Source organism: Dyadobacter sp. CY326 (genome assembly GCF_021390515.1).
Classification (GTDB): Bacteria; Bacteroidota; Bacteroidia; order Cytophagales; family Spirosomataceae; genus Dyadobacter.
The window spans coordinates 57,288-114,958 of the sequence record NZ_JAJUXI010000012.1 but is presented as its reverse complement, the minus strand read 5'-3'; the positions used below and the strand labels follow the sequence as shown (position 1 = coordinate 114,958).

51 protein-coding genes and 1 tRNA gene (1 of these 52 only partly in view) are annotated in these 57,671 nt (G+C 44.6%); 23 read left to right on the top strand and 29 right to left on the bottom strand.

The genetic code is table 11. The annotated features are described in order from the left end of the window. Positions 1-275: 275 nt before the first annotated feature. The 10 genes from LZG73_RS22450 to tgt form a co-directional block, all read right to left on the bottom strand. Positions 276-1,247, bottom strand: a complete 972-nt coding sequence (locus LZG73_RS22450; RefSeq protein ID WP_233854695.1) for a hypothetical protein — start codon at positions 1,245-1,247, stop codon at positions 276-278. Beyond that, positions 1,244-2,647, bottom strand: coding sequence for an O-antigen ligase (locus LZG73_RS22445; protein ID WP_233854693.1), 1,404 nt, complete (start codon positions 2,645-2,647; stop codon positions 1,244-1,246). The genes LZG73_RS22450 and LZG73_RS22445 overlap by 4 nt, the downstream gene beginning before the upstream one ends. Beyond that, positions 2,635-4,035 (bottom strand): CDP-glycerol glycerophosphotransferase family protein, encoded by a 1,401-nt coding sequence (locus tag LZG73_RS22440; protein ID WP_233854691.1) that lies wholly within the window; start codon positions 4,033-4,035, stop codon positions 2,635-2,637. Before LZG73_RS22440 ends, LZG73_RS22445 begins: the two co-directional genes overlap by 13 nt. Further along, positions 3,998-4,735, bottom strand: a complete 738-nt coding sequence (locus LZG73_RS22435; protein WP_233854689.1) for a cytidylyltransferase domain-containing protein — start codon at positions 4,733-4,735, stop codon at positions 3,998-4,000. The genes LZG73_RS22440 and LZG73_RS22435 overlap by 38 nt, the downstream gene beginning before the upstream one ends. After that, positions 4,735-5,886 carry a UDP-N-acetylglucosamine 2-epimerase gene (neuC, locus tag LZG73_RS22430; RefSeq protein WP_233854687.1) on the bottom strand — a complete coding sequence of 384 codons (1,152 nt, stop codon included), beginning with the start codon at positions 5,884-5,886 and terminating at the stop codon, positions 4,735-4,737. The genes LZG73_RS22435 and neuC overlap by 1 nt, the downstream gene beginning before the upstream one ends. Further along, entirely contained in the window at positions 5,883-6,965 is a 1,083-nt protein-coding gene (locus tag LZG73_RS22425; protein WP_233854686.1) for an N-acetylneuraminate synthase family protein, read from the bottom strand. The genes neuC and LZG73_RS22425 overlap by 4 nt, the downstream gene beginning before the upstream one ends. Further along, positions 6,919-9,258, bottom strand: coding sequence for a tyrosine-protein kinase (locus tag LZG73_RS22420; RefSeq protein ID WP_233854685.1), 2,340 nt, complete (start codon positions 9,256-9,258; stop codon positions 6,919-6,921). Before LZG73_RS22420 ends, LZG73_RS22425 begins: the two co-directional genes overlap by 47 nt. Positions 9,259-9,398: 140 nt before the next feature. After that, on the bottom strand, positions 9,399-10,508 hold the full coding sequence (glf, locus tag LZG73_RS22415) for a UDP-galactopyranose mutase (protein WP_233854684.1): 1,110 nt from the start codon (positions 10,506-10,508) through the stop codon (positions 9,399-9,401). A gap of 98 nt (positions 10,509-10,606) precedes the next feature. Next, positions 10,607-12,061 (bottom strand): OmpA family protein, encoded by a 1,455-nt coding sequence (locus LZG73_RS22410; RefSeq protein WP_233854683.1) that lies wholly within the window; start codon positions 12,059-12,061, stop codon positions 10,607-10,609. A 222-nt stretch (positions 12,062-12,283) separates the two neighbouring features. Continuing rightward, positions 12,284-13,417, bottom strand: a complete 1,134-nt coding sequence (gene tgt / locus LZG73_RS22405) for a tRNA guanosine(34) transglycosylase Tgt (RefSeq protein WP_233854682.1) — start codon at positions 13,415-13,417, stop codon at positions 12,284-12,286. Positions 13,418-13,475: 58 nt separating this feature from the next. Here tgt and LZG73_RS22400 point away from each other — a divergent pair, with 58 nt between their 5' ends. The 8 genes from LZG73_RS22400 (at position 13,476) to LZG73_RS22365 (ending at position 19,820) form a co-directional block, all read left to right on the top strand. Next, positions 13,476-14,648, top strand: a complete 1,173-nt coding sequence (locus LZG73_RS22400) for a glycosyltransferase (RefSeq protein WP_233854681.1) — start codon at positions 13,476-13,478, stop codon at positions 14,646-14,648. Continuing rightward, positions 14,639-15,259 (top strand): 16S rRNA (guanine(527)-N(7))-methyltransferase RsmG, encoded by a 621-nt coding sequence (rsmG, locus tag LZG73_RS22395; protein ID WP_233854679.1) that lies wholly within the window; start codon positions 14,639-14,641, stop codon positions 15,257-15,259. The genes LZG73_RS22400 and rsmG overlap by 10 nt, the downstream gene beginning before the upstream one ends. A 26-nt stretch (positions 15,260-15,285) precedes the next feature. Further along, entirely contained in the window at positions 15,286-15,567 is a 282-nt protein-coding gene (locus LZG73_RS22390) for a hypothetical protein (RefSeq protein WP_233854677.1), read from the top strand. A gap of 85 nt (positions 15,568-15,652) precedes the next feature. Next, positions 15,653-15,726, top strand: a tRNA-Asn gene (locus LZG73_RS22385). A 344-nt stretch (positions 15,727-16,070) separates the two neighbouring features. Continuing rightward, positions 16,071-16,733, top strand: a complete 663-nt coding sequence (locus LZG73_RS22380) for a hypothetical protein (protein WP_233854675.1) — start codon at positions 16,071-16,073, stop codon at positions 16,731-16,733. A 121-nt stretch (positions 16,734-16,854) separates the two neighbouring features. Continuing rightward, complete coding sequence (locus tag LZG73_RS22375) at positions 16,855-17,316, top strand: T9SS type A sorting domain-containing protein (protein WP_233854673.1); 462 nt, start codon at positions 16,855-16,857, stop codon at positions 17,314-17,316. Positions 17,317-17,415: 99 nt separating this feature from the next. Further along, on the top strand, positions 17,416-17,766 hold the full coding sequence (locus tag LZG73_RS22370; protein ID WP_233854672.1) for a cupin domain-containing protein: 351 nt from the start codon (positions 17,416-17,418) through the stop codon (positions 17,764-17,766). A 146-nt stretch (positions 17,767-17,912) separates the two neighbouring features. Beyond that, positions 17,913-19,820, top strand: coding sequence for a tetratricopeptide repeat-containing sensor histidine kinase (locus LZG73_RS22365; RefSeq protein ID WP_233854670.1), 1,908 nt, complete (start codon positions 17,913-17,915; stop codon positions 19,818-19,820). Between the two features lie 19 nt (positions 19,821-19,839). On the opposite strand, the gene LZG73_RS22360 is transcribed toward LZG73_RS22365, so the two are convergent. Then, positions 19,840-20,592, bottom strand: coding sequence for a LytTR family DNA-binding domain-containing protein (locus LZG73_RS22360; protein ID WP_233854669.1), 753 nt, complete (start codon positions 20,590-20,592; stop codon positions 19,840-19,842). A gap of 8 nt (positions 20,593-20,600) precedes the next feature. Beyond that, positions 20,601-24,167 (bottom strand): two-component regulator propeller domain-containing protein, encoded by a 3,567-nt coding sequence (locus LZG73_RS22355; RefSeq protein ID WP_233854667.1) that lies wholly within the window; start codon positions 24,165-24,167, stop codon positions 20,601-20,603. 197 nt (positions 24,168-24,364) lie between these two features. Here LZG73_RS22355 and LZG73_RS22350 point away from each other — a divergent pair, with 197 nt between their 5' ends. The 4 genes from LZG73_RS22350 (at position 24,365) to LZG73_RS22335 (ending at position 29,525) form a co-directional block, all read left to right on the top strand. Continuing rightward, positions 24,365-25,027 (top strand): DKNYY domain-containing protein, encoded by a 663-nt coding sequence (locus LZG73_RS22350; protein WP_233854666.1) that lies wholly within the window; start codon positions 24,365-24,367, stop codon positions 25,025-25,027. Positions 25,028-25,251: 224 nt separating this feature from the next. Then, a complete protein-coding gene (locus LZG73_RS22345) occupies positions 25,252-26,484 on the top strand; it encodes an amidohydrolase/deacetylase family metallohydrolase (protein ID WP_233854922.1) in 1,233 nt (410 codons plus the stop codon). A 10-nt stretch (positions 26,485-26,494) separates the two neighbouring features. Next, positions 26,495-27,751, top strand: coding sequence for an amidohydrolase/deacetylase family metallohydrolase (locus LZG73_RS22340; RefSeq protein WP_233854665.1), 1,257 nt, complete (start codon positions 26,495-26,497; stop codon positions 27,749-27,751). Between the two features lies 1 nt (position 27,752). Then, positions 27,753-29,525 (top strand): PQQ-dependent sugar dehydrogenase, encoded by a 1,773-nt coding sequence (locus LZG73_RS22335; protein ID WP_233854664.1) that lies wholly within the window; start codon positions 27,753-27,755, stop codon positions 29,523-29,525. Here the strand turns inward: LZG73_RS22335 and LZG73_RS22330 are convergent. The 8 genes from LZG73_RS22330 to LZG73_RS22295 form a co-directional block, all read right to left on the bottom strand. Then, entirely contained in the window at positions 29,503-30,411 is a 909-nt protein-coding gene (locus tag LZG73_RS22330; protein ID WP_233854663.1) for a carbon-nitrogen hydrolase family protein, read from the bottom strand. The two genes, LZG73_RS22335 and LZG73_RS22330, sit on opposite strands and share 23 nt — an antisense overlap. Next, the gene (locus LZG73_RS22325) at positions 30,411-31,013 is read right to left on the bottom strand and encodes a GNAT family N-acetyltransferase (RefSeq protein ID WP_233854662.1); all 603 of its coding nucleotides are present in this window, start codon (positions 31,011-31,013) and stop codon (positions 30,411-30,413) included. Before LZG73_RS22325 ends, LZG73_RS22330 begins: the two co-directional genes overlap by 1 nt. Continuing rightward, positions 31,006-31,419, bottom strand: coding sequence for a nuclear transport factor 2 family protein (locus LZG73_RS22320; protein ID WP_233854661.1), 414 nt, complete (start codon positions 31,417-31,419; stop codon positions 31,006-31,008). Before LZG73_RS22320 ends, LZG73_RS22325 begins: the two co-directional genes overlap by 8 nt. Positions 31,420-31,460: 41 nt before the next feature. Next, complete coding sequence (locus LZG73_RS22315) at positions 31,461-33,443, bottom strand: glycosyltransferase family 39 protein (protein WP_233854660.1); 1,983 nt, start codon at positions 33,441-33,443, stop codon at positions 31,461-31,463. 63 nt (positions 33,444-33,506) lie between these two features. Then, entirely contained in the window at positions 33,507-34,532 is a 1,026-nt protein-coding gene (locus LZG73_RS22310) for an ABC transporter ATP-binding protein (RefSeq protein ID WP_233854658.1), read from the bottom strand. Further along, a complete protein-coding gene (locus tag LZG73_RS22305; RefSeq protein WP_233854656.1) occupies positions 34,529-35,611 on the bottom strand; it encodes an iron ABC transporter permease in 1,083 nt (360 codons plus the stop codon). The genes LZG73_RS22310 and LZG73_RS22305 overlap by 4 nt, the downstream gene beginning before the upstream one ends. Further along, the gene (locus LZG73_RS22300; RefSeq protein ID WP_233854654.1) at positions 35,611-36,801 is read right to left on the bottom strand and encodes an ABC transporter substrate-binding protein; all 1,191 of its coding nucleotides are present in this window, start codon (positions 36,799-36,801) and stop codon (positions 35,611-35,613) included. The genes LZG73_RS22305 and LZG73_RS22300 overlap by 1 nt, the downstream gene beginning before the upstream one ends. Before the next feature lie 24 nt (positions 36,802-36,825). Beyond that, positions 36,826-37,221, bottom strand: coding sequence for a DUF5618 family protein (locus tag LZG73_RS22295; RefSeq protein WP_233854653.1), 396 nt, complete (start codon positions 37,219-37,221; stop codon positions 36,826-36,828). Between the two features lie 137 nt (positions 37,222-37,358). Between LZG73_RS22295 and LZG73_RS22290 the strand changes: the two genes are divergently transcribed. Beyond that, a complete protein-coding gene (locus LZG73_RS22290) occupies positions 37,359-38,495 on the top strand; it encodes a ligase-associated DNA damage response exonuclease (protein ID WP_233854652.1) in 1,137 nt (378 codons plus the stop codon). Next, a complete protein-coding gene (locus LZG73_RS22285) occupies positions 38,492-40,090 on the top strand; it encodes an ATP-dependent DNA ligase (RefSeq protein WP_233854651.1) in 1,599 nt (532 codons plus the stop codon). Before LZG73_RS22290 ends, LZG73_RS22285 begins: the two co-directional genes overlap by 4 nt. Before the next feature lie 3 nt (positions 40,091-40,093). Here LZG73_RS22285 and LZG73_RS22280 read toward each other — a convergent pair whose 3' ends face one another. Together LZG73_RS22280 and LZG73_RS22275 are read right to left on the bottom strand one after the other, a co-directional pair. Next, complete coding sequence (locus LZG73_RS22280; RefSeq protein WP_233854650.1) at positions 40,094-40,489, bottom strand: type II toxin-antitoxin system VapC family toxin; 396 nt, start codon at positions 40,487-40,489, stop codon at positions 40,094-40,096. Beyond that, on the bottom strand, positions 40,489-40,704 hold the full coding sequence (locus LZG73_RS22275) for a DUF2281 domain-containing protein (RefSeq protein ID WP_233854649.1): 216 nt from the start codon (positions 40,702-40,704) through the stop codon (positions 40,489-40,491). Before LZG73_RS22275 ends, LZG73_RS22280 begins: the two co-directional genes overlap by 1 nt. A gap of 131 nt (positions 40,705-40,835) precedes the next feature. On the opposite strand from LZG73_RS22275, the gene LZG73_RS22270 reads away from it, so the two are divergent. From LZG73_RS22270 to LZG73_RS22260, 3 genes are all read left to right on the top strand, one after another. Beyond that, positions 40,836-43,298 carry a ligase-associated DNA damage response DEXH box helicase gene (locus LZG73_RS22270; RefSeq protein ID WP_233854648.1) on the top strand — a complete coding sequence of 821 codons (2,463 nt, stop codon included), beginning with the start codon at positions 40,836-40,838 and terminating at the stop codon, positions 43,296-43,298. Continuing rightward, positions 43,288-43,929: a ligase-associated DNA damage response endonuclease PdeM gene (gene pdeM, locus LZG73_RS22265; protein ID WP_233854647.1), complete on the top strand. Its 642-nt coding sequence runs from the start codon at positions 43,288-43,290 to the stop codon at positions 43,927-43,929. Before LZG73_RS22270 ends, pdeM begins: the two co-directional genes overlap by 11 nt. Positions 43,930-44,015: 86 nt before the next feature. Beyond that, positions 44,016-45,176: an ATP-binding protein gene (locus tag LZG73_RS22260; RefSeq protein ID WP_233854645.1), complete on the top strand. Its 1,161-nt coding sequence runs from the start codon at positions 44,016-44,018 to the stop codon at positions 45,174-45,176. 54 nt (positions 45,177-45,230) lie between these two features. Here the strand turns inward: LZG73_RS22260 and LZG73_RS22255 are convergent, their stop codons facing one another. From LZG73_RS22255 to LZG73_RS22235, 5 genes are all read right to left on the bottom strand, one after another. Continuing rightward, positions 45,231-46,157, bottom strand: a complete 927-nt coding sequence (locus LZG73_RS22255) for an alpha/beta hydrolase (RefSeq protein WP_233854643.1) — start codon at positions 46,155-46,157, stop codon at positions 45,231-45,233. 63 nt (positions 46,158-46,220) lie between these two features. After that, positions 46,221-46,628, bottom strand: a complete 408-nt coding sequence (locus LZG73_RS22250) for a response regulator (protein WP_233854641.1) — start codon at positions 46,626-46,628, stop codon at positions 46,221-46,223. A 39-nt stretch (positions 46,629-46,667) separates the two neighbouring features. Beyond that, a complete protein-coding gene (locus tag LZG73_RS22245; protein WP_233854639.1) occupies positions 46,668-48,011 on the bottom strand; it encodes an ATP-binding protein in 1,344 nt (447 codons plus the stop codon). 8 nt (positions 48,012-48,019) lie between these two features. Then, complete coding sequence (locus LZG73_RS22240; protein ID WP_233854637.1) at positions 48,020-49,144, bottom strand: FIST signal transduction protein; 1,125 nt, start codon at positions 49,142-49,144, stop codon at positions 48,020-48,022. 105 nt (positions 49,145-49,249) lie between these two features. Further along, positions 49,250-50,596: a deoxyguanosinetriphosphate triphosphohydrolase gene (locus LZG73_RS22235; RefSeq protein WP_233854636.1), complete on the bottom strand. Its 1,347-nt coding sequence runs from the start codon at positions 50,594-50,596 to the stop codon at positions 49,250-49,252. A gap of 158 nt (positions 50,597-50,754) precedes the next feature. Here LZG73_RS22235 and LZG73_RS22230 point away from each other — a divergent pair, with 158 nt between their 5' ends. From LZG73_RS22230 to LZG73_RS22210, 5 genes are all read left to right on the top strand, one after another. Next, positions 50,755-51,834, top strand: coding sequence for a DUF3500 domain-containing protein (locus LZG73_RS22230; RefSeq protein ID WP_233854635.1), 1,080 nt, complete (start codon positions 50,755-50,757; stop codon positions 51,832-51,834). Between the two features lie 200 nt (positions 51,835-52,034). Beyond that, complete coding sequence (locus LZG73_RS22225; RefSeq protein WP_233854634.1) at positions 52,035-52,397, top strand: endonuclease domain-containing protein; 363 nt, start codon at positions 52,035-52,037, stop codon at positions 52,395-52,397. Positions 52,398-52,405: 8 nt separating this feature from the next. Beyond that, positions 52,406-53,020: a pseudouridine synthase gene (locus LZG73_RS22220; RefSeq protein ID WP_233854633.1), complete on the top strand. Its 615-nt coding sequence runs from the start codon at positions 52,406-52,408 to the stop codon at positions 53,018-53,020. Positions 53,021-53,033: 13 nt separating this feature from the next. Next, a complete protein-coding gene (locus LZG73_RS22215) occupies positions 53,034-53,402 on the top strand; it encodes a YccF domain-containing protein (RefSeq protein ID WP_233854632.1) in 369 nt (122 codons plus the stop codon). Positions 53,403-53,422: 20 nt separating this feature from the next. Next, entirely contained in the window at positions 53,423-54,412 is a 990-nt protein-coding gene (locus LZG73_RS22210) for an NAD(P)H-quinone oxidoreductase (protein WP_233854631.1), read from the top strand. A gap of 9 nt (positions 54,413-54,421) precedes the next feature. Here LZG73_RS22210 and LZG73_RS22205 read toward each other — a convergent pair whose 3' ends face one another. After that, a complete protein-coding gene (locus LZG73_RS22205) occupies positions 54,422-55,279 on the bottom strand; it encodes an alpha/beta fold hydrolase (protein ID WP_233854629.1) in 858 nt (285 codons plus the stop codon). A gap of 54 nt (positions 55,280-55,333) precedes the next feature. Continuing rightward, complete coding sequence (locus LZG73_RS22200; RefSeq protein ID WP_233854627.1) at positions 55,334-57,319, bottom strand: TonB-dependent siderophore receptor; 1,986 nt, start codon at positions 57,317-57,319, stop codon at positions 55,334-55,336. Positions 57,320-57,396: 77 nt separating this feature from the next. Here LZG73_RS22200 and LZG73_RS22195 point away from each other — a divergent pair, with 77 nt between their 5' ends. Further along, positions 57,397-57,671, top strand: the start of a protein-coding gene (locus tag LZG73_RS22195; RefSeq protein WP_233854625.1) for a PLP-dependent aminotransferase family protein. The gene runs 1,210 nt beyond the window's last position; only the first 275 of its 1,485 coding nucleotides appear in the window; it begins with the start codon at positions 57,397-57,399; its stop codon lies beyond the right edge, outside the window.

Sequence of the window (57,671 nt, the reverse complement as noted above, 5' to 3'; positions counted from 1 at the left end):
CAATAATTAGCCAATAATTTGTGTAAATTTGATGCGAGCTGATGAGTCCGGCAACATTAATTTAGAAAATTGTCCATCATTTTCTCATTTTAGCCAAGAAAATCACCTTAGAAAGCTTTTTTCTAATTACTTTAATTTGTTATTTTGCGGTGTTGAATCATATCGAAGAAATTATCGAATCAGATATATAGATATTTAAAATATAGTGTGTGTATAGTGTGAAACAGGGCATGGAAATTTTTCTATGCCTTTGTTTTTTTATAAGTGGTTCGTTCTCAGTTGAATAGATATTCACTATACACTGCAACTAATTGCTTCACCACATCGGTCTGCCAACATTTAATTTCATTTTCCAGTCGTTTTTTTCCTTCCGCCAAAGCTGCGATCAAGTCTACATTTGCTAACTCCCCGAAAACATAGCAAAATTCTGGCCGACTTACCGCGTCTGACGCCAGGATTGCCACGCCAAGCTCCCGCGCTTCGAAGATTGAAAGTGAAACGCCATCAGTGCTCGTATTGCGAATGAATGCGTCGGCGACATGCAGCACATTCCGAAAATCGTGGTGGCCTCGAATGATCAGCACATTGTCAGGAATGGAGTCGAACGTGCGCTCAATGAATGGTGAATAACTTGCCGAAGGATCAGAAATGATCAGGCCAGCGGAATCTGTTTTTTGAATCTGGCGGATAATGTCCGAGATGCCATACAGCTCGTTTCCCAGCTTATCAAAGACCAATTTCCATGCGTTTGTGCAAAAAACATGGTCGTAACGTTCGCGGAAATCATTCAGCTTGGCATTCGTCTGAGCATCCAATGGCACAAAATCCTTTGAAAATATGAAGGTGGAAATCAGCCGTGCATGGTTGTTAAATTTTCTCGCACAAAGGAAACTTTCCGGATTTTGGACAATGGGAATGGAAGCCAAAAAGGCCGAAATATTAACCGCGAAATTGCCGGAAAAACTATATCTGCCCCAGTTTCCATGATAAGTCAGGATCAGCTTTTTGCCGCACATCCGGCAAAACAATGCAAACACGGCCTGAGCAAACGGATTGGATGCATGCAAGTGAATGACAGAATGCATTACAATTTTGCCAAAAACGCTCCAAAACGGCTCAGTTTGAAGATTACAAAATGAAAAGTTTTCAAAACCACTTTCTCGCAATGCTGTAACCAACCTGCTGACGTGCACTGTCACACCGCCAAGAGGAGGCGGGATTTTTCCAATAATCAGGACTTTTTTCATTTTTCAGGAACAGCGAAATGATCTATTTCAAGACTTTTTGCATAGAAATAGATGCAAATCAAGAGCACAGGCGCAATGCAATTGACCGTGACGCTTTTGGCAGGTAAAATCACAAAAACGCTGCCGACCGTGTGATTGAAAGCGAGGTAAAAAACGAGGCTAACGAGTAAAAGCGTATTTCTGTTTTCGAGTCGCGCAATGCTAAACAACATTGACAGGAAATAAAAATACAGGCCATACACAAAAACAATCCCGATCAAACCCTGCTCGGCAAGCACTGTATAAAATAGCGAATGCGCCTCCCGATAACCCGGACCAAGGATCTCAAAACTCGCCGTTCCGTGCCCAATCAATGGGCTTTGTAAAAACAACTGATGCGCAAACGCATGAATTTCTGCGCGGCCGCTGCTTTGCTGTAATCTCGCAAAAATTGACTTCGATCCTGTGATTTCTCCAAACCTTAATGTCCAGAAATAGGCCATATCAAAGTCTTGCAGCAGCAAGGTTAACTTGGGAATGCACAGAATTGTCAGGATAAAAAGCAATGACGCGCTCGCTAGATGCAGTCGCGTTTTGGTCATAAAAATTGTAATTAATAAATATGGCAGAACAAGAATTACCGCGCCACGGGAGAATGAAAAGATGACAATGCAGACAAAAATTGCGAGGCAACCAAGCCTGACGAGTCCATTAAGCGAGTCCTTTGCAGTGTGAAGCAGGACGAGCGGCCAAAGCAGGATAAAGTAAGCCATGGTCACATTCGTGTCCGTAATGTTCCTCGTCGCCAACAGGTTATCCGATCCTCTGTAACTCGCTCCGGCAGCAACTAATCCGAATGTGCCAACGCCAAGGATGATAAAGAGAATGAAAAAATACATTTTAAGATTTTCGCGGAAATCGATTGCTTGAGAAGCACTTTTGAGATAAATATAATAGGACGGAAGAATGAGGAGGAAAAAGAGAATTCCAGCGAATGCAATGTTTTCAAAATTCGGTGAAATAAGCAGGAAAAAGCTTTGAACAATGATCCATACGGTCAAAAAATAGCGTTCGCCTGGATGCAGCGGATTTGATTTTGAGATAAAAAACAAAATGAAATAGGCCTCCAAAATCAAAAAAGGCATCAGCCGCCAGACTGAATTGGCTCCCGCAGAAAACGAATATTTTTGAAACAAATGGATGAACTGCGCGAACACTGGCACAGCTAGCACATGGAACAACTTGTGCCGGGAAGTCGTAAACAAGCTAATCACGCAGTAAACATAAAACGAGAGCACTATGAAAGTCTGAAAATCACTTTCTCCGAAGGTCAGCAATTGATCAAACAAACTGGCAAAAGATCCGACGATCATAATGGAAATCAAGACTTTCCAGGCGATTTCAATGCTTAATCCAACCATTCAGCAATTGTTTGGGCAGTGCAATCGACTGACTGAGCCTGAGCAAAATGTGTGAGTAGCGCAATATCAGCGGGTGGCTTTTTCGATTTTTTGCTCAAAATCTCTGTCAGAACGTTATAGAGCTCCTGTTTATCAGCCACTAACACGTCCCATTGCAGCGCATTCAATGGAAGCTGGTGCGCGTAATCGTAAAGCCTTTTGACTGATTGATGATAGGGCAGGGCGGTCGTGCCGTCATAAGCAACGCTTATAATTGAGGTTCCGCAGGCAGCCGCATCCAGCTTAATGGTTGAAGCAAATTGAATGCAGACGTCAGAAATATGGAGCATTTCGGAGAGCGAAGTCAGGAAATCCATATCAGGCAGCCAATGGTAAAAGCTTCTTTTTGAGCTTGTAACAAGATTTCGCGGATGCCAAACGGTAACTGAATTTTTGTCAAAAAGATCTTGATAAGCATGATGATCGTCTGCCGGATGGCATCTGATGATGACGTGAGTGTCGCCTTCTAACGCTGCATAGGCCAACACATCCTTGATAATTTCCAGCTGATTGGGAAAGTGCTTGATCGCACTCGTCGCAATAAAAATAACTTTGGCTGCATTTATCGCGTAACGCGCTTTGGCGTTAGCAAGTGGAACATTATCAATGTTTCGAAAATGAAGATCAAACCGGGGAATCCCTGTGATCTTAACCGAATTTTGGTTCACATCAAACATTGAATAAAACCTTTGAAACTCACTTTTCATTAACTGATTCCATACCAAAGTGCAATCATGATTAGCATTGATCACACCTTTGGAGGTAAGATTATCCCAACTAATGATCATTGCCAGCGACTTCACTCCATGCTTTTGGAGAAAGTTAGTCACATGATTTTCCCTCAAATCCAAAGGTGAGGAAGAAATCACACCTTGAAACTTGTAATGCAAGAGTGGCCTCAGCTTGCAAGAAAAGGAGCTTAAAACAATGATGACCCGACGCAACAGCTTCAAAATGACGCCACTCAAATGCAGCTGCACTAGGATCAAAATAGCGGTTTTGATTACCAAGCGCTTTGTCCAAGTCAAGCGTTCGTATTTTATCTGCTGCGTGGCAATGTTGTGGTGTCCTGCAAAAAGTGCTTTTTCAAGCTTTCTTAGCAGGCTTATGAACATTGTTTCAATCGGCAACTCGATTTCAAGCAGTTTCAGGTCGATAGCAAAGTGGTTATTGATTGTTGCAAGTTCACGCTCTCGAATCATGGTTGATAACAAATGAATGTCATATCGCATGGCCAGTTTCTTAATCAACCCGCTGTGAATGATGTTGATAGCCGCAAAACTATTTGTTATGAGCAGCAGCACGGGCTTTTTATAAAATTGCGCCATATGCAATGTATCGTGCTGCATTTTCCCAATCTTTCATTGTGTCGATGTTGACATTCGGCTCGTCATCCGTTCGATAGCCAACACATTTACCCGACATTAATCCTTGCGATAACAAACTGGTTTTCAAAAGATAAACCTTCCCGTCCCGGTAAAACGAATCCGGCAATTCTTGCCTTCGTATTGCCAATGGAGCATCATGCAGACATCTTTGCAGCGCATTATCCGACATTGTTAATGCCCAATTCGGATTGAATTGATCTGGAATTTTAAGGACCGTAACCAGGCTGTCTGCATTCAAATGGAGCATATGCATCACCGTTTTGTCAATCAGGCCAGCGCTTCGGAACGGGGAAGTGGGTTGTAAAAGGCAAATCCAGTCGAACTCAATGTTCAGATTTTTGTAAAATTCAACGGCATGTCGAATGACCTGCAGGGAACTGGTTTTGTCGTCCGAAAGCGCCGCGGGCCTGAGAAATGGAGCTTCAATCCGTTTCCATTCTTGAACAAATTCAATGGTCAATTCACAGTCAGTTGACACGATGATCTTGGTCAAAAGCGTTGATTGCAATGCAGATTCGATTGTATATTGAAGTAAGGGCTTGCCGCCCAGCGGAATGCCACCCAGCGGGGTGCCGGCAAAAACTTTCATGTTTTTGCCTGGGATTCCTTTGGAGCCTTTTCGGGCTGGAATAATGGCAAGTATGGTTGGTAAATTGGCCATTAGTATGTGATTTGTTTGTCAATGCTCAACTCCACATTTGCCAGAATATCTGCGATTTTATTGCCAGCATTGCCAGTTCCGTAAAGGCAAACGCCTGAGTAAGGCCCGTAATCAAGCTGCTTTTGTATTGCATTCATGATCGCTTCCGGCTCGTGCACGACGTCCAGCACATTTGCTGCCCTTTCTCTTCCACGCTGTCGGTTTCCAATATTTACAACCGGCGTCCCGAGAAATGATCCTTCCCGAATGCCTGTGCTGGAATTGCCAATCAGGCACGCGCAGCCTTTTACCAGTTTCAAAAAGAGCTCTGGGTTGAGGTTTCGTAAAAAGTAAATCATCAAGTTTTTGTTAGTCATTTTAAATGCCTTAATGCGCTCTGAAACTCCACTGGATCCATAATCGGGGTTGGGCGTAAACCAAAATGTGGGCAGGCGCAATGCGTCAATAACCTGCAATAAAGTGTCAGTTTGATGTCTAATGGCGTTGTTTTCGGTGGTCACCGGATGGTGCATCACAACCAGATATCGGCCCGTTTTGCCAGGCTTCCCTAAAACAGACTGACAATTTTCGTAATCGAATTGCATAGGGCGATTATTTTTTATTTGAAATGCAAGATCAATGGACGGGCAGCCCGTATGCCACACATGGTCAGGAAGTTCTCCCATTCTAATGAGTCTTTGTCTCGCCGTGTCAGTCGCTACAAAATGATAATCAGCCAACTTCGACACGGCATGTCTGACTTTCTCATCAATGTTACCCGTGACCTCTCCGCCTTGGACGTGCGCCAGTGGAATGTTCATAAAAGACGCCGCGACGGCAGCCGAAATGGTTTCGTATCGATCTGCGATGGTCACGACAATATCTGGCTGGATATTTTCGAAAATGGATGCTAACTCAATGATCCCGAGGCCGGTTGTTTTTGCAGCGGCAGTCGCATTTTCATTTTCGAGCAGATTTGAGACTTTGATAATGTTGTCAAAACCATCCTGCTTGATTTGATTCAATAAACATCCGTATTTTTCCAGCAAAATGCTCCCGGTTACAACCAGCTGTAAAGTCAAATTCGGGTGGGTTTTGATTGCGAGAAGAAGTGTTTTAATCCTGCTATAACTTGCTCTTACTGTGACTACTACGCAGATTTTCCGGTTCATATCAAATCGCTCGTTTTGATAAAATCCCACTTTGCTAAATCATGTTTCAAGCTTTTACCCAACACACATTCAAAATGACTGGCAGCAATTCCATAACCGGCTGGTTTCTTCGTTTCAAGATCATCGATTGTCAAAATATGCCCTTGCGGTAAGTCATTGTTAATGGCAAGAGATTTGCCAAAAATTGTTTTCAATGTTGCGTATTCGGACTGGTCATGCTTATCAACCGGGTAGCTGAGGGCGATTTCAATTTGCCTCACGCCTTCGATGAGTTGCGTCACCTGATCAATGTTTATCGAAGAACTTGAGTCCGGGCCAAACATGCGCTGGTCAAAAGTCACGTGAAATTCAAGGATTTCCGCTCCCGCTGTTGCGGCAGCCAGACAAGCGAAAATGTTGCCTAAATGGTCGGAAAAGCCGACAGGGACCTGGTAACGATCTTTCAAAACCGGAATCACATTCAAACCCCACTGATGCGGGCCGGCAGGATAGGACGATGTGCATTGCAGGATAGAAAGCGCGCAATAATCGCGAAGAATGTTCACCGCACTGTCCAGTTCAGCAAGCGAGCTCATGCCGGATGAAAGAATGACTTTCCTGGCCGATTCGGCAACGTGGCTTAGCAGCAGATGGTTCTCCACCTCGCCTGAACCAATCTTGATGTGATCGCAACCAATTTGTCTTAACAGTTTAACAGATGCCATGGAAAACGGACTTGCAATGAATTCCAGATTTTTCTCATCACAATGCTTTTTGAGGCCTGCCCATTGCTCCGCTGAGAATTCCATGCGCTGCCAGTAAGCCATTCTGGTGGCATCCGCATAGGAAAATTTGGTTCTGAATGGCTCGTGAATGCTGCTTTCCGCCGCTGCAATGTGGACTTGAAATTTTACTGCATCTACGCCGGTGCCCGCTAGTGCGTCAATGTACGCATGTGCCATTCCCAAACTTCCTTCGTGCGCCTGCCCAATTTCAGCAATCGTGAAGATCTTTTTAATGCTGATTTCATTATGCATGAGCACCGAACGCTCGCTAAGTTTTTTTGAAGGCATCCCAAAAATGCCGCTTCTTTTCTTCATAATAGCCGTATGTGTAGTTATAACCTGGTGTTATTTTAATGTCGTTAAGGATCAAGTGCATGCGGGGCAATTGGTTCAGATCTTGAATTTCGCGTATCTGGTCAAGCTGGTTTTTGTATGTGAAATGCTGTCTGATAATGTAAAGCGAAAGGTCCGCAAAGCGGCTCAACAGCCGCGCATCTGTGATGAGGCCAATCGGAGGTGTGTCAATAATAATGAAGTCATATCGCGTTTTCAAAAGCCGTATCATATCGTCTACTTCCGGCAGGGAAAGCATTTCAGCGGGATTTGGTGGAATGATGCCTCCTGTTATAATATCAAAGGTTTTTGCTGGCTGAACTGGCTGAATTATGTCGTCCAAAGTTGCTGTAAAAGCAATGTAACTAGTGAATCCAGGCACTTTCAAGCCAAGATTTTTGGCAATTCCAGGCCTTCGCAGGTCCAGCTCCAGAAGCAAAACTTTCTTTCCTGACAATGCCAATGCGTTGCATAGATTAACCGCAACGAATGACTTCCCCTCACCGCCCATGCTCGATGTCAGCATAATAACTTGAATTGGTTTTGATGCGGATAAAAACAAAATATTAGTCCTTAACACGCGGAATTGCTCCCTAATCTGACTTTGCACATTGTCACCAAGGAGTGTTATCTTAGAATTGTTATGATGACTTATTTCTCCCAAGACCGGCACTGACAAATGCGCTGTCACCTCAGCTTTGTTCACAATTCTGGTGTTGAGCAAACTTTTCAAGTGCAACACAGCAAGTGGAAATCCAATCCCTACAAAACCGGAAATCAGCATGATCAGCTGTCGATTGGGTTTGATTGGATCGGGAACAGCCTTAGGCCGATCAATGACTCGCGCATTGGCTAGCGTGGAAGATTTAGAAATGGCGGTTTCCACACGCTTTTTGAGCAAAAGAATGTAAAGATCCTGTTTGATTTGCTGTTGTCTTTTCAATTCTACAAACTGTCGTGCGATTGCAGGCATTTCGGCGAGTTGATTTTGAGTAGTGCTTTCATAGGTTTTTAATGCAGAAATTCCGGTTTGCAAATCATTTTGCTGAGCACGCACGCTGGCGAGCAAACTGGTTCTAACTTGCTCCAATTGCACATTTAGCAAATGGACTTTCGGGTGCGATTCGGTGACCGTGATCAGTTTTTCTCGCAGCGCCAACTGAAACTCATTGTATTTTTCAACTAGCAATGCAAACCCGGGGTCGTGAGAGAAAAGTTGGGCTGGAACGATGTGATCGGGGTTTTTTGCAAGAAATTTAGAGAGCGAATCAACGATTTGTAATTGAATTGCATATCGGTTACGATCCTGGCGATGTTGATCCAAAGCGTTCATTAAATGGCGAATGTGCGCATCCAAGTCAGGCACCTGGTGTATTCTTTGGAATTTCTCAATTTGCTTCTCTAAATCTGATAATTCATTCGAAACCTGAGTCAGGTTGGCATTAATAAAATTGATTGTGCTGTCCGAAGTCCGGTTCTTATCGGCAATGCTCGCTTTGAGATAATTAAACAGCAATTTTTCTAAAATCGCCTCGCCTCTTTTTGGAAGCGTTTCATTGATTGAGATGTTCACTGTGCTCACCAGTTTATTGGTAGGCGCAATGATCAATGCCTTTTGATAATGATTGACTACTAATTCCGGTGGAGAAATGGTGATCGCATATGCATCATCGGTGGAGATTGGATTTCCTGTTTTAGTCAAAATGGCAACTGCATGCGGCAAGTGAATTGTATCGCCGAAAGACGCCTCGAAGTGCTTAGAATTGATTTGGAAGGCATACGGTCTGCCTTTTTTGACGATTAATCGATAAGTCACGGGCTTAGTAACTGCAACTTTGCCGGGACTAACCAATGTTAATTTGAAAGGGGACTTTTCGAAGAGTTCGCTCGTTTTGACATGGCCTTTGGAAAAATATTGCACGTGTAACTGCAAGTCTTCGACGACACTTTCCATCAATGTCCTGCTTTTCAGAAGTTCCACTTCATTGTCCACACTGCTTTCGACAGAAGACAATCCCATGCTTTCTAAAAAGGCCGTGTCGCCAAACTCTGAGCCCTTCGAATCATCGCGAACAAGGATCGAGGCTGTGATCTGGAATTGGGGCGTTGTATATCTAAGGTAAATAAAGGCGAGGGCGAAGGAAACCGCAACCGACAATGCAACCCAATAACGATTTCGCCACATATCATAGAGCAGCAATGTCGCTGTTCGTATGCTGCCCGACTCGGTTGATCGGGTGCTGGTGATGGTTGCTAATGTCGGTTCCTGCTTCAATGCGTCTAAATTTTTCAGTTTAGACGAAGCTTTGTAAAATGGGTAACGCGGTTTCCGAAAAAATTTGAAATAATTTTAAATAAAAAAAGCCCTGATATGCTAATACGCAGCATATCAGGGCCTTAAGTCAGTAAAATATTTTAAGCCAGGTCGAAATGTGTTTTTACTTTTTTCAACGCTGAACCAACAACCTGGTGCATGTCATAATAACGATATTCTGCTAACCGACCACCAAAAATGACGCCTTGCTCTTCGGTTGCCAATTTCTTGTATTGCTCAAAAATTGCAGAGTTTTTGTCATCATTCACCGGATAATAAGGCTCAGAGCCCTTTTCCCATTCCTGCGGATATTCGTGCGTAATGACTGTTTTTGGCTGCGTTCCAAATTCAAAATGCTTATGCTCAATGATCCGGGTAAACTGCGTTTCGCCATCTGTGTAATTGACAACCGCATTACCCTGATAATTCTCCTGATCAAGCAATTGATTATCAAAACGCAAGCTCCTGTATTCCAGCTGACCGAATTTGAAGTCAAAATATTCGTCGATCGGGCCGGTGTATACAATTGTCTCCGCCAAAGCAGAAAGGGCTTCGCGATCCTTAAAGAAATCGACTCCTGTTCTCACTTCAATATCTTTCAACAAACCCTCAGTCAGCTTGTTATAGCCGCCAATTGGAATTCCCTGATAGCGGTCATTGAAATAATTATTGTCAAATGTAAAGCGAACAGGCAGACGCTTGATGATGAAAGCAGGAAGCTCTGTCGCTTTCCTTCCCCATTGCTTTTCAGTGTAAGCTTTGATCAGTTTATAATAAATGTCTGTCCCAACCAATGATATCGCCTGCTCTTCCAGGTTTTTTGGCTCTGTAATTCCTGCTTCTTCAACTTGCTCCTTAATTTTGGCCTGCGCTTCTTCTGGCGTTTTTACTTTCCATAACTGGTAAAAAGTGTTCATATTAAACGGCAGATTGTAAAGCTCTCCATTGAAATTGGCCACCGGCGAATTGGTGTAGCGATTGAATTCGACAAATGAATTCACGTAATCCCAAATGTCTCTGTCGTTGGTGTGAAAAATATGTGCACCATACTTGTGAACATTTATTCCTTCGACGTTCTCGCAAAAAATATTTCCACCTGTGTGATTTCTGCGATCAATGACAAGGCATTTCTTTCCTCGCTTGGTTGCTTCGTGGGCGAATATTGAACCCCACAGTCCTGCACCAACTATTAGATAATCGTATTGTTTCATTAATGCTTGTGAATTGACAATGAATAGGATTTTTTGGTTTTTTGAAAAGAGAAAGGCTCCCATCGGGAGCCTTTCTCTTTTCAATGTATTTCAATCTTCTAAGGAAGAAGTTTAAGTTCTACACGACGGTTTTTCAACAAACCTTCACGTTTCGAGCTGTCAGCTATTGGCTTGAATGAGCCGAAGTAGTCAACAATTACTTTGCTAGGATCAGTCAAACCGGCTTCGTTGATCAGATAGTTTTTAACTGCATCCACACGACGACGTGACAGTGCAATGTTGTAACGATCTGTTGCGCGGCGGTCTGTGTGACCTGCAAGTTGCAGACGGCAACCGTTCAGGTTCATCAATTTCGCTACGTTTTTCAACATTTCCTGAGCCTCAGGCTTGATTGTATTTTTGTCCGTATCGAACATTACGTTAGCAAAGATCTCGCTGCAAGCTGCACCATTTTTAAGTGCATTTTTAACGTAAGCGTCGAAGTCAAGAACGCGACCACCACCATCAACAATGCTTCCTGCTGGTGAATTTGGCTCTTTATCGAAGAAGTCAGAAACACCGTCACCATCTGTATCAAGCAACAATCTTGGGTCGATATCTTTTGGACGGTTAGCCTTAGCAACAGAGTCCATTTCTTCAAGCGTAAGAATTTTTGGTGGCTTGATCAACACTTTTGGATCTGTATAACGCAGGTGATAGTAACCGCCTTCGTCTGGTTTGTAATCCCATTTTCCATCAACTTTTGCAACTTTCAATGGGTTTTTACCCAATTTATAAGTCAACTGAATTGATCCGTATCCGTAGCTATCAAGTTCAGAGTTTCCTTTACGAGATGTTTTTTGATCAGCGATGTTGAAGCTGCCAGGTGTTCTGTCATAGTCTCCGCCGTAAGTAGCATCCAAATAATCAGAATTTGTGTGGTTCAAACGGAAATCAAGACCGATGTCAAATCTTTTTGTTAGTTCGTAGTTAACATTCAAGCCCGTTGGAATAATCCAATCGTTCATGTTTCCTGTTTTACGAAGTTCAATACCACCAGTCAAATCATAAGCGGTGGCATCGTAAAATACTTGGCCTACACCTACATACGCATCAACTTTCCAACGTTTCATCTTGTTAGGTCCCATCAAAAGACCTTTAAGGTTCACAGTTCCGGCTACCGAAACGTCGAAATAATTTCCTTCAAAATAACGGTTGTAGTTGCGGCGTTTCATACCTCTCAAATTGCCGATAGAAGCATCTAATCTAGCTCCAAACAGATATGAAAGTTGTTTGTTTAATGTCAAGCCTCCTTGAAAAGTACCGGATTCTTTGTGGCTGTCAGAAGTTGTTTTCGTCACAGGCCAGAAATCATATTCTCTTAAATCACCAAAGAACATCGACGGTCCGATGTGTGCCGATACTGACCATGTGTTCAGTTTGTAAGGCCCGTCATAAGATGCTTTGGGATTGTAATCCGGAGAATTCGGCTGCTCTAATGGTTGTGCCAATGAAGGCAGCGCCATCATTGCCGCCAGGGCAAACGAACAAATCAACTGGGATACTTTTTTCATACTATTCAAGTTAGCGTTATTAAGATTAACTAGGATTGGTCTATAGTCAATTACTGAGTAAAATTGTATTTTATTCATGGCCAAACATACATTAACCAAATGCCTAGTGCGCACAAAAATAGGTTAACAATATCATTTAATCAACCGAACTAGATACAATTGAAAAACTTTCCTGCTTTTTAAATCAATTTTTACCCGAAAGAAACTTCCTTTTATGAACTTTCAAAGTCGTTGAATTAATTTATTTTCCATTTCTTTCTTCCATGGAATGAATTCTCCGGCCATTATTTTTTCTCGCGCGGTATTCACCAACCAAAGGTAAAAAGTCAGATTATGAACGCTAGCAATTTGCGCGCCAAGCATTTCGTCAGACTTGATAAGATGCCTCAGATATGCTTTGCTGTAAAATGTGCTGACGTAGCCACCCAGATTTGCATCTATCGGAGACAGATCATCCTTCCACTTTTCGTTACGAATATTGATTACACCCTCTGTGGTAAAAATCATGCCATTGCGCGCATTCCGCGTAGGCATCACACAATCGAACATATCCACGCCCAAAGCGATACATTCAAGGATGTTGGCAGGTGTTCCGACGCCCATCAGATATCTTGGTTTGTCCTTTGGTAAAATATCACACACCACTTCCGTAAGTTCATACATGATCTCGGCCGGCTCGCCAACGGACAATCCACCTATCGCATTTCCTTCCCTTCCGAATGACGCAATTGTTTCAGCAGATTGAATCCTAAGATCTTTATAAACACTCCCTTGCACAATGGGGAAAAGCGTTTGACTGTGTCCATATAATTCTGTCGTGCTGTCGAACCTCGTGCAGCAACGCGCCAGCCAGCGATGCGTCATCTCCATTGATTTACGCGCGTATGTAAAATCGCAGGGATAAGGGGTGCATTCGTCAAAGGCCATGATGATGTCTGCGCCAATGATGCGCTGAATATCCATCACGTTTTCTGGGGTGAATGTGTGTACGCCACCGTCAATGTGTGACTTAAATACCACACCTTCTTCGTTGATCTTGCGTCCCGTCCCGGCAAGCGAATACACTTGATATCCGCCGCTGTCTGTTAGTATAGGTCTGTCCCAACCATTGAAACCATGCAATCCACCCGCTTTTTGTATGATGTCCAAACCCGGACGCAGATAAAGGTGATATGTGTTTCCAAGAATGATTTGCGCCTTAATGTCCTCACGCAGCTCGCGCTGATGCACAGCCTTAACCGTTCCGGCGGTGCCGACCGGCATAAATATAGGTGTCTGAATTGTTCCGTGACTTGTTTCGAGAAATCCCGCTCTTGCTTTGGATGCCGGATCCTCTACTTGTAATGTAAACTTCATCAAAAGGTTTTAAATTGTGGTGTGCAAAAATAGGGTTAAGGTCTCAACATTGCAGCCAATGACCTTATATTTGTATCAATATTTACAACTCTCTTCCATTGTGGCCGACTATTTACTTTTTGCACTTGCGGCGTTTGTGTTCGTTCAATTATGCTATTATTTTTTCTTTTTTACGAGACTGGCATTTTATGAAAAAGGCGCCAATTACGGCAATGAGTTACCGGGAGTTACAGTGCTTGTCTGCGCATGGAATGAGCGGGAAAATCTCACACAGCTGATCCCATTGCTTGATTCGCAGGAATATCCTGAATTTGAAGTAATTCTTTTAGATGACCGGTCGGACGACGGAAGTGAGGAGTTTATCAGGGAACATATATTTCGGTGGAAACACATTCGCTACATTCGGATCAATGATCAGTTCGATCACGTTACGCCCAAAAAATATGCATTGACCGTTGGAATGAAGCAAGCGAAATATCCTGTCGCCCTCATGACCGACGCCGATTGCCGCCCGACTTCCAACCATTGGATTACCGCAATGACGTCGCGGGTGGATGGCGAAAGCGATATCGTTCTTGGTTTTTCACCTTATATAAAGCAGCCGGGTTTACTCAACTGGTTTATTCGCTGCGAAACATTTTACACGGCCGTTCAATATCTTTCGTTTTCCCTGGCCGGGTTTACTTACATGGGCGTGGGTCGTAATATTTTGTACAAAAGGTCGGTTTTCTTTGCCAATAAGGGTTTTTACAAACACAAAAACATCTACGGAGGTGACGATGACATTTTTCTGAACGAAGTTTCAACCAGCTCCAATACGAACATATCTATAGAAGAAGACTCATTTGTCTATTCTCTTCCAAAAACGACGTGGAAATCGTGGTACAAGCAAAAGCAGCGTCACATGTCGGTTAGCCGATTTTACAGAATGCGTAACAAAGTGCTGCTAGGCCTGTTGTCGGGCGCACACATTGCCGTCTGGATTTTTGCCATCGCTGCTTTGCTATTTGGCTTGCTTACCCGGAACGTTTATCTTTTGCAGTGGCTAGGCATTTTATTCGTTGCAAGATGGATCATCCAATGGTTTTTGCTCAGCGTTATTAATTTGAAGCTGGACAAGACGGTGGAGTGGTTCAGTTTTTTGTTCATGGACTTTGCACTTTTTATATATTATCTGGTTTTTGGATTTTTGACCGCAACCAGAAGAAAACCCCGTAAGACGTGGAATTAATTAATAAATATTTCCCGGACCTCACCGCTGAACAGCGCGATAAGTTTGGGCAAATGGAGGAATTATATCAGTTTTGGAATGCCAAAGTCAATGTCATTTCGAGACAGGACATTGATACATTATATGAACGTCATGTGCTGCATTCCCTGGGCATCGCCAAAGTGCTGGAATTCAAATCGGGGACAGGCATATTGGATGTAGGGACGGGGGGAGGGTTTCCGGGAATTCCTTTGGCGATTATGTTCCCAAAAGCGCAGTTTCATCTGGTTGACAGCATTGGCAAGAAGATTCGTGTTGTGCAGGAAATCGCCGCTGCTCTGAATCTGGATAATGTAAAAGCAGAACAAGTAAGAGCCGAAAAGCTGGAAGACTCTTATGAATTTGTTGTAAGCCGGGCGGTCACGCGCATTACACCATTTGTGGGCTGGGTAAGAAACAATGTCAGTAAAAACTCATTTCATTCGCTTAGGAACGGGATTTTATATCTTAAAGGAGGCGACCTGACGGAAGAATTGTCAGAACTTAAACAGAAGTCGAAGGTTTATGACCTTTCCGCTTATTTTGAAGAAGATTTTTTCGAGACCAAGAAGGTCGTGTATGTTCCATTATAATCAAGTCAAATTTTAACCTAAATAACATGAACGAACGATATAGCGCCAGTGGCCTGATGAATCCATTTTTTCCAGATGAAGTTGCATTCGGTGAAAAAGGCGTGACGTTTAAAGTTAGGAAGCTTTTCAAAAGCACCGACAATTTCGTTTTTTACACAGACATTTCGGGCGTAGAAATTGAAAGTGGAATGTTCTTTTCCACGATTCGGGTTATTCCGCGGATGCGTCCGGAGATAATTATCAATAATTTTACCAAAGGAGATGCCAAGAGAGTCAAGGAGTTAATCCTCCAACAAGTGCAGAGCTGACATTTTTTTTAAATTTATGCTTGCGCTATATTTAGGGAATTCTTAGATTTGCACCAGAATTCAGATAGTCAATCGGATTTGAAATTCCTGAATAGCTCAGCCGGTTAGAGCATCTGACTGTTAATCAGAGGGTCGTTGGTTCGAGCCCAACTTCGGGAGCCTGAAAATGCGGTCCGCCGCTGCGAAAGCACTTAGCATTAATTTGCTAGGTGCTTTTTTTGTTAGTTGCAAAAAAGGTTGCAATAGTTTTCCAATGGGTAGAACGTGATTGGCGAACGTCGACCTTGGGTGAGAATTATAATCGGCTTACCAGGACAGATGGCAATATCTTGCAAAAATCATTAACAGTTTTCACGAGAATAATCGTCTTTCTTTGATAGTTCGGTAGCTTTTTGAGCCTGGATTTTGGTGATAGGAGGGGAGATGACCGGATGGATTTCACAGCGCACTTCGAAAAGTTTTTAGATGTTGCTATCGGTTCGCCATCAAAATCTTATTAAATTATGAATCATTTTAATTTTGAGTATACCCGCATTTGGGTTGCGGTTGGTCTTATGTTGCTTGGCTTTGGTATAGCTATTTCAATTGGTCTATCGCTTCCAGACTTTGGTGAGTTTTTAGGGATAAGTGTCACTCCAATCGTATCTTTCATAATTGGGTTTATTTTCTTTCTATCGAACCGAAAAAGATGGAAAGGGATTGGTGAAGCTACTATCCTTGAAAATTCACTGGAAATAACATTGAATGGCAAAGCCAGGATCATTCCATTTGAAAGCATCAAGTCGTTCCAAGTAGAATACGGTAATGGTACAGCGTTGGACATCTGGCTACATAGCGAGCCCAAACTGAGTATTTTTGCTAATGAAAACTTCTGTAACGCAGCACCGTTTAATACCTTCTGCAATGAATTGGAAAAAACCTTAATTCTTTACGCACGAGCCAACGATTTGGCTCCAAAGAGAAAACCGTCGCTTTACGAAAGTAAATGGGCTCTTCCGATCCTTCTGTTAGTCACCGTCGTGTATTTCGGTGTTTTGATCCGTGCTGGTATGCTACACAAAGAGCTTAAAAGGAGTGCCATTTATGGCCTGTTCTTCATCTCTATGCTCTGGACTGCATGGTTCGCCGCTTGGCTAAAAAAGAGCAAGTTAAAGGAATTGAAATAGTGATTAAGATCACATTTATAGGGTAAGTTGGCAGACTTCGGCTGAGGTTAATGCAGATCGTTTCAGCATTCAACGCAGTCAGGATGGAAAAAAATGGTTCGAAATCGGCAGTGTTAAGGCCTTGGGAGCATCCACTCCGGGAGCGTCCACTCCGGGAGCGTCCACTCCGGGAGCGTCCACTCCGGGAGCGTACACTCCGGGAGCGTACACTCCGGAAGAACTTGTGGGGGATGATGAAATTTCCAATACTTATGCATTTGAAGATAAAACACCAGCAGAAGGCGAAAACCTGTATCGTTTAAAAATGATTGACCAGGACGAGAGCTTTGCGTATAGCAAAATGAATAGCGTTTATTTCGAGTTGGAAATCGTTGCTTACCCCAACCCCGTAAATGATTTATTAACATTAAAGTGGTCAGCCTTACAGACTGTCCAAATATTTAACAGTTCGGGCAAAATGGTTTATGAAAACTCGGAAAAAATGTCAACCATTGACATAAGCAAATTGTCAGCCGGAGTATATATTTTTAAACTGATTGGTAATGATGGAAGTTGTGTTTTAAGGAAAATTGTAAAGAAATAAAGGATAGTTATTCTAAAAAACATTCCTAATCATAGCCCTTCGCAAAAAATTGCTTAGGGCTTTTTACTTTTGACCCTTTTAGCATCACTTCAACTTCTTATGCAAGCATTACAACGCAGTGACCTGCATCAAATTAGCGAGGCAGCAACGGGACATTATACCAACTTGCCGCTTGGTCTGGTCAATGATCATGTGATCAGGATCAGCATTATGACTGAGCCGTTTTACTGGCATTATCACCCCAATTCAGATGAAAGCTTTTTGTGCATTGAAGGCATCCTGGTCATTGATCTGGAAGATAAAAGCATTGAACTTCATCCCGGCCAACTTTTTACAATCCCCAAGAACGTTCTGCACAAAACCCGCCCGAAAGAAGGCCGCTCAGTAAATTTGACTTTTGAGCTGGAAGGCATCGAAACGGTTCGACAAGAAATCAAAAATGAAAGTTAAGTAACTGCTTTCTTTGAAGCGAATTTGAGACGAAATCAACCATTTTTGCCAATTTCAAACATTCGGCCGAATTGTTTCGTTTGCATTTGAGTATATTGTTTGTAATATTTATTCGATAGATCCTTGCTCGTCCAAAATGCTTTAAAATGAGATTCTTAATCATCTGCACGCTGCTTTTGTCGATGATCTTTCCGGCCTCAGCGCAGGTTCAGACGATACGAAAATTGCAGTACACACTCCCTCAAATACAAGACAGCGTGCAATATGTTGATGCCGTCAATAAAATTGCTTTGTTATACTACGAACAAAATGTTGACAGCGCATTTTACTATGCCCTGAAAGCGCGCGACATGGCCAGCCGCCTCGAATATTCGAAAGGACTTGCGGACGCCAACAACAATATGGGGATTGTCTATGACATAAAAGGCAATGTTCAGTTAGCACTTCGCTATTACAATGATGCTTATAATCAATATGTTGAGATTAAAGATTCGTCCAACATTGTACAGACGCTCATGAACATTGCGATGGTTTACAACATTTCGGGCAAGGATGTGAAGGCCGTCGATAATTACAAAAAGGCGTTGGGAATAGGCAACCGCATTGCGCACGATTCCATTATGGCGCTGGCGCTTTACAATTACATTTTGCAATATCCCGGCGATTTTAAGCCTGATGAAAGAAATGCGCAAATCCAGCGCGCCGCCACAATCGCTGACAAATATCACGATGTGCGCATGCAACTCGCCATTGACCAGTTACGAGCGGAAAACTTCATTGCCAATAACGAATCGGAAAAGGGCATTTCCATGATGAAGGAAATTGTCGCCCGGAGCTTGAAAATGGAGTTGTTCTTTTTCAGCATGGACTTGCTTGTAAACCTTGGTAACCAACATCTGACAACTGATCCTGTTACAGCTGTCAAATATTATGAGCAGGCGCTGTCCATTGCTGAGCGCAAGGGTTATCGTTTGTATATCAGGAGTATAGGTCAAAAATTATACGATTATTACATGGAGCGCGGCGATCAGGCGCGTGCCTACTTTTATGGACAAAAACTGATCAAGCTTTTCGAGGAGCAGGAGGAAATTGACAAAGGTTCGGGCATTGACTACATTCAATATGCGGTGAAGGACCAGGAATTGAAATCAGTGCAGTTGAAGTCTGTTTACAGTAAGCGGTTTTTGTGGCTGGCCATTGCTATTTGTGTGTTGACAATTCTAAGCATCGGGTTTTTATGGCGCACCGCGATTTTGACCAAAAAAACCAATGAAATGCTTCGCATGCAGTTTCGGCAACTGGAAACGACCATGGAAGCGTTGGAGTCGAGCAATGAAAATTATGCGAAGGTGATCAAAATCGTTGCCCATGACCTTCGGAACCCGATAGGCGCGATAAATTCCATGAGCTCGATGCTTGTCGATGAGTCGCTAACTCCGGAAGAAGCTGCGGAATTTTCAAAATTGATTTATGATTCAAGCAAAAATTGCCTGACCATGATCGGTGACTTGCTCGTTGCCGATTTTAATTTGCGCGAAACAGAATTGCATAAAGAGGAATTGGAATTGCCAGCATTCCTTCAACAGGTTATCAAACTATTGATTTTCAGGGCAAAAGAAAAAAATCAGGACATTGTGCTGCAAAAGCCTGTCAATGCGATCATTTTAGGTGACCGGGATAAGTTGTCGCGCGTTATGAGCAATCTGCTGATCAATGCGATCAAGTTCAGCAAGGTCGGCGGGCTGATCCAAGTTATTGCAAATCAGACGGAAAAAGGCATTTTAATTGCTGTGAAAGACAATGGACTTGGAATTCCCAAGGCATTCGCGGATAAGATTTTTGATCCGTTCACCGCTTCCAAAAGAGTAGGCACTGCTGGCGAGCAGCCATTTGGATTGGGACTTTACATTAGCAAACAGATCATTGAAGCGCACAATGGCCAAATCTGGTTTGAAAGTGAACCGGGCGTTGCAACGACATTTTACATTCTTTTGCCTAACGTCGCCATCGTGAAAAACAATGACGACGTCGAAAAAGTCAGGTCCTTGTCATAAGCTCCAACCTTAAAGTTGATCAGCGCAGTTTCAGCAACTTAGTCACTTCCAGTTTTTTACGGCGTGATATTTCCACCTCCGTCCCATCCGAGACAACAATGTAGCCATGATCGTGGCTCATTTGTGAAATGTGTGTCGGATTCACCAAATGTGACTTATGCGTGCGGATGAAGCCAAATTCTTCGAGCATTTCATCAAAATATTTAAGTGTCTTGCTGGTTACGATCGGCTTTTTATTTGTCGTGTAAATAAAAGTGTAGTTGCCGTCACCCTGCATACGTATGATCTGATTTAATGTCAAGAACAGCACACCGTCTTTCGAAGGAACCGCAAGCCGGAAATCTTTAATTTCGCTCTTGCTAATGTTCTGGACAAGATTATCATACAGGATCAGGTTATTTTTACTATCCCGGTTCTGAATTTTGAGATATCTGTCCACTGCCGAGCGCAGTTCATCGGGATCGACGGGTTTCAGCAAATAATCCAATGCGCTGAACCGGATCGCCTGGACCGCATACTGGTTATAAGCTGTCGTGAAAATCACTTCAAATGAGGGATTAACCAACGAGCGCAGGAAGTCGAAACCATTCCGCTTGGGCATTTCCACATCCAGAAAAACAATGCCTGGATTATAATTTCGAAGTATTTCAAGTGCCTGATCAACGGAATCGGCTTGCCGGATTTCGGAAATCTCTTCAACCAAACTTTCAATGTAATATTTCAGGACGGTCCGTGCTTTCGGCTCGTCGTCGACGATAAGGGCTTTTATCATGGCTAATCTTACACATTGTTGAGGTACGTTGATAATTCAATTTCGATGAGTGTGCCGCTCGCCGTTCCGTCCGGTTCGTAAAGGTCGGTGATAGTGAGCTTAGCGTGGTTTCCCTGGCGATTAAGTAAGTCAATTCGGTCTTTCGTGATCCTTAATCCCTGAGATTCGTGTTGTTTATATTTCAAACTTCCGGCTTTGATCTCGAAAGATTTTTTCCGGCCAATGCCATTATCCTGAATGCGGCAAAGGAAAACTTCTTCATCAATAAGCTTAAATTCAATGCGCAATTTGCGATCCTTGTCTTTGTGGAGCAGTCCGTGCCAAAGTGCGTTTTCTACATATGGTTGCAGTAGCATCGAAGGCAATGTGATCTGATCTTCTTCCAACATTGGGTCCATGATGATTTCAAAAGAAAAGCTTCCGTCAAAACGCATCAGTTCCAGCTCCAAATATAGTTCGAGCACCTGACGTTCCTGAAAAACGGTGATCAGATTTTTTCCGGAATTATACAAAACAGTCCTGAAAAGCTTCGAAAACTTATTCAAATATTTGCTTGCCTCGAGATATTTTTCGGTGAGAATGCATTCCTGAATGCTGTTAAGGCAGTTGAAAATAAAATGCGGGTTCATCTGCGCCCTTAATGCCATTAACTGGCTTTCCGCGAGCATTTTGCTAATTTGAAGCAGCATCATTTCTTTTTGCTGACTTTGCGCTTTGGCAATTGCTTCAGCAATTTTATTAGCACTGATCGCAGCCACCGTAGACAATGCAATGGAATGATGATCCGTAAAGTAATTTTTGTTGCTGTGTCCTGAATAAATAACGCCAATGACCTCGCCTTCATGCGAAACCGGCACCGCAAGCTCCGATTTGACAGCAGAATGGGTTCCCCTTGTCCCTGCTTTTGAAGTGTCCGGATTGAGCAACGGCTCGCCCGATGCAATCACTGTCCCGATAATGCCATCATTAATTCCAATTTCCGGCTGAACCGTATTTTCCAGTTTGTTGGGATCATAAGCAGCCTTCTGGATAAGCTTACGTTTGGCATCGTCGAGCAGATAAACAACGCAATAGTCGAAACGGAGCTGTAGAACGCAGTTACGGGCAATGTCCCAGCAGATTTCGTCAATCGAATTTTCACCATAAACCGACTTTGAAAAGTAATCAATTGTCTTGTTTAATCTCCGTTGTTGCTTGCGTTGCAGATAAGCGCGGTAAAGCAGCACTGCAAAGGTTGATCCAATGAGCACGCAGATCAGGATAAACCACCACGTTTGCCACCAATTGGGCTTGACCACGATTTGGAGCGCCCGTTTTTTTGTCATCCACCTGCCAAATTCATCCGTGCTGCGAACGGTAAACAGATATTTGCCCGGTAAAAGATTCGTGTAAGAAGCCGTAATCGCCCGCCCAGCATTGACCCAGTTTTTATCAATGCCTTCGAGCTGGTAACTATATTGCAGAGACGGAATGTCGCGATGGCTGAGCGATGCAAATTGGAATGTCACAAAATCCTCATCAGGCTCTAATTCAATGACATCATTTTTCGCCAAACTCAATTTTTCTTGTCCAAAAACCTTTAATGAAGTTATAAACGGAGGCTTTTTAACAGGCGTTCCGGCAAAGCTGAACGGATCGATAACCAGGATATGATCCAGCATAACCGCGTATATTTTCCCGTTTGCAAACGTCAGGTTGTTATAATAATCCTGTAATGTTTTACCAAGGTCAATTTCCACCTTTGTGACCGCGCGCGTATCCGGGTTATAAATCATCAATCCCTCTCTGCTCGCTCCCCAAATTGCACCGCGCGAATCAATGGCGATGGATGACAAATAGTCGTAAAACAATCCGTTTCGCGAATCGATGCTATCCAGTAACATTCCGTTTTGATTGATTTTCAAAAGTCCTTTCCCGCTAACGGCCGCCCATATATCCCCTTTTTTGTCTTCAACCATTTTCATGACATACATGTCCGCAAGGTTCTTCTCACGCGAAACTGAGAAGCGCTCCGTTTTGTAATCAAAGCGCAGCAACCCGCTCCCCGGCAATGCAAACAGGATATCATTATTGCTCAATTGCAGCAGGCTGGGGCTATTTTTAAAATCAAAAAGTCCTACTGCGCTGTCCTCACCATCATATCGGATGGTTTTTTTGCTCACCGGATCATAACGATAAATGGCATCGTCCAGGATCTGGAACCATATATTGCCCTTATGGTCGGTAAAAACAAAGTTGGCATATTGACTCGGCATGTTTTTCTTGATGTCTTCAAACCGCACCAGCTTTTCACCACCATTCGGGAGAAAATGCACGCCGCCGTCGCCAACAAACCACCACGCATCTTTGGCTTTGGCGGCCATAACAAAACGGTTCTTTCGCAAGTTATCATTGGTCAGCATGTAACGCTTGTAAGTCCGGTTATCGGTGTTGTAAGCCACCAGGCCGTCTTCCTTGCATGCCATAATCAGATTTTTGTCGACCGCGATTGAATTGGCATGCGCAAAACCAGTTTCCAGAAAAAACTTGAAATTGGGCAGTTGATAAATCGCCTGCAAAGGATATTGCGCCTGACTCTTGCTGACACCATTTATTGTCCCCAGCCAAACATTGCCTTCCTTATCCGTAATTGCATCCCTGAAATGGCCATAACCAATGCAATAAGATAGGTTTTGGTCATATTGAATTTTTTTAATCGGCTTGCCGGGCTCTTTGATAAATGCCGCAAAAAGCCATGTCGATATCCAAAGTCGGTCCTTATGGTCGATAAAAATGAGGTTTATCCCATCACTGATCTTCTTGCCGTCGAGGTCAAAAAATTGTTGAACGGCGCCCGTTTTAGCATTCCAAAAGTTAAGTGAGAGGTTTTCATCGCATCCATACCAAACATTGCCCTGGTGATCAACCGCAATTGCGTTGACATAACTGTTATTTAAAACAGGCATTTTGAGTGGATTATGCTCCTTATGATAAAGCGCTTTATTCTGAATATCAATAAAATAAGGCTTGCTTCCTGCAATCCAGAAGCCATTTCGGGTTGTGTCCCACAAAACCGAAGATAAGCCAAAGCCCAGACCTCCGAATGCGCTGGCCGCTGGAATTACCGCAGCTAATGTTTGCAGCTTTCCTTTGTCAAAAACGAAAATCTTGTTATTTGTGCCAATCCATATCCGCCCGATGTTGTCAGATTTAATGGTGACGACCGTTTCCTTATCCAATGCCGCAAATCGGCTATCCTTCCTGAATGCGCCCGTTTTTACATCAAAAAGCAAAACGCCGTTCAGCAGACCGAGCAGCAAAGTGTCACCCTTTCCCAGCGGATGAATGGCGTTGATCAGCAGGTTTTTTTGCTTTGTGCCATTTTTATATTGTTTGACAACCGCCCCATCAAAGCGGTCGAGACCATTGATCGTTCCGATCCATAAAAAGCCCGATTCATCTTTGTATAAACAACGCACTTGCTTCGCGCTCAGACCGTCCTGCCATTTGATATTTTGAAAAATTGTCTGCCCAAAAATCGCGGCGGGAATCAGCCAGAAAATTAGCAAAAACGTAACGCGCTGCCGCATGTTCATAATGTGTTTTTTTTCACTTGATCCAGATAAAAAAATGTCAACTGATCCATTCGCGAAGGTCCGTGTTAAGTGCAAAAACCGTTAAATAGACAGAAGATACCGTTGGCTCTTTGGTTTTGCCAATTAAGACAAGGTAAACAAACTTTATTATTGAAAGAAAGGCAAATAGCCGCAAAACATCCAAATAAACGTTCACTATGATTAACCTCAGCGACCTTGCAGCACGCATTTCTAAGACCGGAAAATCCAAAAATGCACGTGAAAAAAGCGCCGGATATCACATCATCAGGAACAAGATTTATCATTGTGCAGGCGCTACAAATCCGGGACTGCATTTGGTGTCGGGAGCAGATCCGTTATCATTCGAGGCACTCAGTGAAAACCTGGCTCGTGACTGTGGCCATGTTTATTTTGCACACAAGCCGCTTTCCGATGATCCGGATCATTTTGTTGAAATCGACCAGCATTTGTCGAAAGACAGTCAGCACGTTTTTTACGCCGACCGCATTATTTCTGACGACGCGCCCAACTTTCAACTGATCGAAAAAATCGATTCACTCACTTATTGTAAAGACAAGCACAGCATTTTCGTCAACGGCGCGCGGTGCGAAGGTCCGGACGTGACTTCATTTGAGCCGCTTCAACATGGTTATGCAAGAGATTGTATCAATGTTTACCTGATGGGCCATGCTTCATTCAAAACAATCGAAGGAGCCGATCCGGACAGTTTTCAGGTAATTAATCAATATTGCAGTTTTGATAAAAAGCATGTTTACTGGCGCGGCTTACGACTTACCGACTGCGAACCGTCCACTTACGAAGCGCTTAATGGCAAACATTTCCCGGTGAAAGGACTTTAAAGGACAAGCGAAGTAGACAATCCAGGTAAAAAACATAACATTAACCCTAAGGCGCAGCAATGCGCCTTTTTCTTTTGTAAAACGGCATAAAGTTTCGAATTCCATGAAGTAATATTTTGCTCTTATTGACTTGTATATGAATACGATCAGAACTAAACTCTTAACAAATGTTGGCTTGCACGCATGCAAAGAACGCCGGACGCGTTGCCGGATTTCTGTGTACAATGCTCTTTCTGTTGACCTCACTTTTTTCCTATGCCCAGGAAATTGACCTCCTATTAAAAGGCGGGCACGTCATTGACCCCAAAAACAACATTGACGCATTACTGGATGTCGCTATTTCAGGCGGCAAAATTGCGCGGGTTGCGGCTAATATTCCTGTAACGCAAGCCAAAAAAGTGGTTGACGTCAAAGGACTTTACGTCACACCCGGCCTGATCGACATGCATGCGCACGTTTTCAATGGCACTGTGCCTGACGCTTACATTGCCAATGCGTCCACCAGCCTGCCGCCGGACGGTTTCACCTTTCGCGTAGGAGTCACAACCGTGGTTGATGCAGGATCATCGGGCTGGCGCAACTTCCGGACATTCAAAGCGCAAACGATCGATCATGCACAAACGCGCGTCCTGGCCTTCCTCAACATTGTAGGCACTGGCATGGCGAGCAGATATGAAGAGCAGGATTTGTCGGACATGAATCCGGTGATGACCGCAAATATGATCCAAAGGCTTTTTCCCAAAATCATTGTCGGAATAAAAGCAGCGCATTACTGGGGCGATTATGCGCAGGTAAAAAGCGCCGTCGAAGCCGGAAAACTGGCCAATGTGCCCGTTATGGTTGATTTTGGAGAACATCAGCCGCCATTATCCATTGAAAAATTATTCAAAGAATATCTTCGCCCGGGCGACATTTTCACCCACACATATTCCCACGGACCGGCCAACCGCGAAACAGTTGTAGATGAGCATAATAAGGTAAAACCATTTGTGTTTGAAGCTCAGAAAAACGGTTTGATCTTTGATGTAGGCCACGGCGGCGGCGCATTCGCGTGGCGACAGGCAATTCCGGCGATGCAGCAAGGTTTCAAGCCCAATGTCATTAGCACCGACTTGCACACCGACAGCATGAATGGCGGGATGAAAGGACTGGACAATGTGATTTCCAAGTTTTTAAACATGGGCATGTCACTTTCTGACGCCATTCTTCGCGCAACATGGAACCCCGCACAAGTCATCAAACGCCCGGATTTGGGAAGCTTATCCGTCGGTTCTGAGGCTGATGTGGCCGTTTTTAATTTACGAAAAGGCGATTTCGGTTTCCTTGATGCGAGAAAATTGACAATGAAGGGTGACAAAAAGCTGGAAGCAGAACTTACCATTCGCGCCGGTAAAATTGTATGGGACCTGAATGGCATCAGCGCTGCTTCGTGGGAAACCGAAATGTCTGCCAAATAAGCTTTCGAAAATGAGCAAAAATCAGACTCGTCAATTGATTCGCAGATTAAGGCTTCAAGTCAGCATTTTATTGTTGCTGAGTTCAATAACCAATGCTTTTGGGCAAAAATATGACTTGCTAATCAAAGGCGGACACGTTATTGATCCTGCCAATGGCATTGACAAAATAATGGACGTTGCCATAAGCAAAGGGAACATTGCAAAAGTTGCGGTCAACATTGCAGAGCCTGCCGAAAAGACGATCATGGCCAAAGGCTTATATGTGACGTCAGGCTTTATTGATATGCACACGCATGTTTTTGTGGGGACCAATGCAGGATTATTTGCCAACGGCGTCAACAGCGTTTCGCCGGATGACTTCACATTCCGGTCGGGCGTTACGACTGTTGTGGATGCAGGCACTTCGGGCTGGCGAAACTTTCCAATGTTTAAAAAGCAGGTTATAGACGAATCAAAAACAAGGATTCTGGCCTTTGTCAACATTGCTGGCGACGGCATGACAGGCGAAGCGCATGAGCAAAACATTGCTGATATGCACCCGGATTCGGTGCTGCCAGTTGTCAATCGATATGCTGAAACCATTGTTGGAATAAAGATCGGGCATTTTAACGGAAGCGATTGGACGCCCTTTGATAATGCGGTGAAAGCAGCGAGAACCGTGGAAAAGCCGTTGTTCGTAGAATGTCATTTACCACAATATTCTTTGGAGGATCAATTGGGCAGATTGGTCGCAGGCGACATGATCACCCACACTTTTGAAAATATAAAAGAGCGCATGCCGATCATTGGTGAAGATGGAAAAGTGCGCCCGTTTGTTCTGGAGGCCAAAAAGCGCGGCGTCTTGTTCGATTTGGGACATGGCGGCGCAGGATTTTGGTTCGATCAGGCGGCTCCCGCCATTAAGCAAGGATTTACGCCGAACTCATTCGGCACAGATCTGCACCGGTTCAGCATGAATTCGGCAATGAAAGACATGTCGAATGTCATGTCGAAATTCATGGCGCTCGGGCTGTCGCTCGATGATGTTGTCCGCATAGCGACCTGGAATGCAGCAGAGGCCCTTATGCATGACGAATTAGGAAATTTGAAGGTCGGCAATGTCGCCGATCTGGCGATATTCCGGGTCAGGGAAGGCACTTTTGGTTTTATGGATTCGGCAGGAATAAGCATTTCAGGAACGAAAAAGATAGAAGTGGAAATGACAATCAGGGATGGAAAAGTGGTGTGGGATTTGAATGGTTTGGGCGCTAAAAAGACGGATTTTTGATATGATCAAATTGAATTTTTACAAACAGAAACTGATGTCGGCAAAGCGATTTCTGTATTTCGGACTTGCTATCCTGCTTTTTTCGGGCACGCAAAAGCCACAAACAGATCAGCTTCCAAAAGGCGACCCTGACAATGGCGGCCTGGCGACGCCCGACGGTTTTGAAACGCTCGTGGTTGCGGACAGCACCGGACTTGCTCGGCATATTGCGGTCAATGGCAATGGCGATATTTATGTAAAGCTGCGCTATTTTGGCAAAGGTCAGGGCGGCGGAACGGTGGCTCTGCGGGACACCAATGGCGATGGAAAAGCCGATATAATCAAGAATTTCGGCAATTATCAGGACCATAGCAGCCTTGCCAACGGCATCACCATCCGAAATGGTTATTTGTACTACAGCTCCACATTGGTTGTTTACAGAAGCAAGCTGATTGCTGGTCAGCTCCTGCCGGACAGCACCACGGAAGTGATCCTCAAAGATGATCACGAACACGGCACGCACTGGCACATTACCAAGCCGATGGCATTTGATAATCAGGGCAATATGTATGTTCCTTTCGGAGCGCCGTCGGATGCTTGTCAGGATGTGGTCAATTCTCCGGGCGGCAAGCCCGGAACGGTGGGAATGATGCCTTGTCCGGATCTGGAAAAACATGGCGGGATATGGAAATTCAGTGCAGATAAACCCAATCAGACCCAGGCTGACGGCAGCCTTTTCGCAACTGGTTTGAGGAGCATTGTCGGGATGCGGTGGAACAATGCGGACCAAAATCTTTACGCAGTCGTGCATGGCAGGGATAACCTGCGCAGACTTTTTCCCGAAATTTATTCGTCTTGGCAAAGTGCGGTTTTGCCCGCAGAAGAGTTTGTGAAAGTGTCGCAAGGCACAAATCTCGGTTGGCCTTATTATTATTTTGACCAAATGAAAGGCAAGAAAATCCTCAATCCCGAATATGGCGGCGACGGCAAAAAGGAAGGAGAGGGCGCCAAATATCAGAACCCGATCATTGGTTTTCCGGGACATTGGGCTCCGAATGATGTGCTTTTTTACACAGGAAATCAATTTCCCGAGCGTTACAAAAATGGTGCATTCATTGCATTTCACGGCTCTACGAATCGTGCTCCTTATCCTCAGGGTGGCTATTTCGTTTGTTTTGTGCCTTGGGTCAATGGTGAGTTTTCGGAAAAATGGGAAGTGTTTGCCGATGGTTTTGCAGGCATGAACCCCATCATTAATGTCAGTGATGCCAAAGCGCGCCCAATGGGGTTGGCGGAAGGACCGGACGGTTCACTTTACATTTCCGATTCACGGAAAGGCAAAATCTGGCGCGTGATGTTCAAAGGCAACAAACAATCATTCGGAGCGCCTCAGCTGGCTGCTATGGAAAAGCACAAGCTGCTTGGCAACATCAGGACGCCCGATGTGATCAAGGACAATTTGGATAAAGACACCAAAGTTGCAGGCGAAAAAATTTACAACACTTACTGCGCACCGTGCCACCAGCGCAATGGCCAGGGCGACGGAAGCCGCTTTCCGCCTCTGGTTAATTCTGAATGGATTACGGAGGAAAAAAGAGACTTGATCCGCGTCGTGGCCAATGGTTTGGAAGGCCCCATCGAAGTTTTAGGGAAGCCTTATAATGACTTGATGCCCAAACACGACTTCATTTCACCCGAAGAAATGGCGCAATTGTTGACTTATGTAAGGCAGCAGTTTGGCAATATGCCCGACCGTGTTTCCGTGGACGAGGTTAATAGAGTTTTGAAAAAATAATGTGGATAGGCTCTTCGGCCAGTTGACTTTCGATTTTTCCCTGATCCCTGAAATTGAAAACGTGCCCGTCATTTCTGACTTCATCAATTACGGAAAAGTCGAGTTCCTGGATGAGCCAACCCTCCGCCTGCGGCGTTTTCAGAGCGATAATGCCTTCTTCCGGTAAACCTTTGTCGGGAGCAGAATAAAAGCCGGCGTAACCGTAATTAAGGTCAACCGCCGGTGACCAGGTCGCTTCGCCCACGGTTTGCGAGATTACTGTATATGCTTGATTTTCAAGTGCCCGCGCTCTTGCGCCCACGTGAACCCGCGTGGCGCCGCGAATGGTTTCCGTACAACTCGGCCCTAAAATCAACAAAGCACCCGCATCGCAAAGCAGCTTGGAACCGATCCCGAATTCCACGTCATAGCATATTTGAACCCCAAACTTTCCCCATTCGGCCTCGAACAATGTCAGATTTTTCGCGCCGCTTTCAATGCCCCAATGTTCATTTTCAAAGCGCGTCATAAATAATTTATCCTGATAACCGGCCGGGCCTTTTGGTGAAAACACAAATGCACGATTCAAATGTTTACCATTTTCAATAACAGGCAAGCTCGGCGCGACAATGATGACATTGTATTTTTTGGCCAAATTGGCAAAAACCGTGCAAAAGCGCTCCTTATAGGCGTCCAATTCAATGATTTGTCGGACAAGATCGTTCTGGATTTCAACTGGGAAAATGCTTACAAGCTCCATAGAGCCATATTCAGGGAAGAGCAAGAGTTGTGCATGCTGGTCCGCAGCGTCCTGAATCCATTCTTCCACATGCCGTTGCCAGCCTGCGAAGTCAGCATGTTTGGTGATGGGATATTGTGCGGATGCAACGATTACTGAATGAGCCATCAATGATCAAGCGGTTTAAGCCAAAAGATCATATTTTTAGCAGATGCGGAAGTTGCGCCAATGTCCGGCCACTCCATAATGCTCTGCAATGCCGGCTCTTTTTCATAACCGCGCTTTGTCCAGAAAGCATCATTAGGACGATAATTCGAGGGTTTTGCGGAATGATTCTCGCCTCGGTCAACAGAACAGAAACAGGTTAGTTTGTAAGTTTCGAAGCTCCTGGCGTGCGCTTCGCGCTCATCAAAAAACCGATGTCCCAATCCCAGGCCGCGATATTGAGGCAAAAGAATGCTTTCCCCAAAATAAAAAACAGTGCTGATATCGAATCCGGCTTCTTCAAACGGTTTGCGCACTTCCGCAGCCTCATCGCTTAGCGGAATGCAAGTGGTTGCGCCCACCATTTTTCCCTCGTCAAAAACCGAGAACAAAAATGCGCGCTCAGACTGGACATAGATTTGCAGATATTCCTTTTCATATTCCAGCGATCCTTCATACAGATAAGGATAATCGTGAAAAACGGCAATGCGCAATTCACCCAAGCTCTCAACAACCGCTGCGATTTCGACACCTTTGTAAGATGCAAAAGTGAGTTGGTCAGTCATTCGCAGGCGTGGAAACGAGCTCAATCCAAAGCGGGAGGTTGTAATAAGTGGTTACGCGGCTGATTTTTCCGTCTGTAATTCCTAAAAATGCAGCAGCGGCGAGCTTGTAGGATTGTCCGTGTGCTTCGGGAAATCCTTCTTCACTTTTCTTGTAAATTCCATTCACTGTGAATTCAACAGCAACGCGCGAGTCGTCCGGCGTTGAAAAAAAGACCATTTCCGTCAAATTTTCTTCATAAGTCTCATCCATATTTTTCAAAAATTCAGAGAACTTTTCAATGCCTATGCGTGCATCTCCCTGGTTGGGTTCATGCCTTACGTCCGGGTGAAGCAATGCGAGCATGCCATCCCAATCTTTTGCATTAAAGCTTGAATAATAAGAAGTTACAATTTCAAGAGCGGTCATATTTGGTGATTATTAGCATAATTTGATATTGGCGCGAGTTCCTATTTCGCTGGAACGTAAACGAAAGTGCCATTTGCACTCCATTTTTTAACGTAGGTCCGGCCGTGATAATTCATCTGGTCGCCTTCAAAATGCTCCGCAATGATACAATCTGGCTTAAATGTCTTGTTTTCCAGCACTTTTGAAGGATTACGCACCGCCACATGTTCGAAATGCCGCTCCGGTTTTCTCAAAATATATTGATAGCCATAGTCTAGACTCGCTTCCTCGAAATCGAAACCGATGTTTTTTGCGCCAAGCGAATCTACAAAGTCACGCATTGTGTTTAAATCGTCCCAATTATCGCCCCAGACGATTTTTTCGCGACTTGCGAACAAGATGCTTTGCTGCATCAGATTCAAATTATTAGCGCTTACATTGATGTTCAGATTAAATGTCGAGTTGACTTTTGGGAAAATATGTTCAAAAAACCATTTAGTAGAAAGCAATGGATGGCTCGTGCTCAGCAATGCGAACGGCAATGCGCAAAGCCAGAGTATGACACTAATTACAATGGGTAACCAGCGGATTTTGAGCGAAGTGTAAGCGATTCCGACAACCGGCGCCATAAGCGTGAAAAATGGGATGTGCAGTCTGGAACCGTAAATTTGATAACCGATAAAAAGGCAAAATAAAAGAAAGCTGTGCAGGGCCAAGCCCACATACCAACGCGTGCTTTTAGAGATTTTTGTAAAAAGCATGACCGGCACCGCGAGAATGATCAGCCACATTCCTAAAAAATTGTGAGCGAAATCCTCGTTGAAATTGAGCTTGTTCATCTTAAAGACCATGCTGGTTCCCGGTGGGTCCAATGGCGCGCCAATCATTCCATGAAAACCTTGCAATGTGCTTAGCATTAGCTTGTTGTATTCGTCGCCCGGTGAAACAAATCCCAAATGCAGGAAAACGTGTTTAGCCGGTGAAGTAAGCAAATTTGCAGGGTCCGAAATATCGTTTTTGTTGCCATTGCTCATCGTACCGATGGGCGTGCGGTAAATCCGGTAAGTCCTGACCCAAAATGGTCCGTTGAGTAAAAGTGTGAGGATTGCAGCGCCTAAAATTAATCGGAGCAGCGGCTTCCATAACAGCGGTTTGGCAAACATAAAAACGAATGCATACAAGGCAAATGGAAGCACATAAAAGACAAAAGTGCCTTTGGTCATCATGCCCAATGCTGCAACCGGAACGAGCAAAATGAGTGAAATGCGGTTCAGCGTTCGCACGAAATCAAATGTATGGAAGGCGCACGAAATGATAAAGAATGCGACTACAAGGTCATTTTGCGTTGTCATCGCTTCCAAAACGACGATCGGCAAAGTGACCGCAAAGCACAGCGCCAGTCGCATCGCCGCGCGCGTGCCTGAAAGCATTTCAATCAAAAGCGAAATGTACATTAGTATGCCAACCAGACACGACCATTGCAACAATTGGAAAGTGCGCTCGCTGCCAGAAAGTAAAAATGCGTGTAGATGCACATATTCCGAAAAAGGACTGAATGAAATGGATCTTTCAATGTGTGACGCATAATGGTTCACATTGCCATTTTGGATCCAATATCCGAGTCTGCTCAAATGATAAGCCAGGGAATCCATATTATTTGGCGGCGCGATAACGGCAACAGCAAACGTCAGGCTTAGTATGGAAAGCAAAATGACATTGGTAAGCGTGCCCGTTTCCCCTAAAAATTCCTTAAAAGATGCAAGCCAGGACTTCAAAATTGTGCGCATTGACCAATGTTCCTGCACGCTCAAACGCTGGAATAGCAAGAAAAGCGCAATGTCGAGGGTGAGCCAGGAGATTGTTACAGCATTAGAATTGATCAAATTGGCCCAGCTAAGGAGCTCTGTGGAGGTTGCTACAAACAAAAATACGCCAATCGCTGCTGTAAGAGCCGAGCGGCGGAAGGGTTGCGGGCTCTCTTTATAAAATGCCAGGAAGCAATTGGCCGTGCCCAACCAGATCGCTAGCGGAATTAAAAAAATCATGGGAAGGGTGATCCTGTTTATGGCTAATTTCTTAGCTCAAAACTAACCCATTTTCGCCGAAAGTTACCGTAGGTTTACAAACTTTATCCCGATAATTAAATCGGCGATTGATTGGTAATTTGAAGTCGTGCCGGCGTGATCCAGTTTCCAATGTGCAATATCGTCGCGCTCGTAGCAAGTGACTGTGAATAAAGTATTTACGTCCGTTGTAATTCCAAGCCCTTCACGTTGCAGCGCCCGTTTGGTCCAGAAAGTGAGTTTTAAATCGCCGGTCAGTTTGACTGTGTGTGTGCAGATGTCCTGATAAATGTTAAATGTGCCGCTGGATTTGTCAAAGAAAAAGCCACTTTTTGCAAATGCGGACTCAAAGGCGCCATTCAAAACAAGGTCCTCAGGAACGCCTGTCACCAGTTCGCCGTTTTGCTGCATCAACCAAAGCACATCAGCCGCTTGCAGCGCAAGGTCGAGCTCATGTGTGCTGAGCAAAATTGCTTTGCCGGTTGTTCTGGCCAAAGTGTGCAGCAAGCGCATCATTTCCACCCGATTGGGTAAATCGAGATGCGCGGTGGGTTCATCGAGCAAAATCAATTCGGTGTCCTGCGCCAATGCACGGGCCAGCATTACTTTTTGGCGCTCGCCGTCACTGAGCTGGTGAATTTTCCGATCCGTTAATGTTTCGACATTTGCCAGCTGAATTGCCTCATTGATTTTTTCATGATCCACATTGCTCAATGCACCCAACCAGCCAGTGTAGGGCGTCCGGCCCAATGTGATCACTTCCAGCGCAGTAAGGTTTCCGGCTTCAATGCGTTCGGTTAAAACGAGGCTGAGTTTTTGTGCCAGTTCGGAGGACTTTAAGCTCGAAAGAAGCTGCTGATCAATGAAAACCTCTCCTGCTAATGCCGGTTGTAAGCCAGCAATTGTGCGCATTAACGTCGACTTTCCCGAACCATTTGAGCCTAATAAACAAACAAGTTGCCCCGCTTCAAGCCGAAGGTTCAGACTTTTCGAAATTAGCCGTTCCGATCTTTTGGATCGATAGCCAATCGACAAATTGCTCGTTTCGAGAATGGACCTTTTGTCGCTCATGAGAAAGAAGAACGAAGATTATTGCGGCTGATAATGATCCATATAACCACTGGCGCACCGAGCAGTGCAGTCACCACATTGACCGGGATCACGGTTTCCATGCCCGGAAGTTGCGCGATAATGTCGCATAAAAGTAACAATGCCATTCCCGTCAGGCAGCAACCCGGAATCAGCACGCGGTGATCCGAAGTGCCGAATAAGGATCTGGTAATGTGCGGAATAGCGATGCCAACGAAGCCAATGGGCCCGCAAAATGCCGTGATGCTTCCGGTTAACAAGCTCGTGCTGAGCATAATGATCAGGCGCGTTTTGCCAATGGTGAGGCCCATGCTTCTCGCATAATTCTCGCCTAATAAAAGCGCATTGAGCGCTTTTGAAGAAATAAATGCGAGCAGCAAGCCGAAAGCAACAACACCGGAAAGCGCATACAAATGATATTGGGTAACGCCGCCAAGCGAACCGAAAGTCCACATAATGTATTCCTGCAATTGCTCGGGCTGGCTGAAATATTGCCAAATGCTGACAATTGACAGCGTAATCGTCCCGATCATGACGCCCACAATCAGCAAGATCACATTGTCTCGGATGCGACCGGCAATTAATAAAATGAGTGATAAAACAAGCGCAGCGCCGAGAGAAGCCATGACAATGATGAGCCAGCTGCCAGAAATCCCGAGTTTGCTGATCGCGTACATGCTCGCGCTGCTTCCGCCCGCAAGCATAACGGCCGCAACACCCAACCCCGCACCCGCAGTAATGCCCAGCTCGGAAGGGCCAGCCAACGGATTTCGGAATAATGTCTGCATTTGTAACCCGCTCACAGACAAGCCACAGCCGACCAAAACAGCCGTGATGGCTTTGGGAATGCGGATTTTTTCAATAATAAATAACCAGGCTGTTTGTTCAGATTCATGGAAAAAAATGATTCGGAAAACTTCCTTTAACGGAATCTGAACAGAACCCAGCATGATGTCAAATACAAAGAAAACCAAAGCCAGGACGACCAAACCCAAAAATATAAAGGTGCGCCCGCTTTTGGGTGACGTCAATGCTGGTTCTTCCTGGGAAAATGGTGCCATTATTTAAGCTGTTTGTAATAAACGAGCTTATGGTCCGGAAGCAATTGCGGGTGCAATATTTTGATCAAATCGGCTAAAACCGTATGCGGGTTCACTGTTCCGGACTCAAAAAAATCATTGGCTCCTACGTCATTGACGCGACCATTGTAACTGAACATTTGACCTGATTTGTAGGCCTTGAAATCGCTGTAACGCGAGTCTTGCGCCAGGATATTTGCTTTCGTATCGTTTTTATCAAAACCCACATTTAACCACGCATCAGCCTGTAATGCAATTGGATAGACGGATTCAAAGTTAAGAGGCAAACTGCCCGTTGCCTTGGTGCCGCTCCAATGATATGCTCCGCCGGCATCCCGGAAAAATTGTGACATGTAACTGTCGCCATTGGGCAAGAACCATGCGTCTTTTGTGTTCAAGCCAGAGATGATGGTTGGCTTATCTTTCACTTCTTTTGCAAGATTGGCCAGTCGATTGTATTCCTTTTCAATTTTGGTAAATTTCTCATTCACTTCCTTTTCCTTATTGACCAGTGCTGCCACAAGTTTCACCCATTCGGCCCGGGCCAGAGGCGTTTTTTCAATCCATTCCGAATTGATCAAAACCGGAATTCCGGCTTGTGCCAATAGTTGATAATGGTCGACAGTGGCGCCCGGTCCGCCCATGGCCATAACCACATCCGGATGCATTTCCACAAGTTTTTCCTGATTCAATCCTTGATCCCTACCAATGTTCGCCACTTTCCCAGCCTTAATCATTGCCAAAACCTTCTCAGAATAAATATATTGGGGACTACTCAATCCAGTAATGATGTTCTCTGAATCTAGAAATTCCAACAAAGCCACGTGCATAGACGAAGTGGCGACGAGGCTCTTCACAGGAATTTCAATGACCTGCGCTTCTTCGAAACCTTTCGGTCGGGCACTTCCTCTATCAAGTAAAATGTATTTTGCAGTGTCTGTTGAAGTTTCGAACGGGCTTAGAATGCATACAAGTTTGTAGTGTTTGTGATATGTGATAGTGAAACCTTTTGCGTGGTTGATTTTGAGCTGGTCAGCATAAGCGCTTTTTTCAAATTGGGACGCTTCTTGTTGAGACTCGGCTTTCTCAGACTTACATCCGAAAACCAGTGAAATGCAAATAAGAATAAAGAAAAAACGCGTTGAGTTTTGAGAGGAACGTTGAAGAATCATTCAAGAAGGATTTACTGGAAAAAATTAAATGTAGGTAAGCATTTGTTTGACAGTATCAAGGCCTAACTGAATTGTTTTGACAGAGGTTGTGCCATGATAGTAACCCGCAAGATGCAATTCGTCATACACCTCCGCAAGAAGTGCGAGAAGCTTCCTGTCAAACTTTCCTAGCCTGTTTCTGTAATCCTCGATGCTTTTTGGCTTACTAAATTTGATACCTTCTTTCTGTCTTAAATATTCATCTAGAATCAGAAGGGCGGCCGAGTAAGCCGTGCCAGCTGCCATTTTTACATACTTGATATCTGAGTACAGCTCACCTTCCTTTCCTGCCTTTTCACTCAAAATCGTCCTGGCATTTTCCAAATAGCGTGCGGCTTCTTCGGCAGGGGCGAGTGCAGGGCCTTGATTTTTTCTTGTCATAACTGATTATAGTGTTTAATGTTTTCTAATTTTTACGCAGCCTTGCCAAAAAAGTCACTCAAAAATAGCATTAATTTTTGGGGTCACGTGTCCGTCGACTGTTTGTTCATTGGCACACTTTTAATATTTTTCAAACCATGCCAGCACCATCACTTTTACAATTTACAGGAAAAAGTATATACTGCTCCGTTGCGGATGCGCACATAGATCCGTGGATTCCCGTTGACCGGGCCATCATCACACACGCACACAGCGACCATGCGCGTTGGGGAAGCAAGCATTATCTGGCGCACAAGGATAGCGAGCCAATTTTGAGGCTAAGATTGGGCCAGGATATTTCGCTGCAAACCGTTGAATATTACGAAAAGTTTGTGATCAATGGAGTTACATTCTCATTGCATCCTGCGGGGCATATCATTGGCTCTGCGCAGGTTAGGGTAGAATATGGTGGCGAAGTGTGGGTTGCGAGCGGCGATTACAAACTGGAAGATGATGGCTTTGCAGTGCCATATGAGCCCGTCAAATGCAATGTGTTCATCACAGAGTCCACATTCGGTTTGCCGATTTACAAATGGCAACCGCAAAAAGAGATCATGAGCGAAATTGACAATTGGTGGCGGCAGAATAAAAGTGAAGATAAGGCGAGTATTCTAATGGGTTATTCGTTGGGTAAAATGCAGCGGATCTTGAAAAATATTGAATTGCAAGACAAGGTAATTTATGCACACGGTGCCATTTATACATTAAATGAGCGACTCAGACAGGCAGGACATGATTTGCCGGAATTGACATTGGTAACAAAGGAAACCGACCGGAAATTGTTTCGTGGTTCGCTGGTGCTGGCGCCGCCTTCCGTTGACAGCAGCACATGGATCAAAAAATTTAATCCATACTCACTAGGCTATTGCTCGGGTTGGATGGCATTGCGGGGGGCAAAAAACCGCCGCGCAGTAGATCAGGGTTTCATATTAAGTGATCACGTTGACTGGCCCGATTTGAATACAGCGGTGAGGGAAACGGGTGCTGAAAAAGTGTATGTTACGCACGGATACACCAGTATTTTTTCAAGATGGTTGAATGACAATGGAATCGAAGCTGGCGAAGTGCATACGATGTATGGCAATGAAGATGAAAATGAGGAAGAAGAAGTCGTGCAGGATCTCAGCGCTGGAATAGAAGCCTATCAGCAACACAAGGATTCGTTGGATAACGAAATTTCCAGTAACTCAGAGCCATCAACAAAAAAGTCTCCAAAAGGGGATTTAGGAGTATGAAACAATTTGCAGAACTTTTCATGAACCTGGACCGCACGAACAAAACCAATGCAAAGGTGGAGTTGATGAAACAATATTTCCTGTCCGCTTCGGATGAGGATAAGCTTTGGGCATTAACACTTTTCACTGGTCGCAGGCCATCATTCAAAGTGAACCGGACAATGGTTAAAGAGTGGGCGGCAGAGGAGGCTGGCATTCCCATGTGGCTTTTTCAGGAAAGTTATCAAAGCGTGGGTGATTTGGGGGAAACCATTTCGCTGCTTTTGCCCAGAAACAAAACAGAAGGCTCCGATAAATCGCTCACCGACTGGTTTTACTATCTGGGCATGCTGCCAAGCATGACCGACCAGGAAAAGCACGATCATATTTTACAAGCGTGGATGCAATTGTCGCAACATGAGACATTTGTATTCAACAAGCTCTTAATGGGCAGCTTTCGCATTGGCGTTTCGCAAACATTGGTTGTGCGCGCATTGGCCGAAGCAACGGAAACGGATTCCAATGTGATCGCGCATCGCGTCATGGGTCAATGGGATCCCAAAGACACGACTTTTGAACAGCTTATTTTGGATAAAGGCGAAAATGACAATGCTTCGCGCCCCTATCCGTTTTTTCTTGCATATCCAATCGAAGGCGACGTTTCTGATCTGGGAAACCCTAACGATTGGTTTGCCGAATGGAAATGGGATGGCATCCGTTCGCAGATTATTTATAGAAATAATGAGCTTTTCATCTGGACGCGGGGTGAAGAGCTTTCGACCGACAAATTTCCTGAGTTGCATTTTCTGAGCGGGGTTTTGCCAAACGGAACTGTGCTGGATGGAGAAATCGTGAGTTATATGGACGATAAGCCAATGCCCTTCAATGTGTTGCAAACGAGAATTGGCAGGAAAAACCTCTCGAAAAAAGTATTGGATGAAGCACCCGTCGCCTTTCTTGCTTACGACATTCTGGAAGCCAATGGCGTAGATTTGCGCGGTTTAACCCAGGAACAACGCCGCGCTGAACTGGAATTGATTCACAAAAATGTCCCTAATCAGTTTGTTTTTAACCTGTCCCCGCTGATCGACTTCAAGGAATGGCCCGTGCTGAGCGAGTTGCACATGCTTTCGCGTCAAAATATTGCGGAAGGTTTTATGATCAAAAGAAAAGGCAGCACTTATGGGGTGGGCCGGAAAAAAGGTGATTGGTGGAAATGGAAAATTAATCCGCTAAGCATTGACGCAGTGCTTATTTATGCGCAGAAAGGTTCAGGGCGTCGCGCCGAGCTTTTTACTGATTACACATTTGCTGTTTGGGGCGAAGACGGAAAACTGGTGCCATTTGCAAAAGCATACTCTGGTCTGACGGACGTCGAAATTGGTCAGGTTGATTATTTTATCAAAAGAAATGTCCTGGAAAAATTCGGCCCAGTCAGGACGGTGAAGCCCGAGCTCGTCTTCGAAATCGGCTTTGAAGGCATCAACGAATCATCCCGACACAAATCCGGAATAGCGGTCCGTTTTCCAAGAATCCTGCGCTGGCGCAAAGACAAAAAAGCCGAAGAAGCGGATACTTTGGAGGCTTTGAAGGGGATTTTGGCAGTGTATAAATGAGGGTTACCAAATGATCTCAACAATGTTTTTATACTTTTCAAACTTATCATCCGCCGAAATCACTGTCAAATTTTCGGACAACGCGATAGAAAGGATTAATCGGTCAAATGGATCTCCATGTCCTGCCATGAAAGGAACGCTTTCATAGTTATCAAGTGCTGCATTAGAGATTGGTAAAATGATAATCCCAATTCTTTCTAGTTCTTGAATGTATTCTGCAACGGACTTGGATAGCTCCAACTTTCCAATCTTCTTCTTGATTGCCATTTCGAAAAATGAAATTACACTTACAAAGCAAGAGGATTTAGCATCGGAAATAATTCTTTTGGATTTACTCGAAAGGCGGTTTTCTTCATCCAGCGCCCAAAGCACTACATGAGTGTCTAGCAAATAGGCCATTACATATAATCTTTCAAATCATCAATTGAATCATTGAAGTCGTCGGACATTTTGATAGTGCCCTTCATGGTGCCAAGAGGACGAATTTTCTCTATAATTGTGCGGTCAGCCTCATCCATGAAAGTTATTAACACTTTTGCTCGTTTTTTTAAAGGAGGAGTTTCTCTAAAAGTCACTTTTCCGTTTTCGTATATTCCTTCAATTGTAGTCAGCATGGCGTTATAGTATGAGTTATAACAAATATAACAAGAATATAAGTTTAAAATATTTTTTAGCTTTTCCCTTTGAATGTTACATCATGGAACAAGTTTTTATTGTTTTACCAAAACCTTTATCCTAAATCAAATTGACCAAATCCCCCGGACATACCATTGCTGAAAATTGGTTTAAATCCAAAAAATGGAAGTGGGCGACATTTCAGAAAGAGGCGGCGGAGGCTTATTTGGAGGGGAAAAGCGGGTTGGTCAATGCGCCCACAGGAAGTGGGAAAACACACTCGCTTTGGGTCCCGATCCTCATTCGTCACATTAACGAAAGGAGCGATAAAGAACTGAAAGCAAAAAGAGGGCTCCAAGTCCTTTGGATCACACCATTGCGAGCACTTTCCAAAGACTTGTTCCGGAATATGGAAAGCGCCGCTCTTGAGATGAACCTTACCTGGCGCGTCGGCATCCGCACAGGTGACACTAACACAAAAGACAGGCTGGATCAGAAAAAGCAAATGCCTGATGCACTGATCATTACGCCAGAAAGTCTCCACATTCTTTTTGCCCAAAAAAACAGCTCCGAAATATTTAAGAACCTGCACACCATTGTCGTTGACGAATGGCATGAGCTGATGGGAAGCAAGCGCGGAACGCAAACGGAACTTGCCCTTGCGAGACTGCGCAGCATTAAGCCGGATTTGCAAACCTGGGGCATCTCGGCGACCATCGGCAATCTGGAAGAAGCAAAACATGTGCTGCTTGGCATGAAGTTTCCGGTTGGGAAGTCTGCGGTTATTAAGGCTATCACGGACAAAAAGATTCTGGTTGAAAGCATCATTCCGCCGCGGGTGGAGACATTGCCGTGGTCGGGTTACATGGGAACGCGGCTGGTGGATCAGGTTGTGGAAATTGTCAATCAGAGCAAGACGACATTGCTTTTCACAAACACGCGATCCGGGACAGAGATTTGGTATCGAACAATTATTGAAAAATATCCTGAGTTTGCAGGCATAATGGCTTTGCACCACGCATCGCTCGACCGCGAGATCAGGGATTGGGTGGAAGATGCATTGCATGACGAAAGGTTGAAACTCGTTATCTGCACGGCAAGTTTAGACTTGGGTGTCGATTTCAGGCCGGTAGACACGGTTATTCAGGTTGGCAGCCCCAAAAGCATTGCCCGATTTATCCAGCGTGCCGGTCGGAGTGGGCATAGGCCGGGTGTGGATAGCAAAATTTACTTTTGCCCGACAAACGCTTTGGAACTGATAGAAGCTGTTTCGCTTCGTGAGGGCGTTGCCAAAAATATGTTGGAAGATCGTCCGCCCGTGGCGCATGCATTTGATGTGTTGGCGCAATGGATGATGACCTTAGCGGTGGGTGAGGGCTTTGATGAGGCGCAGCTTTTTGAGGAAGTTTGCGATGCATACGGTTACCAATATCTGAACCGACAAGAGTGGGAGTGGCTTTTGGGCTACATTACCACAGGAAGTTCATCGCTTTTGGTTTATGACGAATACAAAAAAGTGGAACGGGTTGACGGCCTTTATAAGGTCACGAGCAGGCGCGTTGCATTGCGGCACAGGCTGAGCATGGGCACGATCGTTTCGGAAACGGGAATTAAAGTGAAGCTTCAATCAGGAAAATATCTGGGAACCGTTGAAGAATCATTTGTGACCTGGATGAAGCCTGGCGATGTCTTCACTTTTGCCGGAATGACGGTTGAGTTTGTCCGGATTCATGAAATGACGGTCAGCGTGAAAAAGGCCGAAGGTAAAAAAGGTTTTCTGGTTCGCTGGGCAGGCGGAAGAATGCCGCTTTCCTCTCAGCTATCCGCATTTATCCGCGAAAGATTGGCAGACGCCATTGAAAATCCGCACAAGGAAAAGGAGCTGGCAAAGATGCAGCCGCTGCTGGAATTGCAAAAAAGCCGTTCAATGATCCCGAAAACAGATGAGCTGCTCATCGAGCAATGTGAAACGCGGGAAGGTCATCATATTTTCATTTTTCCGTTTGAAGGGCGACTAGTGCATGAAGGAATGTCGATCATTCTCGCTTACCGGATTAGTAAGCTTACGCCCATCACATTTTCCGTTGCGATGAACGACTACGGCTTCGAACTGCTTAGTGATCAATATGTTGACTTTGAAAAGATCATCAGTGAAATTGATGTTTTTTCGACCAAACATTTGGTTGATGACATTTATCAAAGTGTGAATGCAACGGAAATGGCCAAACGGAAGTTTAGAGAAATTGCGGCCATTTCGGGGCTTATGTTTCAGGGTTATCCTGGCAAAAACGTGAAAACGCGGCAATTACAGGCTTCAAGCTCGCTGCTTTTTACGGTGATGAGCAAATACGAGGACAATAACCTGCTCATAAAGCAGTCATATCAGGAAGTTTTGACTTACCAATTGGAGGAAGTGAGGATGCGACAAGCGCTCGACCGGATCGCAACGCAGAAAATTATTGTCAAACAAACCCGCAAACCCACGCCTTTTTCGTTCCCTATTATGGTGGACCGGTTGCGCGAACAACTAACTTCGGAAAAGCTAGACGACCGGATCCAGAAAATGATCAAACAGTATAGTAATGCAGATTGAAATCAGAGGAAACCATTTTATTTTACTCACGCAAAGAGCCATTTTTTGGGAAGAAACGCAGACATTGTTAATTGGCGACCTCCATTTAGGAAAGATCACGCATTTTAGAAAAGAAGGCATCGCAGTGCCGCCGAATGCCATAGAAAACAATTTTGAAAGATTAGACGAACTCGTCCAGTCGACCGGCGCAACCCGCATTATTTTTCTGGGCGATCTTTTTCACGCACAATACAATGCGGAATGGGAGCTTTTTAAAAACTGGCGCACGGCGCATCATTACATTGAAATGCTGATTGTGATCGGGAATCACGATATTTTGCCAGTAAGTTTGTTTTTAGAAGCCGATCTGGAAGTGCATTTAAATGATTTTGAGGAGGGGGATTTTATTTTCACGCACCATCCCAAACCCGAAGCAAAGTCCGACAAATTCATCTTCGCGGGCCACGTCCATCCCGTTTTCACCACTTACGGAAAAGGCCGTCAAAGCGTCCGCCTGCCATGTTTCGTTATTGATAATCACCAGGCCATCGTCCCCAGCTTCGGCGTTTTTACGGGAGGTTATCAAATGGATTTGACAAAGGATAGAAAGATTTACATTACGACCGAAACAAAGGTTTTTTCTGTCTGTTAAAATCCTACTAATGAAATACTTAGACAAAAACCGGAAAAATATAGAATCTGATTCCATATTTTTCCGGTTTTTGTTATTTTTGAGTTATGATAGAACGTTTTGCAGCTTCGAAAATAACCCAACTTGCTCGCTCCTTTAAGTCGGTTGCTATTACTGGGCCACGTCAATCCGGGAAAACTACGCTTGTAAAGAGCCTGTTTCCGGACAAACCATACCTATCTCTTGAAAATCCAGATGTCAGGCGGTTTGCACAGGAAGACCCGCGTGGGTTTTTGGGACGATATGAGCAAGGTGCCATTTTTGACGAGGTGCAGAGAACACCCGAGCTGTTTTCTTATTTGCAGGAGATCTTAGATAATTCGACCGAAACAGGCCGTTTTATCCTTACAGGCTCAAATAATTTCCTGCTTCAACAAAACATTTCGCAAACACTGGCAGGCCGCGTCGCTATTATCAATCTGCTTCCTTTCAGCACGGCCGAATTATTTCATGACCAACAATCCGCTCCCAATGAGAATGAGCAGATATTAAAGGGGCTTTATCCTCCAATTTATGATCCTGGCATTCCTCCGGAAGATTGGTTTCCGAATTATCTGCGCACCTACATTGACCGGGACGTCCGTCAAATAAAGAATATTACGGATCTAATTGTATTTGAGCGCTTTATCCGACTATTAGCAGGGAGAACAGGCCACGAATTAAACCTTACTTCGCTGGCAGTTGATACAGGAGTTGATACAAAAACGGTGCAGTCCTGGATCGGAATTCTTGAAAGCAGTTTTATCATTTACTTGCTGCGTCCGCATTTTAAAAATTTTAACAAGACACTTATAAAACGCCCCAAAATCTATTTTTATGACACCGGCCTTGTTTGTTCTTTGCTGGGAATAAGCACCGAGGAACAGTTGGCGCTGCATCCCTTACGAGGGAGTTTATTTGAATGTTTGGTCGTAACCGAACTTTTGAAAAAGCGAACAAATGCAGGAAAGCCGGTGAACTTGTACTATTGGCGCGATAAAACCGGACATGAAATAGACGTTGTGATTGACAACGGAGTTACGCTATTGCCACTCGAAATCAAAGCTGGAAAAACGATCAACGGTGAGTTTTTTAAAAACCTCTTATACTGGAATAAGCTAAGCGGCGAGAAAAAAGCCTACATTATTTACGCAGGCGACCAAGAAGAGCAGCGGTCAAATGGAGTAAATGTTATTAATTGGTTTGAAATGGTTAAAAGGGAGATTTGATTGCTTATGTTGACAAACTAATGCAATCAAAAGCCTCACCCTTCACTGACCCACCTAACCAGCTCGCTGATCCCCCGGCAAAACTGCCTTCTTCCCAACCGTATTCATCCAATCCAGAATCTCGTCATAACGTCCGTTCCAGGGATTGAAGAATTGGGTGATCATGGGTATGTGTTTTTTGCTTTTTTGAATGTGATAGGGTGTTCCGGGAGCGTAATTTTTTAAGGCTTTGATGAATTTTTCGTTGCTCGCAATGATTGACGGATAACTTTTTCCGCCGCGGTAAATGATCATTGGAGGCATACTCGGGTGTAAATGATAGAGCGGAGTGGCTTTTTTCCAGGTTTCAGGATTATTTGTAAATGTGTTGAGATAAGTGTTGCCGGCGGCAAACTTTTCTTCCATCAAATAACCATACATATCCAGTCCGGCCGCGTCGATGAGGATGGTGCCTGCGAATGGATTTTCGATTCCAATGTTTTTGAAATATTGATCATCAATGGCAATCAATGCTGCTAAGTGACCGCCAGCCGAATGCCCGGATATGAAAATACGATCCGGATTCCCGCCATATTGCGCAATGTTTTCTTTAACCCATTTTACAGATCTGGCTGTCGATTCGGCCATTGCGTCGTAATTGGCAGATGGGCTAAGCGGATAATCAATGATCACATAAACGACGCCCGTTTTTGCCCAATGATTGCCGATAATGCTGTATTGCGATTTCTTGCCGGAATTCCAGTTGCCGCCGTGCACGAAAACAATCACGTCATGCGGCTTGTCGTGCTTTTTTGGAGCGAAAATGTTTAAATGCTGCTCAGAAATGGATTTTTCACCTGGCTGATATACAATCTCTTTCGTTCGGCTGATTCTTTTGAACGAACAACCTGCAAGCGTAAGCAGAAAAGCGCCCAGGATAATGGTTAAAATAATTAGTGTGATTCTGGCTTCGGACTTCATGAACTGATCTTTATCAAACATACGGCTGCTCGTTCATTTAAGATTGAAACCGTTCGTTTTGCCATGAAGCGTGGCGTCCCGATGTTACCCGGGATATTCGCAGAGCGTCCAATAACTGTTTAGCGTTGACACCGCCGAAATAAAGCGGTCCATAGAAAGCGGTTTCAATATGTAACCGGCTACATTGAGGTTAAATGCTTCAATTTTGTCACTATCCTCATTGGAAGTCGTCATCACAAAAACCGATAACGAGCTCAATTCAGCATCCTGGCGAATCTCTTTCAAAAACTCGATTCCACCCATTTTTGGCATATTCAGGTCGAGAAGCACAATTCTTGGGCGCGGAATGTCCGACGTCGGGGAGCGAAGAACGGCAAGCGCTTCAATGCCATTGGATGCGACGATCAGCGGATTGGAAATGTTATTTTTCTTGAATGCGCGCTTCACATTCATGACATCTACTTCATCATCTTCAACTAGGAGTATGGTCATCGGGATAGGAATTGAAATGGACATTGGAATTGCTATTTATTAGAAAGGGTTGTTTTTTAATGAAATCTCGGCTTCTTGGTTCACGTTTTTTGGCCAGGTAAAAATGAACCTCGTGCCTTCTGTCATTTTGGATTCAATGCGGATAATGCCACCTTTTTCGTCAAGAATTTTTTTAACAATGGCCAGCCCAACGCCTGTGCTTTCGATTTCGTCGCGGGCTTGTAATGTTTGAAAAATCACAAAAATCCGGTCGTGAAACTCAGGGCTTATTCCTGGACCGTTATCGGCAACGTAAAATTCATATTTCTTCTCATCCTCTGTCCAGCCGATGGTTATTTCTATTTCGGCTTTATCATTGTATTTGATCCCGTTGGAAATCAGGTTTTGAAGGATTTGGGTCAATGTGATTTTTTCTGTTTCGAGCACCAAATTCGGATTTCCTTCAAGGATGAACCGGATCGGTTTTTTGCTGCTGAATGTCTCATGCAGATCTTCCACCAATGAATTGATGACAAAACGTTCTTTTGTGGTTTTGATCCTGCCCGCACGGGAGTAAGACAAAATCCCGTTGATCAGGTTTTCCATTCGGTGGACCCGACCGCGAAGCAACTTGAACTGATCCAGCGTGTCGCCTTCCAGTAAGTGACTAATGTCCTCTTCGATCCACTCAGAAAGGTTGTTTATAGCACGCAAAGGCGCTTTTAAATCATGGCTTACGACATAGGCAAACTGGTCAAGTTCGGCGTTAATGCGTTCCAGATCGCGCATGTAAGACTTCAATTTCTTTTCAGCCAAAACGCGCTCCGTCACATCCGAAAATGTGCCAATGTAACCTACACATGCATCACCATCAAACTGCCTCATCAGGGAAACGCCGATCCATATTTCTTTCCGCTGCGCCGTAAAAATTTTGATCGTTGCTTCAATTGAGGTCGATTCTGAACTAAGCAGCTCATTGATTTCAGCGGCCGAATCGGAGAAGAAATCCATCCAATTCCGGTTAATGCATTCATTTACAGCATAGCCCGTAATTGTTTCCCAGGCTTTGTTCAGATAAACAATGTTTCCCTGACTGTCGAGCTGCACTAAAATTTCTGTAATGCTGCTAACAACATCTTCAAGTCTTTTATTGGTCAATGCTGCTTCTTCAGTCTTTTGTTCGGCAATGCGGCTTAGCTCGCGGTTTGCTTTAAAAAGTTCGCCGGAGCTTTGTTCAAGAATCAGCTCAACGCGTCCCAAATCATCCTGATACTCAGTATAAGCTTGATTTACGGACAATAAAAAATCCTGAATATCAGCGCGTTCAGCAAGTTCGGGCGGCAACGATTTCCGGATCTGACGTTTGAGCAGCCTATGGTAATTGATGTCCGTAATTTCGGGCATGTTCATTGTTAATTTTCGCTGAATGTGGTGATCGTCATCGTTTGGTTGTGTAACTCGCAAACGGAGTTGCGGTTGAATGGCGCAAGCTCACCATAGGAGTAAAATCCAGTGATAACCGGACTGTCCAAAACCTCCGAAACCGATTCAACTTCTTCTTCCACCATTTGTTTCAAAACAAGCTTGCGTCCCACGCAACTCACCAGCAACGCGAATTCCGGACTATTTTTCAAGCCCTCAGACGCGGCGTGAGCAGCCTCTTCGGCGCCGGTAATGAGCCTGTCATTATTGGCTTTCATTAGTCTTACAAATGATCCTTCGGGAATGTCACCTGCGAATGTGAGGCTTTTTTCTTCCTCATTAATCCCCAAAATCGTACGAACAACGGGAGCACGGTCTTCGCTGTCGCGCATGCTCAGCGGGAAAAGCAATCCGGATGCGGGAAGTTCCTTGGCTTTATCGCCGAGGAATGATTTATATAAGTCGAGCGCAGGCTCTCCATCAATTTCAAACAAAATATTTTCCTTCGATCTCGTCACTCGCCGATCCAGGCCGAAGCTGTCCCAGCCGCCGCGCGAGCCAAACCCTATCGACAGATTTTCTCCATAAAAACCAATCGCGGCAACTGTTTCACTGGCGACTGTGCCATCGGGTTCAATGATAACCGTTTTCGAAAACTGCGAGCCGTCACCAGCCAGTCCACCCGTAACCGAAACGTGCGCGTCGAGGCCTTCGGCCATGCCTTTTACAAGGTCGGTTCCGTTTACTTTCAGACCGTCCGAGACGACGAAAACGTGTTTTAATCCTTCTTTTGGAAGTTGTGAAACCAGTTGTTTACCCGCCTCAATGCTGCTGAACTGAATTTCTTTCAACGCAATTTTCGAGCTTTTTACAGTCGTATCGGCAAATCGGAGGGCGGTGATAATGATGGTGTTGTCTTTAACCGAGACATCCGAAATTTCTCCCGCTGTGGAGCAACCCGAAAAAATGGATTCTGGATAAAGATTTGCCAGTTGGGCGATTACGTCATTTGTTTCAAGAAGTTCTCGGTTACCAAAGACAAAAAATAGCTGCGGCGTAAAGGGGAATGAGATTAACGAGGAGGCATTGGTATAAACCAATTGTTTGATTTCCATATTGATATAAGGGTCCTACGAGATTGAATCAACAATGTACATAAAACTTTTGACTGGCGAATTAATATTACGCTTTACGCAAATCGGAAGTCCGGAATAGCGCAGCTAAGAGAGGGAAGGGAATGAAATCCCTTTGATTTTCCGGAACAATTCAACGGCATATAAGTCTGTCATTCCCGAGACAAAGTCCAAAACGGTTTGAATTTTGGCATATTCGTCGGTTCGGGAGGTGATAAATTGTTTGGGAATAAGCTCGACAAGCTTCTCGGTGTAATGTGAATTATTGTTAAGATAAGCCGGAATAAATTCTTCAAGCAAGCCGCCCATGACTTTGTAACCCGCCACTTCAATCTGCACAACGGACGAGTAATTGTATATTTTATTAATGGAAATCGATATAATGTCCTTCATAACAGATCGATATGGCTCTTCAATTGCGTCTATTAATCCCGAATTGAAATCTCCGTTCAGGATCTTTTCCTGTTCATTGTAAAACAGTTCGGAGCATTGCCCAATCAATGTGCTGATCGATTTGGCTCTCAACAGACTGATTTTGGCGTCTTCATCATCAATTTCAGTGAGCCGTGAAGGCATTTTCGGATCATTGCACAAGCGAAGCAACAGCGTCTCAACTTCATGATAAGACAAGATTTTCAGTCGGTGCGCGTCTTCAAGATCAATGATATTGTAGCAAATATCGTCCGCCGCTTCAACCAGATAAACGAGTGGATGACGCTTGTAAATTAGCGGAGATTCCGAAACAATGCTCAATTCCAGATCAGCAACAATCTTCTGAAATCCAGTCTGTTCAGATTGGAAAAAGCCGTATTTTTTGGTGTAAATGTTCGCTTTGTTGTGACCGGCAATCGACTCACAGGGATATTTGGCAATGGCTGCGAGGGTGGAGTAAGTAAGCGCGAAACTGCCGTAACCCTTGCCCGCATAAGGGTGCGTGAGAATGCGAAAAGCATTTGCATTTCCTTCAAAATGAGTCAGATCAGCCCATTGGGCTTCGGTAACCTTATCCCGGTATTTTAATCCGGCATCGTTGGTAAAATAATGTGAGATCGCCGCCTCTCCTGAATGTCCAAAAGCAGGATTTCCCAAATCGTGCGCCAGGCAAGCCGCAGAAACAATGTTCCCGATTTCGCTGATCAATGGCAACTTCTGATCGATTTCAGGATCATCTTTTCTTAACTTATTATAAAAAATCCTTCCCAAAGACTTGCCAACACTTGCAACTTCCAAGCTGTGCGTGAGCCGGTTGTGAACGAAAACACTTCCTGGGAGCGGGAAAACCTGCGTTTTGTTTTGCAGTCTGCGAAAAGGCGAGGAAAAAATCAGCCTGTCGTAATCGCGCTGGAACTCCGACCTGGCCTCCGCAGGATCGGCATTGTATTTGTCTTCACTTCCCCAACGTTTTGCCGAAAGCAATTTGTCCCAATTCATCATAAGTCATTTTACCGGCGGCAAAACTAATCGCTTTCCGGCAATTACGGAATTAATGCAGTTTCGTTTTAGCGCATCCGCCAGCTTACAATGGTAGTTTCTCGAAACGTGCAGCTTTTCATTTAACCATTCAATTAATGTGGTTTTCAAATAAGATTGATATGAAAAGGTCTTTTATAATAATTGTTTTTTTGGTTAATGTCTTTATAGCAGGCGTTTCAAACGACTCGCTTGCATCGGGAAATGTGATTGGATCAAAGCAAAATAAAGATGACAAACTGGCCAAAGAAATGGCTGCTGTCGTCGCAACTTTTTTGAAATCGCTCTCGGCAGAGCAGCTTGCCGAAACCAAGCTTCCTTATGACGATCCCGCCCGTTTTGACTGGAATTTCACGCCCAGGAAACGCAAAGGAGTAACACTTAAAACAATGAGTGCAGGGCAACGAAAAGTGGCAATGGACATGATTAAGCTGGTTTTGAGCCAGGAAGGTTATCACAAGGCCGAACAGATCATTGACTTGGAAAATGTGCTCAGGGTTGTAGAAACCAGGCCGGCAAACGACACTTACCGCGATCCGGAAAATTTCGCTTTTCTCGTTTTTGGTGAGCCCGGCAGCGACCCGTGGGGCTGGCGCGTTGAAGGGCACCATTTGTCGCTTCATTTCTCATCAATCAATGGCGAAGTCACTTACACGCCGAGCTTCATGGGCAGTAACCCAGGCAATGTGCTCGCAGATGTGCCGCAAAAAGGCTTGCGCATCTTGAAAAATGAGGAAGATTTTGCGTTTACATTGTTGCAATCGATGGACGAAAAACAATTAGTAAAAGTCCTGCTGGGAAACACTGCACCCAATGAGATGTTCACCTCCAATTCCAGAAAAGCGTCTTTGGAAAAAATGGAAGGCATCGCAATGGCAGAAATGACCGCCGCACAAAAGGAGACTTTTAAGAAGCTCATCTTGGCTTATTTGCAGCGTTATCATGTAACATTGAAAAATCAGCAATGGGCCGAATTGGAAAAAAGCGGTCTAGAAAAAATACATTTCGCCTGGATGGGTGACCAGAAAAACGTGATCGGGTCCGGCCAAGGCCATTATTACCGCATCCACGGCCCCACTTTCCTGATCGAATTCGACAACACCCAAAACGGCGGCAACCACATCCACTCCGTAGTCCGCGATCTGACAAGTGATTTTGGAGAGGATTTGTTGAAAATGCATTATGAGAAGGGGCATCCCTGACGTCTGGGGAGAAGGGAATTTGGGTTGTTAGGGATGTGGTGCTGGTTTTGACCCCTAAATCCCCTAATGGGACTTCAAGTGCACGATGGAATAGTCTTATTTCCGGTAGGGCCAGTAACACTATCACCCCATATGGGGCCGGGGGCAGGACCGCGACGCGAGATGCACTTCGCTTACATATACACACATAGACATACGTTATGATGCACGAGGGCGCAAAGCCGATATTGTTTGCAAGAGCATTAGAGCTCAGGAAAAGAGAGACTCTTGCTGAAAAGCACCTTTGGAGCCATTTATCCAACAAGAAACTCGGTGTGAAATTCCGGAGGCAGCATCCGTTCCTCTATTTCATTTTAGACTTTTATTGTCATGAATTAAAATTAGCAATTGAAATCGATGGTGGGATTCATTTGATAAAGGAAAATCGAGAGTATGATGAAATGCGTACAGAATTGATTGAAGAGTTTAATATCAAGGTTATCAGATTTACCAATGAGGAAGTCCTGTTTGAAACTGAACAAGTTTTAGAGAAGATCCGGGCTATAATTGGGCGACCTGGTTAACTTTGAGCATGATTCCAGATAACCATCGCTACTTCATCATTAACAAGCCTGCTGACATGGTTTCGCAGTTTGTTAGTCCGGATGATGTGCGGTTGCTGGGGGCTTTGGATTTTGAATTTCCGGAGGGAATCCATGCCATTGGACGGCTGGATGGCCATTCGGAAGGGTTGCTAATCCTTACAACCAACAAAAAAGTCACAAATCTTTTATTTCAAGGCGAGGTTCCGCACAAGCGAACTTACGTGGTCAATGTGACGCATCACGTTAGCGAGGAAACATTGCATAAGCTCCGGACCGGCATTGGCATTCGAATTAAAGGCGGTGTTGAATATATAACGACGCCCTGCGAGGTCGAAATCATTCCGAGACCGGATGGCTTGCCCAAACATGCCAATGAAACCTGGGCCAATGTGCCTAACACCTGGTTGAAAATCACATTAACCGAAGGGAAATTTCATCAAATCCGAAAAATGGTTCGGACGGCCGGGCACCGTTGCAAACGCCTCATCCGAATCAGCATTGAAGATCTCGAACTTGGAGATCTGGTTGCCGGTGGTGTAAAAGAAATTGAGGAGACAGAATTTTTTAAGTTATTGAAGATCGATAATTGGAATCGGTCATAAATTCTATCTCAACATGAACTTAATAGGAAACATCATTTGGCTTATTTTTGGCGGTTTTCTGGTATTTCTGGAATATATGATTGTCGGCTTCATCCTTTGTCTGACCATTATTGGCATCCCGTTTGGCGTGCAATGCTTCAAAATCGGAATGCTTACATTGTTTCCATTTGGACAGCAAGTGAGGGAAGTTCCGGGTCAGACGGGCTGCTTATCAACCATTTTTAACATTCTCTGGATCGTCCTGGGCGGCATTTGGATTGCGCTGACGCACCTCGTTTTTGGCATAATTCTTGCCATTACGATCATTGGACTGCCTTTTGCAAGGCAGCATTTCAAGCTGATGAGCTTATCATTCACGCCATTCGGCAAGGAGATTTATTGAATTTTTGATTTTCAAAAACCATGAAGGCAATCGTCATTACGCAGCCAGGAGAACCCGAAGTGCTTCAAATTATGGATCGGGAAATTCGGCAAACTGCTGATAATGAAGTGCTTATCAAGATTTTCGCTGCTGGCGTAAACCGACCCGATGTTTTTCAACGCAAAGGAAACTATCCGACGCCAGCGTGGGCGCCACAGGACATTCCGGGGTTAGAAGTTGCGGGTGTTGTTGCGGAGGTTGGAAAAAGCGTTAGCAAATTCAAGATTGGTGATCAAGTTTGTGCCTTGTTGGCGGGCGGTGGCTATGCCGAATATGTCGCCGTGAATGAAGGACATTGTTTGCCTGTTCCAAGCGGATTTGACTTTGTGCAAGCGGCTTCGTTGCCCGAGACCGTTTTCACGGTTTGGCATAATGCATTTCAAAGAGGCAAACTCATTTCCGGAGAGCATTTCCTAGTGCATGGCGGAACGAGCGGCATTGGCATAACGGCAATCCAGCTTGCTAAGGCGTTCGGTGCGAAAGTGTTCGCAACTGCCGGATCGGCTGATAAGTGTGAGGCTTGTCTGGCACTTGGCGCTGATATTTGCGTCAATTACAAAACCGAAGATTTCGAGGAAAAGCTGACAGAGAGCGGCGTGGACGTTATTCTGGACATGGTTGGCGGCGATTATATTCCAAAAAACATCAGGCTTTTACGTAACGATGGTCGGCTGGTCATCATCAATACCATGAAAGGCGGAAAAGTGGATTCTGGTGCCAACGGCATTGATTTTTCCCTAATCATGAAAAAGCGGCTGACTATAACCGGAAGCACATTGCGCAATCGTGACAATGACTTCAAGACTGCACTCGCCGACGAGATTTATAAAAATGTCTGGCCGATTCTGGAAGGTGGCCATTTTAAACCAGTCATCGCTGGCCAATTTCCGCTTCATGACGCAGCAAAGGCGCACGCTTTGATGGAAAGCAGTTCGCACATTGGCAAAATAATGCTTGTCAATAAGTGGTAAGCATTGCTGCTAATCACTTAGTTTTTTATTCAAAATGTCTGAGATCTGCTTTGCTTGCGCATAAACCATCAAATGTCCAGCCCCGTCAATGGCAACGTCCGGCTTAACGAGTTTCATAGAAATGAGCCTGTCATTCGTGCCGTGAATGTGATATAGATTTTTCGGTTTTTCGCTCCGTTTCCAACTCCCCATCCGCACCAGCGCCCATTTCAAAAATTTACTATCCGTGTCGTGCAGAATCGATTTCAACAATGATTTCAATTCTGGCGTGTCTGCCCCGAAAAACTTGTAAGTGAGTGAATTAGCTGATTTCAATATTGGCGCAGCGAACGGGCTCAGCAACAGGAATTTGGTCAAACCTTGTGAAAATTTGGAAATTGGAACACCCGTGGGCGTGCTTGAAATAATTACAATCTGCTCAGGATGAACAATTTCTGAAAGTTCGGCAGCAATGATGCCTCCGAACGAAAGGCCAACCAACTGAAACGGCCTTGTGGTGTCAATTTGTGTGACCAACCGGCCTGCATAATGCGAAAGTGATTCCTTTTTTAGTGGTTTAATCCACTCAATGTAATGCACTGCAAAGCGTTCGTCAATGTCCAACTTGCTAAAAACACGCTTATCGGCCCCAAGGCCACTCAAAAAGTAAAGATTCATTTTTTCTGCATACGACGTTGAAATATCGCTTGTCTGTTGTGTCGATTCCGTTTTGGCAGAAAGTTTAATATCATCTCCAGCATTTGCAGCAATCCCTTTTTCTAACGGTCGGTTTGCATTAACTAACGTTTGTTGAGCGAAGATTTGAGCGCTTTTAAACGTCAGATAAAGCGTAAAGCAAATGCAGGAAATGTTGATATTCGATAGCATAATGATGTCGAAAAGCTTATCGAATATACGGGTGCAACGAGGATAAAGATGCGCTTACTTCACGAAATTGAATCTTAAACCGCCCATCAGCCACCGGCCCGGCATTTTGGAGCCAAGGAGGTCGCTGTATTGAACGTCAAATGCATTGTCAGCCTGAACAAAAACGGCCAGCATGCGATTCAGGAAGGCATATTCTGCCTTTGCGTTGAGTAAAAAGTAATTTTTTGAAATGTTTGCCTCAATGGCCGAAGCAGCTCGTTCCGCACGCTTTTTATACAAGCCGTTAATGCTCACAGAGAAGCCCGAAATGCTATAAATCGCAGAGAAATTGGCCAAAAATTTTGCGTGCGAGGACACATAAAAGGACGGTTCAAGGTTGCTGCTTTTGCTGTCAAGCCACGTCAATCCTGCATTAAGAAGCAATTTCTGCTTTTCGCGAATGTTATGCGCAGTTTGAAAATCCAGTTCAAATCCCGTTGTGTTCACTTCCGCGATGTTCAGCGCAAGTCCGAATGTGCCCGTGGGAGAAAGATTGTCTTTACGCGGCATCTGTGCATAAGGCGTTGACACATAGTCAATCAGGTCGTTTTGGAGCCTTTGGAAGAATGTTCCCGAAATTTTGACCTGACTTGCGGCATTTTGAGTCAAAAACCAATCGGCTCCGGCCTCGTAACTGAATGATTTTTCTGCTTTTAGAGCCGGATTCCCAACATTTCCACCAGTTACGAGCGCTTTGTTATAATTATTAAATCGCTCTGTGAAATCCGCGTCGCGAATGGTCTTGCCCGCGCTTCCGCGAATTTGCCAGCTGTCTTTTTTGTATGATAAATTAATCTGCGGAACAAACTCCGAGCCAATATTTTCCCGCCAATCAAGCCGGACAGAAGGCGTTATGGTGAAATTGCCAAAGTTTTGAACCAAGGAAACAAAAGGGGCGAGCTGGCTGAGCGAATGATCACCGCGGTCATTGGACGCAATGTTTCTGTTTTGATAATTAAGCCCTGAAATGAGACTTGTATTGACCGAAAAAGTCTGCTGCCAGATCAACAATCCCTGCCAGAGCTGTGATTTACTCAAATTGGCGATGGAGTGCGGGTTAAAAAGATATTGGTCACGCACATATTTGTATCCACCATCAATCGTAATGGCTGTATTTTCCTTTTTATAAGAAAGCTTGATCTGATTCCACGAGGTTTTTACTTTTTCGCTTGCCGTGTCAGATTTCAATGCGGTGTAAAAATTTTGAGCCGCAAAGTCCCGATGATCGTAGGCGCTGCGCAAAGACACATTGAAGGTTTTTGAAATCGCATAGTTCAATGAAACTGACGCAGTGTTATTGTGAAAATATCCTCTTATGCCGCGCTGGGGAATTCCGGAGGCATTATTAGTTAGAAAACCAGCTGAAACAGCGAGCTTGTCCCGCTGCACAAATGCGCCGATATTGGCATTTTTCAAACCGTATTCTCCCGCCGTAAGCGCGCCGCTGACATTTGTTTTGCGCGCAATGACATTGTTTTCATTTACTTCCGACGTTTGCATTCTTGCCGCAAAAGTTTTGGAAATCACATGAATAACACCCCCAACCGCGTCGGAACCATAAATGGCCGACGAGGCGCCTTTTAGCACTTCAATACGCTCAATTTCTGCCGGGGCAATCGGAATGTAACTGTTAAAATGGCCTGTGTTCGGATCATTTAAGCGCAAGCCGTCCAAGATAACCAGGACCTGCTGGAATGTTCCGCCGCGAAGCACGATGTCACTTTGAGAGCCCATTGGCCCACGGGCCTGGATTTCCACGCCCGGCACATAACGGAGCAGATCATCAATGCTGTGGACGGGCAGGTTTTGAAAATATTCACCTTTAATAACGGCAATGTTGCGGCCTGTTTGTGAAGCCCGTTTTTCTATTAATGATGACGTTACGGTCACCGGATCGAGTGAAATATCTTGTGCAAGGGCTGCATTGGCACAAATCACCGCAATCCAAAAAAGTGAGGTCTTAAAAGTTGATAAACGATTTTTGAGCAAAAATGTGATCATGGTCGTGAGTTAGCAGGCTGACTTTTCTTCAAACTTACTATCTTGCCGGACTGTTAATGTACTCCGGTTTTAAGTTTATGAGTAGTCCGGTTGAGATTCCATTTCAAAGTATAGTTGTAATTGACAGGCAGAATCAGACGGCGGTTTATTTACAAATTGCCCGGCAAATGATCAATGCCATTCAGCGCGGCGTCCTTTACACAGGTGCACGACTGCCAGGGACGCGAGCACTCGCCGAGACGCTAGGCGTGCACAGAAAAACGGTTGTTGCGGCCTACAACGAGCTCGATGCACAAGGCTGGATTATATTACTGCCCAATAAGGGCACATTTGTAACCCAAAAAACGCCTGT

Coding starts and splice junctions, on each gene's coding strand:
- LZG73_RS22450 (WP_233854695.1), bottom strand. CDS start 1,247: ATGAAAAAAGTCCTGATTATTGGAAAAATCCCGCCTCCTCTTGGCGGT.
- LZG73_RS22445 (WP_233854693.1), bottom strand. CDS start 2,647: ATGGTTGGATTAAGCATTGAAATCGCCTGGAAAGTCTTGATTTCCATT.
- LZG73_RS22440 (WP_233854691.1), bottom strand. CDS start 4,035: ATGCAGCACGATACATTGCATATGGCGCAATTTTATAAAAAGCCCGTG.
- LZG73_RS22435 (WP_233854689.1), bottom strand. CDS start 4,735: ATGGCCAATTTACCAACCATACTTGCCATTATTCCAGCCCGAAAAGGC.
- neuC (WP_233854687.1), bottom strand. CDS start 5,886: ATGAACCGGAAAATCTGCGTAGTAGTCACAGTAAGAGCAAGTTATAGC.
- LZG73_RS22425 (WP_233854686.1), bottom strand. CDS start 6,965: ATGAAGAAAAGAAGCGGCATTTTTGGGATGCCTTCAAAAAAACTTAGC.
- glf (WP_233854684.1), bottom strand. CDS start 10,508: ATGAAACAATACGATTATCTAATAGTTGGTGCAGGACTGTGGGGTTCA.
- LZG73_RS22410 (WP_233854683.1), bottom strand. CDS start 12,061: ATGAAAAAAGTATCCCAGTTGATTTGTTCGTTTGCCCTGGCGGCAATG.
- tgt (WP_233854682.1), bottom strand. CDS start 13,417: ATGAAGTTTACATTACAAGTAGAGGATCCGGCATCCAAAGCAAGAGCG.
- LZG73_RS22400 (WP_233854681.1), top strand. CDS start 13,476: ATGACCTTATATTTGTATCAATATTTACAACTCTCTTCCATTGTGGCC.
- LZG73_RS22390 (WP_233854677.1), top strand. CDS start 15,286: ATGAACGAACGATATAGCGCCAGTGGCCTGATGAATCCATTTTTTCCA.
- LZG73_RS22380 (WP_233854675.1), top strand. CDS start 16,071: ATGAATCATTTTAATTTTGAGTATACCCGCATTTGGGTTGCGGTTGGT.
- LZG73_RS22370 (WP_233854672.1), top strand. CDS start 17,416: ATGCAAGCATTACAACGCAGTGACCTGCATCAAATTAGCGAGGCAGCA.
- LZG73_RS22365 (WP_233854670.1), top strand. CDS start 17,913: ATGAGATTCTTAATCATCTGCACGCTGCTTTTGTCGATGATCTTTCCG.
- LZG73_RS22360 (WP_233854669.1), bottom strand. CDS start 20,592: ATGATAAAAGCCCTTATCGTCGACGACGAGCCGAAAGCACGGACCGTC.
- LZG73_RS22355 (WP_233854667.1), bottom strand. CDS start 24,167: ATGAACATGCGGCAGCGCGTTACGTTTTTGCTAATTTTCTGGCTGATT.
- LZG73_RS22350 (WP_233854666.1), top strand. CDS start 24,365: ATGATTAACCTCAGCGACCTTGCAGCACGCATTTCTAAGACCGGAAAA.
- LZG73_RS22345 (WP_233854922.1), top strand. CDS start 25,252: ATGCTCTTTCTGTTGACCTCACTTTTTTCCTATGCCCAGGAAATTGAC.
- LZG73_RS22340 (WP_233854665.1), top strand. CDS start 26,495: ATGAGCAAAAATCAGACTCGTCAATTGATTCGCAGATTAAGGCTTCAA.
- LZG73_RS22335 (WP_233854664.1), top strand. CDS start 27,753: ATGATCAAATTGAATTTTTACAAACAGAAACTGATGTCGGCAAAGCGA.
- LZG73_RS22330 (WP_233854663.1), bottom strand. CDS start 30,411: ATGGCTCATTCAGTAATCGTTGCATCCGCACAATATCCCATCACCAAA.
- LZG73_RS22325 (WP_233854662.1), bottom strand. CDS start 31,013: ATGACTGACCAACTCACTTTTGCATCTTACAAAGGTGTCGAAATCGCA.
- LZG73_RS22320 (WP_233854661.1), bottom strand. CDS start 31,419: ATGACCGCTCTTGAAATTGTAACTTCTTATTATTCAAGCTTTAATGCA.
- LZG73_RS22315 (WP_233854660.1), bottom strand. CDS start 33,443: ATGATTTTTTTAATTCCGCTAGCGATCTGGTTGGGCACGGCCAATTGC.
- LZG73_RS22310 (WP_233854658.1), bottom strand. CDS start 34,532: ATGAGCGACAAAAGGTCCATTCTCGAAACGAGCAATTTGTCGATTGGC.
- LZG73_RS22305 (WP_233854656.1), bottom strand. CDS start 35,611: ATGGCACCATTTTCCCAGGAAGAACCAGCATTGACGTCACCCAAAAGC.
- LZG73_RS22300 (WP_233854654.1), bottom strand. CDS start 36,801: ATGATTCTTCAACGTTCCTCTCAAAACTCAACGCGTTTTTTCTTTATT.
- LZG73_RS22295 (WP_233854653.1), bottom strand. CDS start 37,221: ATGACAAGAAAAAATCAAGGCCCTGCACTCGCCCCTGCCGAAGAAGCC.
- LZG73_RS22290 (WP_233854652.1), top strand. CDS start 37,359: ATGCCAGCACCATCACTTTTACAATTTACAGGAAAAAGTATATACTGC.
- LZG73_RS22285 (WP_233854651.1), top strand. CDS start 38,492: ATGAAACAATTTGCAGAACTTTTCATGAACCTGGACCGCACGAACAAA.
- LZG73_RS22280 (WP_233854650.1), bottom strand. CDS start 40,489: ATGGCCTATTTGCTAGACACTCATGTAGTGCTTTGGGCGCTGGATGAA.
- LZG73_RS22275 (WP_233854649.1), bottom strand. CDS start 40,704: ATGCTGACTACAATTGAAGGAATATACGAAAACGGAAAAGTGACTTTT.
- pdeM (WP_233854647.1), top strand. CDS start 43,288: ATGCAGATTGAAATCAGAGGAAACCATTTTATTTTACTCACGCAAAGA.
- LZG73_RS22260 (WP_233854645.1), top strand. CDS start 44,016: ATGATAGAACGTTTTGCAGCTTCGAAAATAACCCAACTTGCTCGCTCC.
- LZG73_RS22255 (WP_233854643.1), bottom strand. CDS start 46,157: ATGTTTGATAAAGATCAGTTCATGAAGTCCGAAGCCAGAATCACACTA.
- LZG73_RS22250 (WP_233854641.1), bottom strand. CDS start 46,628: ATGACCATACTCCTAGTTGAAGATGATGAAGTAGATGTCATGAATGTG.
- LZG73_RS22245 (WP_233854639.1), bottom strand. CDS start 48,011: ATGCCCGAAATTACGGACATCAATTACCATAGGCTGCTCAAACGTCAG.
- LZG73_RS22240 (WP_233854637.1), bottom strand. CDS start 49,144: ATGGAAATCAAACAATTGGTTTATACCAATGCCTCCTCGTTAATCTCA.
- LZG73_RS22235 (WP_233854636.1), bottom strand. CDS start 50,596: ATGATGAATTGGGACAAATTGCTTTCGGCAAAACGTTGGGGAAGTGAA.
- LZG73_RS22230 (WP_233854635.1), top strand. CDS start 50,755: ATGAAAAGGTCTTTTATAATAATTGTTTTTTTGGTTAATGTCTTTATA.
- LZG73_RS22225 (WP_233854634.1), top strand. CDS start 52,035: ATGATGCACGAGGGCGCAAAGCCGATATTGTTTGCAAGAGCATTAGAG.
- LZG73_RS22220 (WP_233854633.1), top strand. CDS start 52,406: ATGATTCCAGATAACCATCGCTACTTCATCATTAACAAGCCTGCTGAC.
- LZG73_RS22215 (WP_233854632.1), top strand. CDS start 53,034: ATGAACTTAATAGGAAACATCATTTGGCTTATTTTTGGCGGTTTTCTG.
- LZG73_RS22210 (WP_233854631.1), top strand. CDS start 53,423: ATGAAGGCAATCGTCATTACGCAGCCAGGAGAACCCGAAGTGCTTCAA.
- LZG73_RS22205 (WP_233854629.1), bottom strand. CDS start 55,279: ATGCTATCGAATATCAACATTTCCTGCATTTGCTTTACGCTTTATCTG.
- LZG73_RS22200 (WP_233854627.1), bottom strand. CDS start 57,319: ATGATCACATTTTTGCTCAAAAATCGTTTATCAACTTTTAAGACCTCA.